The 57,671-nt window shown below is 40.4% G+C and carries 48 protein-coding genes and 2 pseudogenes (1 of these 50 only partly in view); 19 read left to right on the plus strand and 31 right to left on the minus strand.

Features of this window, described 5'->3' with window-relative positions:
* Positions 1–416: 416 nt before the first annotated feature.
* The gene (locus tag NSTC745_RS22460) at positions 417–5,825 is read right to left on the minus strand and encodes a trifunctional serine/threonine-protein kinase/ATP-binding protein/sensor histidine kinase (RefSeq protein ID WP_445632927.1); all 5,409 of its coding nucleotides are present in this window, start codon (positions 5,823–5,825) and stop codon (positions 417–419) included.
* A gap of 165 nt (positions 5,826–5,990) precedes the next feature.
* Positions 5,991–6,527, minus strand: a complete 537-nt coding sequence (locus NSTC745_RS22465; protein WP_445632928.1) for a nucleotidyltransferase family protein — start codon at positions 6,525–6,527, stop codon at positions 5,991–5,993.
* Positions 6,528–7,043: 516 nt separating this feature from the next.
* Between NSTC745_RS22465 and cobO the strand changes: the two genes are divergently transcribed.
* Positions 7,044–7,721: a cob(I)yrinic acid a,c-diamide adenosyltransferase gene (gene cobO / locus NSTC745_RS22470; RefSeq protein WP_445632929.1), complete on the plus strand. Its 678-nt coding sequence runs from the start codon at positions 7,044–7,046 to the stop codon at positions 7,719–7,721.
* On the opposite strand, the gene NSTC745_RS22475 is transcribed toward cobO, so the two are convergent.
* From NSTC745_RS22475 to NSTC745_RS22490, 4 genes are all read right to left on the minus strand, one after another.
* Complete coding sequence (locus NSTC745_RS22475; protein WP_445632930.1) at positions 7,718–8,431, minus strand: hypothetical protein; 714 nt, start codon at positions 8,429–8,431, stop codon at positions 7,718–7,720. The two genes, cobO and NSTC745_RS22475, sit on opposite strands and share 4 nt — an antisense overlap.
* Before the next feature lie 498 nt (positions 8,432–8,929).
* The gene (locus NSTC745_RS22480; RefSeq protein WP_190953687.1) at positions 8,930–9,913 is read right to left on the minus strand and encodes an RNA polymerase sigma factor, RpoD/SigA family; all 984 of its coding nucleotides are present in this window, start codon (positions 9,911–9,913) and stop codon (positions 8,930–8,932) included.
* A 625-nt stretch (positions 9,914–10,538) separates the two neighbouring features.
* Positions 10,539–12,269 (minus strand): helicase HerA domain-containing protein, encoded by a 1,731-nt coding sequence (locus NSTC745_RS22485; protein WP_445638663.1) that lies wholly within the window; start codon positions 12,267–12,269, stop codon positions 10,539–10,541.
* Between the two features lie 118 nt (positions 12,270–12,387).
* Positions 12,388–13,182: a glutathione S-transferase N-terminal domain-containing protein gene (locus NSTC745_RS22490; RefSeq protein WP_445632931.1), complete on the minus strand. Its 795-nt coding sequence runs from the start codon at positions 13,180–13,182 to the stop codon at positions 12,388–12,390.
* Between the two features lie 755 nt (positions 13,183–13,937).
* Between NSTC745_RS22490 and NSTC745_RS22495 the strand changes: the two genes are divergently transcribed.
* Complete coding sequence (locus tag NSTC745_RS22495; RefSeq protein WP_445632932.1) at positions 13,938–14,786, plus strand: fasciclin domain-containing protein; 849 nt, start codon at positions 13,938–13,940, stop codon at positions 14,784–14,786.
* Between the two features lie 222 nt (positions 14,787–15,008).
* Here NSTC745_RS22495 and hemL read toward each other — a convergent pair whose 3' ends face one another.
* Positions 15,009–16,307: a glutamate-1-semialdehyde 2,1-aminomutase gene (gene hemL, locus NSTC745_RS22500; RefSeq protein WP_445632933.1), complete on the minus strand. Its 1,299-nt coding sequence runs from the start codon at positions 16,305–16,307 to the stop codon at positions 15,009–15,011.
* A 106-nt stretch (positions 16,308–16,413) separates the two neighbouring features.
* Here hemL and NSTC745_RS22505 point away from each other — a divergent pair.
* Together NSTC745_RS22505 and hisIE are read left to right on the plus strand one after the other, a co-directional pair.
* Positions 16,414–16,601, plus strand: a pseudogene (locus tag NSTC745_RS22505) (ChaB family protein).
* Positions 16,602–16,703: 102 nt separating this feature from the next.
* Positions 16,704–17,354, plus strand: a complete 651-nt coding sequence (gene hisIE, locus NSTC745_RS22510; RefSeq protein ID WP_445632934.1) for a bifunctional phosphoribosyl-AMP cyclohydrolase/phosphoribosyl-ATP diphosphatase HisIE — start codon at positions 16,704–16,706, stop codon at positions 17,352–17,354.
* 18 nt (positions 17,355–17,372) lie between these two features.
* Here hisIE and NSTC745_RS22515 read toward each other — a convergent pair whose 3' ends face one another.
* Complete coding sequence (locus NSTC745_RS22515) at positions 17,373–18,266, minus strand: phosphotransferase family protein (RefSeq protein WP_445632935.1); 894 nt, start codon at positions 18,264–18,266, stop codon at positions 17,373–17,375.
* Positions 18,267–18,417: 151 nt separating this feature from the next.
* Positions 18,418–19,680, minus strand: coding sequence for an MDR family MFS transporter (locus NSTC745_RS22520; protein ID WP_445632936.1), 1,263 nt, complete (start codon positions 19,678–19,680; stop codon positions 18,418–18,420).
* Between the two features lie 482 nt (positions 19,681–20,162).
* On the opposite strand from NSTC745_RS22520, the gene NSTC745_RS22525 reads away from it, so the two are divergent.
* A complete protein-coding gene (locus tag NSTC745_RS22525) occupies positions 20,163–20,360 on the plus strand; it encodes a DUF2811 domain-containing protein (RefSeq protein WP_445632937.1) in 198 nt (65 codons plus the stop codon).
* A 693-nt stretch (positions 20,361–21,053) separates the two neighbouring features.
* Here the strand turns inward: NSTC745_RS22525 and NSTC745_RS22530 are convergent.
* Positions 21,054–21,773, minus strand: coding sequence for a response regulator transcription factor (locus NSTC745_RS22530; RefSeq protein WP_185566971.1), 720 nt, complete (start codon positions 21,771–21,773; stop codon positions 21,054–21,056).
* Positions 21,774–22,473: 700 nt separating this feature from the next.
* Here NSTC745_RS22530 and NSTC745_RS22535 point away from each other — a divergent pair.
* Positions 22,474–23,100 (plus strand): CPP1-like family protein, encoded by a 627-nt coding sequence (locus NSTC745_RS22535; RefSeq protein ID WP_445632938.1) that lies wholly within the window; start codon positions 22,474–22,476, stop codon positions 23,098–23,100.
* Positions 23,101–23,248: 148 nt separating this feature from the next.
* Here NSTC745_RS22535 and NSTC745_RS22540 read toward each other — a convergent pair whose 3' ends face one another.
* Entirely contained in the window at positions 23,249–23,968 is a 720-nt protein-coding gene (locus NSTC745_RS22540; protein ID WP_445632939.1) for a response regulator transcription factor, read from the minus strand.
* 681 nt (positions 23,969–24,649) lie between these two features.
* Here NSTC745_RS22540 and NSTC745_RS22545 point away from each other — a divergent pair.
* Positions 24,650–26,989 carry an NACHT domain-containing protein gene (locus tag NSTC745_RS22545; protein ID WP_445632940.1) on the plus strand — a complete coding sequence of 780 codons (2,340 nt, stop codon included), beginning with the start codon at positions 24,650–24,652 and terminating at the stop codon, positions 26,987–26,989.
* 273 nt (positions 26,990–27,262) lie between these two features.
* Positions 27,263–27,706, plus strand: a pseudogene (locus tag NSTC745_RS22550) (rhodanese-like domain-containing protein); the annotation flags it as partial.
* Between the two features lie 572 nt (positions 27,707–28,278).
* Here NSTC745_RS22550 and NSTC745_RS22555 read toward each other — a convergent pair.
* From NSTC745_RS22555 to trpB, 6 genes are all read right to left on the minus strand, one after another.
* Positions 28,279–28,908 carry a ribonuclease H-like domain-containing protein gene (locus NSTC745_RS22555; RefSeq protein ID WP_445632941.1) on the minus strand — a complete coding sequence of 210 codons (630 nt, stop codon included), beginning with the start codon at positions 28,906–28,908 and terminating at the stop codon, positions 28,279–28,281.
* A gap of 89 nt (positions 28,909–28,997) precedes the next feature.
* Positions 28,998–29,546, minus strand: a complete 549-nt coding sequence (locus tag NSTC745_RS22560; protein ID WP_445632942.1) for a CAP domain-containing protein — start codon at positions 29,544–29,546, stop codon at positions 28,998–29,000.
* 279 nt (positions 29,547–29,825) lie between these two features.
* On the minus strand, positions 29,826–30,356 hold the full coding sequence (locus NSTC745_RS22565) for a CAP domain-containing protein (protein ID WP_445632943.1): 531 nt from the start codon (positions 30,354–30,356) through the stop codon (positions 29,826–29,828).
* A gap of 244 nt (positions 30,357–30,600) precedes the next feature.
* Positions 30,601–30,888 (minus strand): hypothetical protein, encoded by a 288-nt coding sequence (locus tag NSTC745_RS22570; protein ID WP_445632944.1) that lies wholly within the window; start codon positions 30,886–30,888, stop codon positions 30,601–30,603.
* A 96-nt stretch (positions 30,889–30,984) separates the two neighbouring features.
* Positions 30,985–32,121: a class I SAM-dependent methyltransferase gene (locus NSTC745_RS22575; RefSeq protein ID WP_445632945.1), complete on the minus strand. Its 1,137-nt coding sequence runs from the start codon at positions 32,119–32,121 to the stop codon at positions 30,985–30,987.
* Positions 32,122–32,155: 34 nt separating this feature from the next.
* Positions 32,156–33,391: a tryptophan synthase subunit beta gene (trpB, locus tag NSTC745_RS22580; protein WP_445632946.1), complete on the minus strand. Its 1,236-nt coding sequence runs from the start codon at positions 33,389–33,391 to the stop codon at positions 32,156–32,158.
* Between the two features lie 330 nt (positions 33,392–33,721).
* On the opposite strand from trpB, the gene NSTC745_RS22585 reads away from it, so the two are divergent.
* The 3 genes from NSTC745_RS22585 (at position 33,722) to NSTC745_RS22595 (ending at position 34,593) form a co-directional block, all read left to right on the plus strand.
* Positions 33,722–33,847 (plus strand): UPF0175 family protein, encoded by a 126-nt coding sequence (locus NSTC745_RS22585; protein ID WP_445632947.1) that lies wholly within the window; start codon positions 33,722–33,724, stop codon positions 33,845–33,847.
* Positions 33,848–33,932: 85 nt separating this feature from the next.
* A complete protein-coding gene (locus NSTC745_RS22590; RefSeq protein WP_445632948.1) occupies positions 33,933–34,280 on the plus strand; it encodes a translation initiation factor in 348 nt (115 codons plus the stop codon).
* Between the two features lie 154 nt (positions 34,281–34,434).
* On the plus strand, positions 34,435–34,593 hold the full coding sequence (locus tag NSTC745_RS22595) for a YqaE/Pmp3 family membrane protein (protein WP_445632949.1): 159 nt from the start codon (positions 34,435–34,437) through the stop codon (positions 34,591–34,593).
* Between the two features lie 338 nt (positions 34,594–34,931).
* On the opposite strand, the gene NSTC745_RS22600 is transcribed toward NSTC745_RS22595, so the two are convergent.
* The 8 genes from NSTC745_RS22600 to lpdA all read right to left on the minus strand — a co-directional run bounded on the left by NSTC745_RS22600 (position 34,932) and on the right by lpdA (position 41,538).
* On the minus strand, positions 34,932–35,624 hold the full coding sequence (locus tag NSTC745_RS22600; protein ID WP_445632950.1) for a carbonic anhydrase: 693 nt from the start codon (positions 35,622–35,624) through the stop codon (positions 34,932–34,934).
* A gap of 27 nt (positions 35,625–35,651) precedes the next feature.
* Entirely contained in the window at positions 35,652–35,963 is a 312-nt protein-coding gene (locus tag NSTC745_RS22605) for a P-II family nitrogen regulator (RefSeq protein WP_445632951.1), read from the minus strand.
* Between the two features lie 4 nt (positions 35,964–35,967).
* Positions 35,968–36,936: a sodium-dependent bicarbonate transport family permease gene (locus NSTC745_RS22610; protein ID WP_445632952.1), complete on the minus strand. Its 969-nt coding sequence runs from the start codon at positions 36,934–36,936 to the stop codon at positions 35,968–35,970.
* A gap of 238 nt (positions 36,937–37,174) precedes the next feature.
* Positions 37,175–37,822, minus strand: coding sequence for a carbonic anhydrase (locus NSTC745_RS22615; protein ID WP_445632953.1), 648 nt, complete (start codon positions 37,820–37,822; stop codon positions 37,175–37,177).
* Positions 37,823–38,089: 267 nt separating this feature from the next.
* Positions 38,090–38,260: a hypothetical protein gene (locus NSTC745_RS22620; protein WP_445632954.1), complete on the minus strand. Its 171-nt coding sequence runs from the start codon at positions 38,258–38,260 to the stop codon at positions 38,090–38,092.
* 312 nt (positions 38,261–38,572) lie between these two features.
* Positions 38,573–38,824 (minus strand): DUF5340 domain-containing protein, encoded by a 252-nt coding sequence (locus tag NSTC745_RS22625; RefSeq protein WP_445632955.1) that lies wholly within the window; start codon positions 38,822–38,824, stop codon positions 38,573–38,575.
* A 271-nt stretch (positions 38,825–39,095) separates the two neighbouring features.
* Positions 39,096–39,986 (minus strand): indole-3-glycerol phosphate synthase TrpC, encoded by an 891-nt coding sequence (gene trpC, locus NSTC745_RS22630; RefSeq protein WP_445632956.1) that lies wholly within the window; start codon positions 39,984–39,986, stop codon positions 39,096–39,098.
* A gap of 121 nt (positions 39,987–40,107) precedes the next feature.
* A complete protein-coding gene (gene lpdA / locus NSTC745_RS22635) occupies positions 40,108–41,538 on the minus strand; it encodes a dihydrolipoyl dehydrogenase (RefSeq protein ID WP_445632957.1) in 1,431 nt (476 codons plus the stop codon).
* Between the two features lie 388 nt (positions 41,539–41,926).
* Here lpdA and NSTC745_RS22640 point away from each other — a divergent pair, with 388 nt between their 5' ends.
* Positions 41,927–42,067 (plus strand): hypothetical protein, encoded by a 141-nt coding sequence (locus NSTC745_RS22640; protein WP_445632958.1) that lies wholly within the window; start codon positions 41,927–41,929, stop codon positions 42,065–42,067.
* 24 nt (positions 42,068–42,091) lie between these two features.
* Here NSTC745_RS22640 and NSTC745_RS22645 read toward each other — a convergent pair whose 3' ends face one another.
* A complete protein-coding gene (locus tag NSTC745_RS22645; protein ID WP_445632959.1) occupies positions 42,092–42,709 on the minus strand; it encodes a helix-turn-helix transcriptional regulator in 618 nt (205 codons plus the stop codon).
* 646 nt (positions 42,710–43,355) lie between these two features.
* On the opposite strand from NSTC745_RS22645, the gene speB reads away from it, so the two are divergent.
* The 5 genes from speB (at position 43,356) to NSTC745_RS22670 (ending at position 49,705) form a co-directional block, all read left to right on the plus strand.
* Positions 43,356–44,411: an agmatinase SpeB gene (speB, locus tag NSTC745_RS22650; protein ID WP_445632960.1), complete on the plus strand. Its 1,056-nt coding sequence runs from the start codon at positions 43,356–43,358 to the stop codon at positions 44,409–44,411.
* A gap of 200 nt (positions 44,412–44,611) precedes the next feature.
* A complete protein-coding gene (locus NSTC745_RS22655) occupies positions 44,612–45,190 on the plus strand; it encodes a Uma2 family endonuclease (protein WP_445638664.1) in 579 nt (192 codons plus the stop codon).
* Between the two features lie 242 nt (positions 45,191–45,432).
* Positions 45,433–45,582 (plus strand): hypothetical protein, encoded by a 150-nt coding sequence (locus NSTC745_RS22660; RefSeq protein ID WP_445632961.1) that lies wholly within the window; start codon positions 45,433–45,435, stop codon positions 45,580–45,582.
* Positions 45,583–45,712: 130 nt separating this feature from the next.
* Positions 45,713–46,693 (plus strand): SDR family NAD(P)-dependent oxidoreductase, encoded by a 981-nt coding sequence (locus NSTC745_RS22665; RefSeq protein ID WP_445632962.1) that lies wholly within the window; start codon positions 45,713–45,715, stop codon positions 46,691–46,693.
* A 675-nt stretch (positions 46,694–47,368) separates the two neighbouring features.
* Positions 47,369–49,705 (plus strand): cation:proton antiporter domain-containing protein, encoded by a 2,337-nt coding sequence (locus tag NSTC745_RS22670; RefSeq protein WP_445632963.1) that lies wholly within the window; start codon positions 47,369–47,371, stop codon positions 49,703–49,705.
* Positions 49,706–49,735: 30 nt separating this feature from the next.
* On the opposite strand, the gene NSTC745_RS22675 is transcribed toward NSTC745_RS22670, so the two are convergent.
* From NSTC745_RS22675 to NSTC745_RS22685, 3 genes are all read right to left on the minus strand, one after another.
* Positions 49,736–51,004, minus strand: a complete 1,269-nt coding sequence (locus NSTC745_RS22675; RefSeq protein ID WP_445632964.1) for a tetratricopeptide repeat protein — start codon at positions 51,002–51,004, stop codon at positions 49,736–49,738.
* Positions 51,005–51,042: 38 nt separating this feature from the next.
* Positions 51,043–52,692, minus strand: a complete 1,650-nt coding sequence (locus NSTC745_RS22680; protein ID WP_445632965.1) for a tetratricopeptide repeat protein — start codon at positions 52,690–52,692, stop codon at positions 51,043–51,045.
* A gap of 76 nt (positions 52,693–52,768) precedes the next feature.
* Positions 52,769–52,984 (minus strand): Hfq-related RNA-binding protein, encoded by a 216-nt coding sequence (locus tag NSTC745_RS22685; protein WP_445638665.1) that lies wholly within the window; start codon positions 52,982–52,984, stop codon positions 52,769–52,771.
* Between the two features lie 164 nt (positions 52,985–53,148).
* On the opposite strand from NSTC745_RS22685, the gene dapF reads away from it, so the two are divergent.
* Positions 53,149–54,003 (plus strand): diaminopimelate epimerase, encoded by an 855-nt coding sequence (gene dapF / locus NSTC745_RS22690; protein ID WP_445638666.1) that lies wholly within the window; start codon positions 53,149–53,151, stop codon positions 54,001–54,003.
* Positions 54,004–54,344: 341 nt separating this feature from the next.
* Here the strand turns inward: dapF and NSTC745_RS22695 are convergent, their stop codons facing one another.
* Positions 54,345–55,301 (minus strand): aldo/keto reductase, encoded by a 957-nt coding sequence (locus NSTC745_RS22695; protein WP_445632966.1) that lies wholly within the window; start codon positions 55,299–55,301, stop codon positions 54,345–54,347.
* A gap of 211 nt (positions 55,302–55,512) precedes the next feature.
* The gene (locus NSTC745_RS22700; RefSeq protein WP_445632967.1) at positions 55,513–56,766 is read right to left on the minus strand and encodes an AAA-like domain-containing protein; all 1,254 of its coding nucleotides are present in this window, start codon (positions 56,764–56,766) and stop codon (positions 55,513–55,515) included.
* A gap of 654 nt (positions 56,767–57,420) precedes the next feature.
* Between NSTC745_RS22700 and NSTC745_RS22705 the strand changes: the two genes are divergently transcribed.
* On the plus strand, positions 57,421–57,671 hold the 5' portion of the coding sequence (locus NSTC745_RS22705; RefSeq protein ID WP_096539613.1) for a hypothetical protein. It continues 127 nt past the right edge of the window; only the first 251 of its 378 coding nucleotides appear in the window; it begins with the start codon at positions 57,421–57,423; its stop codon lies off the right edge, out of view.

Consider the following 57,671-nt stretch of genomic DNA (forward strand, 5'->3'; position numbering starts at 1 on the left):
ATGACCCCCTAAATTGTGACACTTTTCGCATCTTGTACTTTCTCGCCAGCTAAAGTTTAGGCTGATAAATTTAGCTCATAAAAACTTGCTAAAATCCTTCCAGATTTAGCTAGAGATTACTTTGATATCAGCTAATAAATGATAAAGCTAGTACAAGATTTGATTGATATCACTAGTTATAGCAACCAATAAATGAATTTGTTAGTGTTAATTTGAAACAATTCTATGTTGATTTGATTAAGTAATTAAATTTGCACTTACATGTTTTGATCGATAGCAAAATAAAACCTATTTTATCAATTTTTTAAATTTAAATATAATTACTATAGTAATCTGCGATCGTTCGTGATACAGAAAATACCCGACTTATTTGACAAGGCGGGTATCTAGGATTATTCTGCTTTCACAAAAGTATCTTATTCGCCAGAAATAGGAATAGAAATGATAAATTCTGTTCCTTTTCCCACAGCGGATTCACAAATCAAATTACCCGCGTGGTTTTCTACTATAATCTGACGACTAATAGATAATCCTAATCCCGTACCTTTGCCTACACCTTTAGTAGTAAATAGATTTTCAAATATGCAGGCTTTAACTTCTGCCGGCATTCCTTTAGCATTATCTCGAAACTCGATCAGTACATTTTCCTTATTTTCACTCAGGTGAGTGAAGATAGTGATAATATTCGGATAATTGTCTTGGATCTCTATAAAATCACGACCGACATTTGCTTCTTCTAAAGCATCGATCGCATTGGCCAGAATATTCATAAACACTTGGTTCAATTGCCCCAAATAGCATTTTACTAATGGAATATCTCCATAATTTTTGATGACTTGAATGGCAGGACGATTACTATCTGCTTTCAAGCGATGCTGTAAAATCATTAAAGTACTATCAATCCCTTCATGAATATTAGCTAATACTTTAGAGGTAGTATCAGCACGAGAAAAAGTACGAAGAGAAGTACTAATATTACGAATACGCTGTGTCCCCACTGTCATTCCGTCAATCATTTTTGGTAAATCAGTCAAGACAAAATCTATATCTATTTCTTCACCTTTCTCTTCAATCTCGACACCAGGATGAGGGAACTTTGCTCGATACAATTGTAAATAATCGATTAAATCTTTAACCGTATCTTTGGCTTGAGCAATGCTACCTGTAATAAAAGCAATTGGGTTATTGATTTCGTGTGCTACACCTGCAACTAAATTTCCCAGAGAAGACATCTTTTCACTTTGGATAAGTTGTAGTTGTGCTTGTTGTAAATCTTGAATTGACTCTTGCAATTGCTTAGATTTATCTTGCTCTCTTGTATACAACCGTGCATTTTCTATGGCAATAGCCATTTGAGAAACTAAAACTTTTAAAACTTCTACCCTTTCTGGAATAAATGCTGCTGAGGATAACCTATTTTCTAAATAAATAATGCCAGTCAGGTGTGATTGATAAATAATCGGCAAACAAAAAATTGACTTTGTTTTAGATTCTTGAATATAAATATCAAAATTAAAAGGTTCTGCAATTACGGCATCATTTAATACGAGATATTGCTGGGTTCGCAAAACATAGTTAATAACAGTCAGCGGCAAATCTTGAGATGTTTCAACAGGAATAGACTGTAAAACTGTGACTATATTTTCAGTAGTATTTCCTGAAGCTTCGATATAAAGTTGATTGTCTTTCAGTAAGAGTAGTGAGACTTTGTGTGCAGCAGCATTTTCTAGTAATATTTTGATTAACTTACTCAACAAATTTTCCAAAACAATTTCATTGGTAATCGCTTGCGAAAACTTGATGAATGCATTGAAGTCTAAAAAATCGCTTAAGCTGCTATTAGTAGTCGTAGTAGTAGTAAGCTGGATTTTATCTAGTTTGGAAATAGAAGTTTCTACATTAGTAGTTTGTCCAACTAGAAAAGGATGCTGTACTTCTAAGTGTTTAACTTTAGCGATCGCACCCCAACGAATATAGGCATAATAGGCTTTAGTTATATAAGTTTGAGAAATTAAACCTTTGCCTAGAGATTGATAAAACTTTCCTGCTAACTCATAAGCTAAAGCTTCTTCTTGGAGGAAACAGTTTTCAGCAGATGTGGCAATAGAATTTTCATAGTAATCCATCGCTTCGAGCTTTTGACCCAAAACTCGATATCGCTCTGCTTCCACAAGATAAAATCTATGTAAGTGATTTGTGGGAGCATGAGTAGCCCAGAGTTTCATTTTTTGCTGATTAGCTTCTACTTTTTCCAAAATAGCTTGCTGCTCGGATTCTTTAGCGGTATGATAAATAGCCAAGTGAGCTAAAGAATCGTAGAAATAAAAGAGTGGAACAACAAATAAACCTGTAACTCCACCTAAAGAATTTTCTGCGATCGCAGCATTTTCTACAGCTTTAAAATACTCCCCAAATAAATAAGAGAGCATCAGCTTATTTACAAATAGATGGTTAATGGTATAAAGATCGTTAAGTTGCTGATGAATTGGCAACATATTTTGCTCGTTGTAAGCTTCACCAATGAAACAGTCAACATTTTCGTAACTTCCCTGCAAATTCAAAATTGTTTGCAAATATACTGAATTCCAAGTTAAAGCTACTTGTTGCTTGATTCTTTTCAGCGAATCACAATAAGCTATGAATTCTTTTTTTAAAATCGAAAGTTCCTTACCCAACCAAAATGAATGGTAAGGATAAATGTAACCACAATAGCCAGCATATTCTAAATCTCCGGTTTCCAAACCACTAGAATACCCTGCCATTGATGATATTAATGTTTCTTTAACATGCTCCCGCCAATGCATCACATGGGCGCTAACAACTGTCAGAATTTTAGCCTTAAGTTCTTGAGCATTAAATTGCGATACTAAAATAGAAGCTAATTTCCCAAATTCATAGCCAGAATCAATTTCTCCTTGAACTCCACAAAGAAGTAATCCATAAAGGCTATAACCATAAGCAGATACAGCCGTATTGCCATATTTTAAGGACAAATTAACCATTTTACAGACAATAATTGGCATCATTGCCGGAGCGGTTTGAAAAGCCGCTGGGAGAACTCCCATTAAGATTCTCATGGCTGCAATCTTGTTAGGATCGGTCATTAATGGTAAGTTAATCAAATCTGCAATAACTTTCCCTTTTAAATCAGCAGCAATCTCATCCATGCCTCGCTGAATATCAACTGATGTTGGTTCTTCTGGAAAGCTTATTCCTAACAATTGCAGAGTTGATACTGCTATCTTAATCGCTTCAATTTGTTTGCTTTGAATTATTGAAGCGATAATTTGTACTTCATAAACTTTGACTTTATCTAAAAGAATTTTAGCTTCTTGTTCTACTACGCCAGCCCATTGCTGCATCTGCTCAAAATTACCACTCAAATAGGCTACCTCTGCGGCTCCTTCATATAAACTTACAGTTAAAGTATATTCAGTTTGCCAAGAGTCTATACTTAAAAGTTCTATGCCAGTTGTGAAGTATTTCAGAGCAGCTTCATAAGCTGTAGATGCTTTAGCCTTTTGTCCAGCAATCAAATTTAATCGTGATAATTCAGTTTTTTCACATTGCTCTTTTAAGTTAACAATACCTACATTCAACTGATTTACGATATCAAAAATATTTGCTTCTATTTCCTCTTGACTGATATTTTGTAGCAGTAATTGACCGATTTTTAAATGAGTTGATTTTTTAAGTTCCTCTGGAATCAACGAATATGCTGCTTGTTGTACTCTGTCATGTAAAAACTTATAACCCACTCGTGAAGTATCAAAATTTAAATTCACCGCTTCTTCTTGATTAAAAACCAAAGGAATGCGGTAAGCTTCACTTAAAGGCAGAATTAATCCTGCTTGCAAAGCCGAGTGTAAATCATTGGCTGTCACAGAAGGTGACTTTTCATTGACTATCGATAAAATATCTAAACTAAATCTGTCGCCCACACAAGCTGCTAATTTTAATACATCTTGGGTTACCTGAGGCAGCTTTTCAACGCGACTGGCAACGAGTTCCACTACATTTTTATCAGTAATGCCAATTGCTTGAATTTCCTCTAAACTCCACTGCCATTGGGCTTTAATAAAGTCAAAACTCAATAATTTTTCTTGATAAAGAACCTGAATTAGTTGTGTAATGAAAAAAGGATTGCCTCCGGTTTTATTGTAAATCAATTCAGCTAATTGAATAATTTGCTGATTCAAAACTCTGGCTTCTGTTTTTTGAAGAGTTTCACAAATTAGCTGAGTTACATTTTCTAAATTTAAAGGCTGCAAGACCAGATTATTAACAACTGTACCGCTATTCTTAATTTCTTCTATTTTTTGGATTAACGGATGTGCCGGAGTAACTTCATTATCTCTATATGCCCCAATAAACAAGAGATGTTTACTGTCTTTGTCGGTTATCAGCAGTTGAATTAAATTTAAGGTTGCTGAATCTGCCCATTGTAAATCGTCTAAAAAAATGACTAATGGATGTTCCTTTTGAGTGAAAACTTGGATAAATTCTTTAAAAACACGATTGAAGCGGTTTTGTGATTCTGTCGCACCAATTTGAGGAACTTCGGGCTGTGTACCAACGATCAATTCCACTTCTGGAATTACGTCAGTAATGACTTTTCCGTTTGTTCCTAAAGCTGATAATATTTTCTGACGCCATAATTCTATTTTTTCATTATTTTCTGTGAGTAAATAACGCATTAAATAAGCAAAAGCTTGAATTAAAGACGCATAAGGTATATTTCGTTTTAATTGGTCAAATTTTCCAGAAATAAAATAACCTTGTCTGCGAGTAATAGGTTTATTAACTTCGTTGACTAGAACGGATTTACCGATGCCAGAATAACCAGAAACTAGCATCATTTCACTAGCTCCAGATGTAACGCGCTCAAATGCTGCTAATAGTTCATTAACTTGTTGTTCGCGACCATATAATTTTTGTGGAATTAATAATTGACTTAAAACATCTAAACGACCTGGAACAAAATTAGTAATTGTACCCTGAGTTTCTAACTGGTTAAGGCATAATTCTAAGTCTGCTAATAATCCTGTGGCGCATTGATATCTGTCTTCAGCATTTTTAGCCATCAGCTTCATCAAAATTTCAGAGATGGCGGTAGGAATCTTAGGATTTAATGACTGTGGGTTTATTGGTTGAACAGCAATGTGGCTATAAACTATTTCTAGGGGATCTTCGCTAAAAAATGGTGTTTGCTTGGTGAGCATTTCATATAAAGTCGCACCAAGAGAATAAAAGTCAGTACGATAATCGATAATACGATTCATTCTCCCAGTTTGTTCGGGAGACATATAGGCAAGTGTGCCTTCAACAGAGTTAGGGTTAGTAAATTGGGGATTTTCTTTATTTAGGCGGGAAGCTATGCCAAAATCCGTCAGTTTAACAATACCAGTTTGTGAGTTAATGATGATGTTACTAGGTTTAATATCTTTATGAATAATTTGGTTTTTATGCAAGTAATCTAAAGCTTTAGTCAGTTGGATAGCAATTTTTAAATGGTTAATTAAATCAAGCTTTTCTGTTTGTACAACTTGGGCTAAAGACCGACCGCCAAAGTCTTCTAATAACAGTCCTACACGATTTTCAAAAGTTTCTAAACTAATGGCTTTAACTATATTCGGATGGTCTAAATCTTGCTGAATTTGATACTCATTTTTCAGGCGAGTAAAGGCTTCAAGGGTAGGATATTCATTTTTAAGCAGCTTGATAATAACTTGCTGTTGCGTGTTTGGTCTTTGTGTTTGATAAATAACGGTTTGAATTCCTTCATGGAGAGTTGAGTTGATTTGATATCCAGTACGATTTGGCATAGATTTTTGATTAGAAATTTATAAAATTTCACCCCCCGTTCTGTCCCGCAAGGGGTTCTATTTCAATTATTCCCAACACGTAGAAAATTATTAACATTGTGCTTCCGTACAAGAAATTAAGAAACGTTGCATTGCAACGTCTCTACATGTGGCTTCATACTACTTTTACGCTAAACGCAGATAAGGACACTTTTGTAAAAACCCAGAGGCCTTATTGTGGGCATCAATATTATGAGTATGTGCTGGTGTGGGTCGAATAATGCCATCAAATAGGTCATCTAACCCGTAGGGAGTAAAAAATTCCCATTGGCCTTGTGCGTCTAGTCGAACTCCCACGGCAGTAGCAGTATGCAACCAATTTGTAATACCATCTTCTGTACTAGTGTAGGGTCTTGCACCAAGACGCCAACGAGCAAAACTAGCTTGATTTTTGACATCAAATTGCTCATCAGGAAATTTTTCTGTTAGATTTGCCTTTGCTGCTAGTTCCTGGGAACGATTTCCTTCTATATCAAAAAATGCAACATCAAAATCTTTAATACCTAAACCACAACCATCGCCAAAAATTGAACGCCAAACTGTGTTTCTGACTGCACCTCCGGCTAACCACCAGTTAGGTAAATTTAGTTGAGCGATCGCAGGTAATACTCTATCAATAGCTGTATCAGTTAAAATCGTCTGTAAACGAGTGTTAGTATTCATATTAAATTTTTAAGATTTTTAAGCAGAATGTGAAACTATTATCATTAACATTTCATTAAGCTTACGGTGTTGATAGTCCGACTGCGACGTTTGCTCGGCTAATGATTCTGAAAATAACTTCTGTATCCAAAGTATAAAAAAATAGTGTTACCTACAACTATAAATTATGAATTTAGAATTGAAAATTTTTATTTTGGGAAAATTTATTTGCGCTGCTATAAAGCACGCTCAATCCTGAACTACTTACACTAACACAAGGTTCAGCGAAGTATTTGTATCAACTAAATTAAATTATTAAAAATAGTAATATTTAACTCAAAAAATAACTTTAATTTGTATATCATATATTTTTACATATCTGTTTGCCGAATATGTAGAAATATCTAGCACAGAGTTAATATTTTTGCGTGCAATCTGACTCTACATATCCAATTGTCGGATCTAGGTAAAATCAGAGAATCAAGATAATTTTGGTTCATTCTCAACACTTTTAACAGTTATTTGTACACAAGATTAATGAAAAACGACACGCCACAAGAATTAAACCAAGATCGAGAGATTGAGCGTTTGATTGATGAAGTCATGTCCTCGTCTCTAACTGAGGAACAGTATCGCAAAAAGATGCAGCGGCGCAAAGAAGTGCAGGACAAGCGCATAGCACAAGCCATACCAGAAAAAGGGTTAATTATTGTAAATACTGGTAACGGTAAGGGTAAAACTACTGCGGCTTTAGGGATGGTGTTAAGATCGCTCGGCCACGGGTATAAAGTAGCGATCGTCCAATTCATTAAAGGTAGCTGGGAACCTTCAGAAAAAAGGGTTTTCAGTCATTGGGAAGACCAGATAGAATTTCACGCAATGGGGGAAGGCTTTACCTGGGAAACTCAAGACCGCGATCGCGACCTTGATAAAGCTAGCGCCGCATGGCAAAAATCATTAGAATATATCCGCAATCCAGACTTTCATCTTGTGCTACTAGATGAAATCAATATCGCTCTCAAAATGGCTTATTTAGAAATAGAAGAAGTTTTAGCAGGTTTGGCACAAAAACCAGCTAACAAACACGTTATTTTAACAGGGCGAGGAGCGCCAGCTGCTTTAATCGAACGTGCTGATTTAGTAACAGAGATGACCCTAGTTAAGCATCCTTTTCGCGATCTAGGTGTGAAAGCGCAACCAGGAATTGAGTATTAACTAAAAGATGATTTGCATGTTTGTAAGATGCGGCGATCGCCAGTACTGATAGAATTTAACCGATGAAAGTCTTGCAAAGCTACCGAGTAAGCATAGGTGCTTAGCTCGTCTTCACTAACCTGAGGCAATCTATTGCTTGTAGCCACCCGATTAGAGTCATCAACACTTGCTTCAGTGGATGGGGCACTAACCGTCATCGCCAACTCTCCTGACTGGTCGAGTGTGCCCCGGAAACAATTAAACTCTGACTGGGGCATATACAAAGCACCTGTCACCCTGTCCCGCTGTTTCTGAAATATGATGTAAGCTTGACCAAGCTGATTTGCTTGTGAGGATTGACCGTAAAGATAAATTCCATCTCTTGTAAGAAAATTCGTTTGTGGTAAAGCTCCTACCCCTTTTGTACCAGCTTGAGCATCTGGAACTAGCCCTGCAGTTGTAGATGCTGTTTTTTGGCTGTTATCCCCAAAAATTTTTCTATCGCCAGCAGCTATTTGCTGTTGAATTCTCTGTTCTCGAATTTGTCTGAGTCTTGACAAAAGAGAAGTTTCAGAGCTTTTTTGAATCCGAGCCGATGAGAATGGAGCATTTTTAACTGACATAACATCAGTCTGGTTGGCTATACAGCCGAACGCGAGAAGTAAGCCCAAGCCCGCAAGGGAAATTCCCCACTGACGGGGAGATAATAACCGATGGAAGTTGTTAAGCACCTTACTTCTCCTGTTAAAAAATTAACTAAATTTGCTTGAAATTACTTAAACCATAATCAAGTCTCGATCGCTAATGACTTAATTTCTATTGTCCGAAAAACAAAAGTCTCAAAAACTAAAGTTTTTATTTAATTTAGCTTAACAATCCTAGATTACCATTACTCAGACATTTATGATTCATCCAGCAGATTCATTCCATTGGGTGAGGTTAATTCCAAATTTAGTACTCTCAATTAACTTTAGTAGCTTACCTTTTACATTTTTCACTAGAGAAAAATTAACGATCTTTTTTCTCAAATCTATCTCCGTAGAACTATGGCAATGGTGTTAGATTTTGAAGAGACTAGCAATTGCAACGTCTCTACATGTGTTTGAATAGGGAAAAAATCGTGTAGGATTTCTGATTCATCGGCAGTAACTACAAAAAAAATCGCCCCCTGAATTCAGGAGGCGCTTCACCAAGGTGGTGTAAAGACGCGAGAGTCCGCGTCTTTAGTTTTAGCTAGCAATGTATTCTTTGACATTGGAACGACGGCGACGCAAATGAGCCAAAGCTTGATGCTCTAATTGGCGGACGCGTTCGCGGCTGAGATTCAATCTCTCACCGACTTTCGCCAATGACATTTCGTTACCATCCTCTAAACCAAAGCGTAAGGCTAAAACTTCGCGCTGTTGGGGAGTTAGTTCTGCTAGCAAGTTGTTCAAGTCTTGACGTAGGAACTCTTGGTTGGTGTAATACTCTGGTGACGGGCCGTCATCTTCGAGCATTTCCTGTAACTCTGTATCTTGGTTGTCACCGACTCGCACATCCAAAGACACTGGTTGACGCGCCATATTCAGGTACTCGCGGATTTGAGCTGGTTCTAGTTCCAGTTCTTTGGCAATTTCAGCCGGAGTAGGCGATCGCCCCAAGGTTTGAGCCAACTCGCGCTGCACTTTTTTGATTTTGTTGAGTTTTTCGGTAATGTGAATCGGTAAGCGAATAGTACGACCTTGTTGAGCGATCGCACGCGTAATCGCTTGGCGAATCCACCAGTAAGCGTAGGTTGAGAACTTATAACCCCTTGTTGGGTCGAATTTCTCTACACCCCTTTCTAATCCTAGCGTTCCTTCCTGGATCAAATCCAGAAATTCCATGTTACGCTTTTGGTATTTCTTAGCGATCGCAACCACCAAGCGCAAATTCGCTTCAATCATTTTTTGCTTAGCACGCTTACCTTGTGCGACTGTTTGTTTCACCTCAGTTTCTGATTGGCGAACGTGGTCAGCCCACTCTGGTAAACTTGGTTCGCGACGCAGTTTCTTTGCCAAAGCTTCTTTGGCATCGATCAGCGTCATCATTTGTTGTACCTGCTTCCCATAAACAATTTCTTGTTCGCGGGTTAGCAGTGGTACGCGACCAATTTCCCGCAGATAGGTTCGCACCATATCAGCCGTGAATTTGGTGTTCAGGTTTTCCGTTTGGGTATTGACAGTAGGCATTGGTGCGTTGTCCTCTACTCCGTAAACACAATGTATTTTTTCTTACTAAAGTTAATTGAGAAAGGTAGTACATCGATCGCGGAACACTAGGAGCTACCAAAAGCAATAAGATCGATTGATAAAGCCGTTGTTAAGACGGTAAGCCCCTCAGATAGGTTCCCCCCTACCTTCCCTAAATTTTTGAATCTTTTATAAGCACGCTGGGTATTTTTTGAGAATTCTTCTCTTAGCCAGTTACCGACTGTAACTGAAAAATCCGAAGTGGATATGAGTTTTACTTAGCTTTATAATACGATAAATCAGGCAGATAGTAAAGTATCTTAAGATAAAGCTTGTAATTATAATTTAAAACTGGCGCTTTGCCAAAAAAATTTTCAACTTCCTTGAAATTACTTACTACATATATAGTGACGCCAAAAACCCCTCTTCTGTTGCTAAAAATTAGCGGGATAACCGAACTTGATTTGCTCTAGAAATGGAGGGATGTTACGAATTGAGCGTTGGGGATTGGTGACTAGGGATTGGTGAGTAGGAGAAAAGGGCAAAGGGCAAGGGGCAAAGGTAAGATCCCCCCTTTTCCCTTTAACCTTTTCCCTACCCGAAGGGTTTTGACTAATGACTAAAATCAAAATCCCAAGTCAGCCTTTGCTAGTTCAGCAGCAGCAAATACTTCTGCGTCTGGTTTTTCTTCCCAGGCTGGGTCGCCTATTTCTTCGTAGAAAGCTGCGTCATAAGGACGGGTACGCACTACTACTGGCATCGGAACGGCGTGACCCAAAATCAAGGCTTGTTGCTTAGAGTCTAACTTTGCCAATACCGATCGCAGTCCACCACCACCAGATACACCCGTAAAAATCGCATCAATATCTTTTTCATCGTTCAGCAGAGCGGTAATGCGAGTCCCAATTTGGGACATAACTTCATTATCTATCCCCGACGGGCGTTGATCGACTACCAAAAGTGTGACAAAGTATTTTCGCAACTCCCTGGCAATAGTTCCAAAGATAGTGCTTTGTACCACTGCCGGGTCTAAGAAACGGTGTGCTTCTTCAATGGTAATCATCAATGGCGTCGGGCGATCGCTCGGATTTTTGGTTTGCAGAAATTTATCTGCCTTCTTAACGTAATGCTCGTGGATACGTCTGGTAATCATATTGGTCACCAACATATAAGAGAGCATATTCGACTGGGAACCAAATTCTATCACAACATTCTTGCCAGCTTCCAGTGACTGGACGAGTTTAGTAATATAATTTTGCGGGCAAACGGCTCGCATGTACTTCAAACTGTCCATCCGCAAGAGTTTGCGCTGTAATGCCATAATCGAGCCTTTGTGTCCGCGCTTCTCATCGCAGAACATCTCGATTTCTTCATTACTCATATTTAGCAACTGCACAATCCAAGATTTGCCAAATTCGCTATACAAAATATTGGCGTTATCCAAGGCTGCGTCAGAAAGTCCCAAATCTCGACCGCATAATTTAATATCTTCAACTTCAATTTGCTCGTAACTCAGATAAAGTTCTTGAGCATCGCGTACACCCCGGCGCTTTGTCGATTCCGGGTCGAGGGTATAAACTTCGACTTTATTGGGAAATAATTGCTTTAAGCCTTTAACGGTATTGACATTTTTACCTTCTGCAACAGCTTCCCAGCCATACTCGGAGTGCATATCAAAAATCAAATTTACCGCCGCACTTTTACGGATTACCCCTGCTAAAAGTAAACGCGTTAAAAAAGATTTACCAGTACCAGATTTGCCAAAAACCCCATTACTGCGTTCTACAAAGCGATTCAAATCTATGCAAACCGGCACATCCATATCCAAAGGTTTGCCGATGGAGAAATTGCGCCTTTGGGGGTCATCTTCCCAACCAAACACCCGACGAAAATCGTCAACGCTGGCTTCGTAAACTTGACTAAAGTGGCTAGGGATAGTTTTAACAGGCAATAATTCCATCGTCGTGCTGGTTTGCGGCACAAATGAAGCCAAACCCGTCACCGATGGTAGGAAAGGATTTGCCGATTTACCATTTGTGGCGGAAAAAGATTCTGGAGATTCCGGCGTAAACATCAACATCGGCGCGAGGTTGATAGTTCCGTATGTACCGCTTCCCGCTAAAACATCTCGTAAAAAAGTGTCTTCCCAACTAGGGGGATTAGCAATAATTCGGGCATTAGCAGCTCCTAGTGCCACATCTGTCAGCATACAAAAAAAACGCGATCGCATCCCTTGGACAACGAGAAATTTACCTACCCGCATGTCTTCCACAGAAACGTCAGGATGCAATCGCACTTCTAACCCTTCAGTCAGAGAACCTTGAATAACCGAACCTAATGGCTGTCCCGAATTCATCTCATTAGTCATTGGTCATTAGTCATTAGTCATTGGTCATTAGTCATTGGTCATTAGTCACTAGTCATTGGTTATTAGTTTTTCTCTGCCCCAGTCCCCAGTCCCCAATCACCATTCCCTAATCAATTTGAATCGAAGTTGGCGCACTTGCCGATGGTGGAGTAGTAGTAATTAAAGGTTTGCGAAATTGGGCGTAAAGGCGATCGCGCCAACTAAAAAATGCCTGATAATCCGGATTTTCGGCTAATATTGGCAGTCCTTTTCCTCTGATAGAGGCTGGTAAATCTAGATAGGGGCCATCAGGGAATTTCAGCAATATCGATAAACCCGCCACCGCCAGGTCAGCTAAAGTCGGTTCATCTCCTGTCAAATAAGGACTATCTGCCAATAATAATGTTAAGGCTTGTAAGTCTTGTTTTAAGGATGCGATCGCTGAGTGTATTACCTCTGGACTATAACCTACGCCAATACCGAACGCGGTCAGCAAGTCAGCGGGTACTCCTTCAACTAGACTCTTAAATATATCTGGCGTGGAAGTGGGTAACAAAGATTTGCGGAAATTTTGATCTTGGCTGACTGCGGCAAACAACGCTTTACGACCTTTGATGCCGATGGACTCATCCGCCCATTCTTCTATTAATAAAGTTAAGCCTCGTTTTTTGGCATCTTGTGGTATTAATGGGCGAGCGGGATATTCTAAGTCTAAATACTTAGCAATCTCCGTAGAATCTACAATATACCTATTACCATCCTTTAATACTGGAACTTGTCTTTGACCAGTCAGTCGGAACAGTTCTACTTGTCCAATCCCAGGCGTAACCTCTATTTTGCGGTAATCTAATCCTTTAAAATCTAAAATTAGCCGCACTTTCTCTGAGTATTGCGATAGTTCCCATTGGTATAATTCAAGCATATTTTATACCTTATAACTACTGGTTTACTTCTTAACTTTACAATTGTATCTTTAGTTTAAGTAAATTTTATTAGCATTATTCTCTTCTCGCCATAAGATTATCTATCTTTTTGCTTCTCTTACTTGGCGTTCTTTGTGTCCTTTGCGGTTCGTTAAAAAGATTTTAGAAGTCATGCATTTATAAATTAAAAATAAAATTTATTTAGGGTGTGTTAGGTATATATATGATGTGATTTGTCACGAACAACATGCTCAAAGATCCTACGTATGCTCTTAGATAGTCGTGCGCGATAGTAAAGTCCGCACAAACTTCAACTTAAGATTTACTCAATCAAGGATTAAATTTTATCTGATTTCTTCACCGCTGTGATTGATGGATTCTAACTTTTTAATCGGCTGTAAACTACCTAAAAAATATTCGATGGAAATTTGCTTTTTAGTAGATAGGTTTTGGGGTGTTACCGCGAGCGATCGCTTGTAAATTTGAGATTTTCATATTTTTAGAGAATTTACACCGCAGCAACTGAAACTTTTAAACTATTTGTAGTGCGAAGCAAATCTGGTAAATTTACATTAAATATGTACTAAGTATATTTAATACTTATTATCGCTAGTAAGCGAAGTTGGATATTTAACCTCACTAGCACGAAGTATTTCCCAAGAAAAAGATTACTTCCCTCTTAAGTGAGATTTTGTGCATAGCAAAATGTTATAAATCTTTATGTAACGCGCGAACAAAAAAACAAACAAAATTTATGAAGACAAATTACGGCAAATTGCTGACCACGCTGGCAGGCATAGCAGGCTTAAGTAGTTTCAGCCTTCTCATCACTTTACCATCTGATGCCAAAGAGGTATTAAATCCTAACCCCAGTATTTTCAACGAAGCGCCCTATAATCGAGGTCAGCGCCTTCAAGCAAACGCTCAGTACACCTCTAGTAACGCTGTTGCAGAAGTAGAAAAAGGCAATACCAAGCGCCAGCCAGTAGCCCAGAGCAGTGGTGGTGGAACGCTAAATCCCAGACCCAGTATTTTCAATGAGCCTCCCTACAACCGTGGTGGTAGGGCCACACCTGGTGAAGTCACCCCACCTTCTACCCCTGAAACCGAACCCACCACACCCCCAACAGAAACACCATCTACCACACCTACAACTCCACCATCAGGCGGGACAAGCGAAACTCAAGGCAAAAATTTGTTAGCCTTGGCCGAATCAAACGCCTCTTTTACAACCTTAACCAAAGCTTTGAAAGCAGCGGGATTGACTCAAGCTTTGCAAGGCAAAGATAACTTGACCATTTTCGCGCCCACAGATGCGGCCTTTGCTAAATTACCAGCAGACGCAGTGCGAGATTTGTTGAAGCCAGAGAACAAAGAAGTGCTACTCAAGCTCTTAACTTACCATGTGGTGCCTGGAAAAGTATTGTCTAGTGATTTGAAGTCTGGTGAAGTTAAAAGCCTAGAAGGTGGCGTCATCAACGTTAAAGTTGATTCTGCTAATGGTGTTACTGTCAATGATGCTAAAGTCACTCAGGCTGACATCACAGCTAGCAATGGTGTAATCCACGCGATCGATAATGTGATTTTGCCTCCTGACTTGTAGTTTTTATTAACTGTTAACCGATGACTGTTGACAGCTAACGGTCAACAGTTAACAACTTAAAAAGGCGTCTGTCATCCCATCTTTTTAAAGTTGGGGCGACGACGCCTTTTTATGAAGAAGAATTCAGAACTCATGAGCGAAGCAAGGAAAGCTCCGCCAAAACTTCATAATCCTTATGGACAAACTATTCTGAATTCTGGATTGGTGAATTCTGACTCCTGTCTATAAATTAGACAATACATCCCGTGCAGCTGCTAGAGTCCGGTCAATATCTTCCTCGGTGTGAGCCAAAGATGTAAATCCAGCCTCAAATTGAGAAGGTGCTAAGTAAATACCGCGCTCTAACATACCGCGATGGAAGCGTCCGAATTTGGCTGTATCAGACTTTTTCGCATCTTCGTAGTTGTGAACTGGGCCAGAGGTAAAGAATAAGCCGAACATAGCACTGATTTGACCGCCGCAAACCGCATGGCCTGTTTCTTTTGCTACTTGTAACAAACCATCTGCTAGCTTTTTAGTAATTCGGTCAAGATACTCGTAAGCACCAGGCTTTTGTAGCAATTCCAAAGTCTTAATACCGGCAGTCATCGCCAGGGGATTACCTGAAAGAGTGCCGGCTTGATATACGGGGCCAGCTGGGGCAACCAATGACATAATATCCCGACGACCGCCATAAGCTCCTACTGGCAAACCACCGCCAATAACCTTGCCCAAAGTAGTTAAATCGGGAGTAATGCCAAACTTTTCTTGAGCGCCACCGTAAGCAATGCGGAAGCCCGTCATCACTTCGTCAAACACCAACAACGCCCCATACTCTTGAGTAAGTTCGCGTAGTCCTTCCAGGAAACCAGCATCAGGCGCAATAAACCCAGCATTGCCGACTACTGGTTCTAAAATGACACCAGCAATTTCATCTTTATTTTCTTCAAACAAAGCTTTGACGGCTTCTAAGTCGTTGTAAGGCGCCGTGAGAGTGCCGCTAGTTGCCGATTTTGGTACACCTGGCGAGTCTGGCAAACCAAGTGTAGCCACACCAGAACCCGCCTTGACTAAAAATGTATCTGCGTGTCCGTGGTAGCAGCCTTCAAACTTGATAATTTTGTCTCGGTTCGTGAAAGCCCGCATCACCCGCAAAACTCCCATGCAGGCTTCAGTTCCAGAGTTAACAAATCTGACCATTTCGATGCTGGGAACGGCATCGATGACCATTTCTGCTAACACATTTTCGAGTACTGAAGGAGCACCGAAACTAGTGCCTTTGTCGAGGGCTTCACGCAACGCTGCGGTGACTTCCGGATGAGCATGACCGCAAATAGCCGGTCCCCAGGTGCCTACATAGTCTATGTATTGGTTGCCATCTACATCCCAAATATACGCATCTTTAACGCGATCGAAAACTATAGGCTGTCCGCCTACAGATTTAAAAGCACGAACTGGAGAACTGACTCCTCCTGGCATCAGGTTTTGAGCTGCGGCAAAGATTTCTTGTGATTTTGTTGTTTTAATTGGGGTATTTACCAAGGTTCTCTCCTAACAGTGGGCAATAAAAAGCTCTATCTTAGGATAGGGTCAAAAGCTGCTTAGAACTTCTATCGTATAAAATTAGCGGAACCAAGAAAATAACAATATGTTATACAAGTCTAATTAAGACTGCCTTTCGATCTTAGGACTCGATTATCTGAGGCATACCAAGATCTTTATCGAGCAGCTTTTAACTCGGCAATTCATTGGTATGGTGAGGCTTCTAAAGCTCATAAAGTGGCTTTGAGTGCTGTGAAGATGCACTCTGCTATGGAACGAAATGCTATTGCCTAGAGCTAAATTAAGATACCTGAATTTAAAAAACATACCACCTGCGGTATTTAGAATGGTATCGTGAATCCATGAATCATTCTCATTAGAGCAGACTAGCAAAGTATGTATTCTAACGATTCGCATTCGCTAAATTACGCCATTCCTCTTGAGGAAATTCGCTACGATGAACGGGGTCTAGTGCCTACAATTGTCCAAGATTATTTGGATGGTACTGTCCTGATGATGGCGTGGATGAATCAGGAGTCGTTACAAAAGACTTTAGAAACACAAGAAACCTGGTTTTGGAGTCGTTCTCGCCAAGAGTTCTGGCATAAGGGAGCGACCTCTGGGCACATCCAAAAAGTGCAGAGTATTCGTTATGACTGTGATAGTGATGCGTTGCTCATTGGGGTGGAGCAAGTAGGAGATATTGCTTGCCATACAGGAGAACGGAGTTGCTTTCACCAAATAGAAGGAAAAATAGCTCCTCCACCAGGAGATACATTGTCGCAATTATTTCAAGTAATCTGCGATCGCCGCGATAATCCTACTGAAAGTTCTTATACCTGCAAGTTATTTGCAGGCGGTGACAATAAAATTTTAAAGAAAATCGGTGAGGAAAGTGCTGAGGTGGTAATGGCTTTTAAGGATGATGAACCAGATGCGATCGCCGGTGAAGTCGCTGATTTGCTATATCATACTTTGGTGGCCCTAGCTCATCATCAAGTCGATTTAAAATCTGTATATCGCAAGCTCCAAGAACGTCGGCGATAGCCAGTGTAGGAAAGAAGATTAACTTACCCGTGTACCTACAGGTTGAACTTCTCTCGCCAAACCAATATGCGCCAACGATAACGAGATATCGTTAAATTTTATCCCAGCTAAAGCCCACTGAAGTTCAAGTGTTCCCACCCAGAAACGCGCTCGGTCAATAACACTCAGCAACATGGGATAGTCGCTTTCCATACGCCGCACAATACTTTCTCCGTAATTACCGAGTTGCACAGCAATATCGCAAGCTGGGTCGCCCAAACCAGCTGTGCCAAAATCAATCAGGCCGCTGATGCTCTCTGATATAGGGTCAAATAGAATGTGATACACTGCCTTATCACCGTCAATCAGTAGTGGTGTGTAGGTGAGGTCAAGTTCACCTGCAATGATTGGCGCAAACAATTCATGTATCCAAGTTTGCTGATGACGCCATAAGTGAGGAAAAAGAGTTTCTTGAACTTGCTCATACAACTGCAACCAATCTTCACGGGAACGTTCTGCACCAGAAGAAGACACCCCAGCATTCACTAAAACTTCATTTGGGATGCTGTGCAATTGTTGATGAAATCTTGCTAGTTGGGAGATGATACGCGTTTGTGAAGTTTCACTGAGCTTGAGTAGGGTGTTACGAGATAGCGGCTCACCCTTAATAAATCTGTAGCTCACAAAGCCTTTTTCCAGGTGTTCAAAGTACGGAACCCGCAGTTCAACATATTTTTGCACGACTTCCAACACCTTAGCTTCATGGGAAAGCACTTGTTTTCCCCAGTCGTCTTTGGCAAAGCGACACACAATCTTATGATTAACAATTACCACATCGTTAACCATCCCATCTTGATTAAAGTCAAGATGGTCAATAGAGATATTGGGATAGATAGCACGAATTTTTTCGAGATACGAGAAAGGAATATTCACAGTAAATCCTGAGATAAGTACAACAAACAAAAATCAATATTTATCGAACTTTTAGCCCGATCGCAGCGACTGATAATGATTTGCCTGTTTGTTGTATTAACGTACCACTGTGATTTAACTCCTGAAAAAATTTCTACGTATAAGCATAACACTATTTTGATGAATCAGCCAAAATTCGGTTCAGGTACTGTAAAATTACCACAGCGATCGCCACACTCAAAGAAAAGCCTAACCAAAAGCGATCGGTAATTATTCGTGGCTGATCTAATGCCCATCCACCCAAAGGATGACCAATAAAAGAGCCAACAGCCCAGCACAAAGCGTTGATAGAGAAATAAACGCCGCGTTGATTTTCTGGCGCTAACTCGGTAACTAAAGAGGCAGCAGATGGAGTATAGGAAACAATGGCAATAGCAAATACTCCCAATGCCAATATTGCCCAAACCAAATTACCAGATGCAGCAGTGCCGCTTAACCAAATCAGCCCAAAACCAATTGCCCAAAGAATGGCGGAAATAGTAAGGGCCAGTGTATGAGAGAAACGTTTTAAGACGCTGGTAATAGGTAGCTGAAAGATGATAGCCACTATCAGATGCCAAGCAAATATTCTGCTAATGATAGCTTCAGCAAATCCTTTGTCAGTATTTTCGATGACAAAGTTTTTGAAGTAAAGCGGGAGGATACTGTGTATTTGCGAAATATAAATTGTGAAGAAGATATTAGCTGTGATGTAGAAGAGGAAACGGCTATCTTTCAATACTGCCATCCAAGAAGCAAAATATTCTGTTTTTTCATGGTTGGTTTCCTGCTTCTCGGTTTCAGTAATTCCTAAATAAATAACGCCAAAAAACACTAAAAAAGAGATAGCATCAATAATAAATAGCCAGCGATAACTCCCAATTATTCCTATCAAAAACCCTGCTAGCGTAATTCCGATCGCTAACCCTAGATTATCTGCTAATCGGCTAATAGCAAAGGTTTCGCGGCGATTCTCAATAACGCTTGCGTCAGCAACAACGGCTTCCACAGCCGGCCAATAAAAACCTATCCCTAAACCGTGAATCAAGCTACCGATTACCAGAATAGTAAAATTACTGGTTGCAGCGAAAACTAAAGAAGCAATTGCTAAAATCGCCATCGCCAGCAACAAAGTGCGGCGGCGTCCCCAATTCCCGGAATCAGCTAAAGAACCACCTATAACCCGCCCAGCAATGCCGGAAATCGAGCCACCAGCCAAGGCTACACCAACGGCGGTCGCAGATAAACCAACTTCATTGACAAAAAAGATGGGCGCGTAAAACAGAGTAAATCCAGTGCCAACTTCCGAAAAAAATCTACCAACGGCCAAATTCCATACCTGGGGATGTATCGAAGGCAACCATGAAGATAGCTGGAATTGCGAAGCTAATTTCATCAGCTTAAATGTCATCGTTTAATAACATTTTTGTAATTCTTATCATCGACTGCAATTTTCCTCACTAATTCCACAGGGTTTCCACAGGGATTTTAGCAGTTTTCCACAGGTGTTCTACGATCTAATCAGCTTCCGGCTATCTACTGGGGATTGTTAATTACCAGTGGTCAAGAACTTGGGGGACTGAGTTTTTGTAAAGTTAAGTAACGAAAAATGGGGTAAAAGCCCGATTGCTTCGTGCGGATTTATCTTTTATACAAGCCTTTTTAACATTTCGCAGCATTGACAAACCCACCCCCTCTTAGCGCACAATGATTCGGCTTGCTTTTGTAGTCCGTTCAACCGTTGGCATCAACTGTGTAAAACTACGTGAGTTGTTGGCATAGATTAGCGGGCAGCCGAAAGATTGTGTGGCGTAGCCTAAAGCTGCTTCACCACAAGCAACTTATCCCTCTTGATTGACCTCATAGGAGGAAAATCTCATGAAAGCAACGGTTAGCATTTTTACAGAAATTCCTGAATCACTTCACGAATCTTTAAAGAACTACTTAGAAACCCATCCTGATTGGGATGAAAACAGAGTATTGACAGCGGCGCTATCATTGTTTTTACTCCAAAATGGAGACAACGATCGCCGTGCCGCCAGAGTCTATCTGGAAACTTTATTTCATCATTCCTAAGTAACAATACGAAACAAAATACCAACAACAGCTAATCTACTAGACACCCCATAGGTACTGGTTATGAAGGGCGTTATTCTAGTTCATGCCCTACATGGGCACGGGTTACCGTGCCCCATTAATAGATTTTGAAAACAGTTGTGTATGTGGGGGGAGATGAGAATCAAAAACAAAAGTAAATTGCGATCGAAAAAAATTCCAATAGTTTTCCCTATTGCCAAAAATATTTAGGAAAAACGCAAGATTTAGAATTAAAAGAAAACTTGACTAGGTTATACCAATTTGAAAAATTCTTGCCACAAATGAATTGCCACAAGCGATTCCCACTAACTCTTTGATAATCTAAAATTTAAAATTTAAAATCAAAAATACAACATACTATCAGCTTGGTCGTTAGTTACTTCTCATAGGAGTTGAGGCCTAGTTTAAAACATAAATTGCTTGTAGAATCCTGACATCAAGGGACTTGAAGGTTGTTGCCTATTGCCTGTTCCCTGTTCCTTATCATTTCAATGCAACAGGTGTAGGGTAGTACAGTTAGCTGTACTACCCTACAAACGGTCACCAGTTTGCTCAAACTTATTAAACTTTTGGCAGTTCCTCCTGGTGGCTCTAAAACCAAAATAAATTTCATCCAAAATCTCAAACCCAAAATTGTTTCGGTCAAGAGTCAAAAAACTCCAGACTATAGACTTAAGACTTAGCTTCCAACTGTTGGGAGTGAGCAGGAGATTCAAACTTATACCCTACACCGCGTACAGTTTGAATTAATGCTGGCTGACTAGCATCAATTTCAATCTTCTTGCGAATTTGACCGATGTGTACATCTACAACCCGCTGGTCGCCGACATATTCGTAGTCCCACACCTCTTGAATTAGTTCTGCACGCCGCCAAACTCGACCTGGATGGCTGGCTAAAAAATGCAATAAATCAAATTCCAGGGCAGTTAAGGGTACTGGTTGGTTATTGAGTGCCACTTCCCGTCGCACTGGGTCAATCATCAATTTTTCAAATACCAAGCGTTTTTGTTCGGCAGTAGTTATAACTCGCTGACGCCTCAAAATCGCTCCTACTCTGACTTCTAGCTCGCCCAATCCAAAAGGTTTGGTGAGATAATCATCAGCACCTTTAGAAAAGCCGCGAATTTTGTCAGCTTCGTCAGCACGGCTAGTCAGCATCAAAACAAAAACACCATTACGACTTTGCATCTCTTGGCAGAGGTTAAACCCAATCACATCTGGTAAATTCACATCTAGAATTACCAAATCGGGGTTAAATTGCTCAAATAGAGTTAAGGCTGTCTTTCCGTCTTCGGCAGCCTCCACCTGATAGTTCTGCTTGATCAAGAAGCGTTGGATTAAATTCCGAACCGCAGGGTCGTCGTCAACAACAAGAATCTTGGCGGGAGCCATGACCATCACTTTACACAAAAATTCGTAAGATTAACAAGAAGGTTGCGTAAAAACACAGAGTTGCCACTTTGGGAGTTACTAAGAATCTACACAAGCTACGGCACAAACATCCTGATTATTCAAATAATTAATACTGTCATCAGGATTATAGGCGATGAGAACGGCAAACTTGGGGAAAGCTATAGTGCAGCCCTGCTTAAAGTGCAGATCTTGTAACTATCAATATTATGCTTACCAAACAGACGCTCAAACCTCAGCTAAAGCAATTTGTGAAACTCAAGACTTTTCGATCCCGTTAGGTGGTAACTCAAAACGTTTCAATTTTAAATCGAGATGCGGTTCTGCACCACAAGCGATCGTCAGTATAATTAAAAAAAAATCCCTTAGGGCACAGTAAGTTGCCAGATCTGAAACTGGAAAGTTAATTTTTTCATGAAAACTATGCGTTTTAGGTACTATCAGTTCAAATTCTAGATTAGAGCCAGAACCGAGCAACGACATGAGGGTATACACGGAGTTATGGCGATATGTTAAAGTGACTATAGTCTAAATCTTAAAGTCGATTAAACTAACTCGTGCTACTATCCTGGTAGAGCAGAAATATAAGTCGAGACCTTTAGTTTCGATTTAAAGAAAATCTAAATTTGTTTTTTCTTGGACAATAGACTGCCGCTGACTGAGGCTGAAGTAACAAACTCCCATGAGCGATCAAAATCCCTACGAAAAACTTGGGGTATCAGAAGAGGCTTCCTTCGATGAAATCCAGGATGCTCGTAATCGTCTATTCGAGCAGCATAGTGGCGATGCCAAGCATCTAGAAGTGATTGAAGCAGCTTACGATGCGATTTTAATGGATCGCTTACGGATGCGCCAGGAAGGTAAAATCAAAGTTCCAGAACGTATCCGGTTTCCAGAGTTGCGAGTACAATCGCCTCCGAAAGAAACTCAAACCCCTCGCGAGCATTCACCCGCATGGCTGCAACGAATACTAGATCGGCCAACCCCTGCTGATATCCTCTTACCAGGAGCTTGGTATCTTGGTTTGAGTGCTATTAGCTTGTTTTACCCAGAGGGAGGCGACCAGGTTTTACAATTAGCATTGGTGGTTGGTGTAAGTATCGGTATTTACTTTCTCAATCGTAAAGAAGGCAAATTTGGCCGAGCAGTTTTGTTCGTGCTAATCGGTTTAATAATTGGCTTAATTGCCGGAGGCCTACTTGCTAGCTGGTTGCTACCACAAATATCATTTATAAATCTGGGGTCGAATCAATTTTCTACGGTGCTGACTTTTATCTTGCTATGGTTGGTTAGCAGCTTTCTACGCTAAATCTAGCCTTTTAATAAACACAGAAAGTAGCGAGTGGGGAGTGAGGGAGATGAACAGACAAGGGGGAAAGGAGAATAATTCTTAAACTCCTAATTAAGCACTGTCTCAACGCCCCGCTACCGCTAATAATACTCTTAATGCTTAATTTTTATGAATTAGTATTGTCGTCAGGAACTTCAAATTTGTAACCATAGCCGCGTACAGTTTTAATATACTCTGGTACACTGGCATCGATTTCCATCTTCTTGCGAAGCTGACCAATGTGTACATCAACTACTCGGCCATCTCCTATGTAGTCACAACCCCAGATTTTTTGGATTAGCTGTGGACGACTCCAAGCTTGACCGGGATGGCTTGCTAAAAAATGTAAAATATTAAATTCCAGGGCTGTTAATGCCAGAGGTTTATCGTTAAGTGTGACTTCCCTACCTTCTGGGTTAATTACTAGCTGCTTGAAAACTATGCGTTGTGTTGGAGAAGGGTTTATGTAGCGTATTCGCCTCAAAAGCGCTTCTACTCTGACTTCAACTTCTGCAAGACTAAACGGTTTAGTCATGAAATCATCAGCGCCAGCGGCTAAGATTTTAATTTTATCAGCCTCGTCAGTTCTACTAGTTAAGATCATTACTAAAACATTAGTACGACTTTGCATTTCCTGGCAGAGGCTATAGCCATTAACATCTGGTAAATTCCAATCTAAAATCACTAAGGATGGATTGAATTGCTCAAACAAGGATAAGGCAGTCTTACCATCTGCTGCCGATTCTATTTGATATTTCCGACTTAAAAAACGATACACGAGATTTCGGACGCCGAAGTCGTCATCAACGATGAGAATTTTCGGAGTAGTATCAGGGGTCATAGTCATAATGCTGCCTTGCTGCCTATTGTTGATTGGGCAATTAGCTGTTGCGCCAGTTTTGCTTTACGTGTTTGTGTTGAAAGTATATCCACGCTGACCTTTGCTGACTACGATCGCTACTGTAGTACTTGTTTACAATTAATTTTCCATGAAGTCGCTGGAAACTTCAGCCATCTTCATGCTTATCAATTGTATGAGTATTGTATGACCTTAGTATATTCTTGAATTTTTATGGTGTGATATTTAACCTTAGACACCTAAAATAAGTGCCATTAACGATCGTCTCCATCACCACAAATACATCCAAGAAACACTACAGAAATAGCGATGGCCACAACTCTGTAAAGGAACGACACTGCTTGATTCATTAAGTTTCTATCAAGCTTTACAAACTAAGCCATAAATCAATGTAGATTCTAATTTTTAACTACTTAACTGTACTCTAGCCAAGGGAGATGCTCTGGTGGAGAAGACCTAAGAAAATTTATTTGACGTGCATTTGCATGTAGTTATCCTCTTAAGCATATACTATACTACAAGTTTGAGTTTAAGGATATGAGCAGAATAATTAGTAATTCCTAATCAATGGACATCAAGGCTTAATCAATCGATCGACATAGAAAAAATGTACTAATTAATATTTCAAAATCGACTGCATTTATGAATGAGCTATGGTTATGAATTAGTATGACAAGCCAAGGACTCAAAGCATCACCAGAAGGCATAAGGGCAGCAAAAACAGCTTTAACAGACAAAACTTGGAGCCAGCATAAATTAGCAGCAGCTTTAGGAATTACACGCCAACCAGTTTCCAAGTTTTTTGCAGGTGAGTCAGTTTCTCGCTCTTGTTTTGTGCAAATTTGTCAACAGTTAGGGTTATCTTGGCAAAAGGTTGCTGGTTTACCGGAAGATTTGGCATTTGAGCAAAGTAGTAAAGGGCGATTCAAAGATGCTGACCTCGATATATTAGTCAGGGAAGTGCGGCAAAAACGCCAAGAAAAAATCCAAAATCAGTGCAACATTATACAAATGTTGGATATTGCCCAGACAGTGCAATTGATGGACATTTACACGAGTGTAAATGTTTTACAGGAGATAAATAACCTGCAATGGCGAGAAATTGATGACTGGTTGAAAGACTTTAAATCTGAGCCAAATTTTAATCAACTGAGAACATATAAGCAAGAGATAACATTAGCAGGATTAGAAGCTGTCTTACAACATTCAAAATTAATGATACTGGGGAAACCAGGGTCAGGTAAAACTATATTTTTACAATATCTAGCTATTGAGTGTAGCAAAGGTCAGGTTCAGCCAAACCATATAGCAGTTTTTATTAAAGCAAAAGAATTTGCTGAAGATGCTAAAAGTGATAGCAAATTTAATTTATTTGACTATATTACCCAAGAATTTCTCAGTTGTGATATTGAAGAAAAATTAACTAAAACTTTGTTAACTCATGGTAAACTGCTGATTTTACTAGATGGATTAGATGAAGTATCAATAGAACAAATAGAAAAACTTACAATAGAAATTCGTAGATTTACTCAGATATTTTATAAAAATCGGTTTATTATTAGCTGCCGAATTGCCGCTCAAAAATATAGGTTTCACGGATTTACTGAAGTTCAAGTGGCAGACTTTCACCAAGAGCAAATAGAAGTTTTTGCCAAAAAATGGTTTGTTGCTGTTGCTTTGAAGTACAAAGAAGATGGAGAAGCCAAAGGAAATTTATTTATTAATCAACTAAATCTACCGGAAAATCAGCATATCCGAGAATTGAGCTTCACTCCATTACTGCTGCATTGGATTTGTTTAGTGTTCCAACGCAAAAATGAATTTCCATTAAACCAGGCTAAGTTATATGAGCAAGCATTAAATATTTTCTTTTGTAGATGGGATGATGTTAGAGGTATTAAACGCGATCGCATTGCTAATGATTTGAATTTGGCAATCAAGAAAAAGCTGCTTTCTCAAATTGCAGCTATCACTTTTGATGCCGAAAATTACTTTTTGCCAAAGGAAAAAATACTAGGATTGATTGCTGATTATTTGCAAAAAGTTAAATTGCAGCTAGATAGCGAAGCAGTCTTAAAAGCAATTGAAGTTGAACATGGATTATTGATAGAACGATCGCAGGAAATTTACTCATTTTCTCACTTGATATTTCAAAAGTATTTTAATGCTAGAAAAATTGTGGAATCCCAAGCCCAAAACTGGGACTATTTGGTGAGTCACATGACTGAAAAGCGCTGGCGAGAGGTATTTTTACTAACTGTTAATATGTTGCCGAATAGTGACGAAATTTTACAGTTAATGAAGCAAAAAATTGATTTGCTAGTGGCTAATGATGATAAATTACAATATTTCCTAACTTGGTTGCATCAAAAATCTAGTTCAGTTTCTACCCGCCACAAAGCAGCTGCTGTTCGTGCTTTTTATCTAGTTTGTGTTGAGCGTAGCCTTTACCATAGCCATCGCGCCTCGATCTATACTTCTGGTTATAACCTTGAATACGCCCTTGTTGGTAACATAGCTTTTGACTCTGACCTTGCCGTTGATGAGTTTTTATTTAGTACTATTGCCTGCTTTAACGACGTTGACTTGGCCTTTGAGCGCAATCTCAAAGATGCCCTTGATTATGCTCATGCCTTTGCTATTGCTTTTAACGAAGCTATTGAGCTTGTTATTACTTCTAAATTGAAACAAGCCTTGCAAAAACTAAAAACACAACTGCCACATATAGACAGCAATCCAGAAAGATTCAGAGAGTGGTGGCAAACCAAAGGAAAAGTTTGGGGTAAACAATTAAGATATTTACTGATTAAATATCGTAATATTGGTTACGACTGGGAGTTCAACAAGCAACAAAAAGAATTACTCCAAAAATATTACGATGTGAATAAATTGCTGGTAGATTGTCTCAACAGTGCTGCTGATGTAACTACCACAGTGCGGCAGCAAATTGAGGATACATTATTGTTAGCGATCGCCGATATTGAAAATGTACATAATTCTCACGATTGAGAACTCACAATCCATTAAATAAGACTTTGATAACCAAGTAGAATAATCGACAATAGTACAAAATTCATACTGAATTATAAATTCTCATTGATAGTAATACGATCCTCTCCATAGTCTTAATTGACGAGATTTGCAATTTATTAATTGGTATAAATTCTGGAAATTACTTACTCTATCTGAGGAGAGATCTTAAAGATATTCATACTAGGGAAAGAGCAATTAATTTTATTTTCTTAGTTAAATTGCTATTAACATCGTGAGTAAGGAATAGTTATGACTAATCTAGTAGGCGGTATCATTCCCCCACAGCCACCAATACAAGCAGAATCTGATGTTCATACATTGAAGTCTCGTTTGGAATGGGGCGAACCAGCTTTTACAATATTGGATGTGCGCGATCGCAGAACCTTTAACGAAGGTCACATTATGGGAGCGATGGCCATGCCAATAGATGAGTTGGTAGATCGTGCAACAGCTTCTTTGGAAACAAGCCGCGATATTTATGTTTACGGCGGTAATGATGAAGAAACTGCCCAAGCCGCACAACAACTGCGTTCTAGCGGGTTTGAGCATGTTTCTCAACTCAAAGGTGGTCTTGGCGCATGGAAGGCGATCGGCGGCCCCACCGAAGGTATCATTGAATCAAAAACTCCCCCAGGTGCAGATGAATACAATGTCGTAGCAAGGCTACAAAGTCATGCAGAACATCAGCCCAAGGGAGGCGAAAGTACTGCTGATAGTATTAAAAGGGGAGTAAGTAACCTCAAGGATAATCTGCAAGAAGGAGCTAGCAACCTCAAAGATAATCTTCAAGAAGGAGCTAGCAACCTCAAGGAAGGCGCTAGTAACCTCAAAGAAGGCGTTCAAGAAAAAGCTAGTGAAGTTAAACAAGGAATTGATGAATCTAGAGCTTCTAGCCCAGATGATTCTAATGTTGGATCTTAGGCAAAAAATGGTCTGAAAAATGAATCATTAGGCGTAGGTTGGAAGTTGGCTGTTGACGGTTAACAGTTTATGGTGCGCCTGTGGTGGTTCAAAGAATTGAAGCAACTGGCTTTCATCGGTCAAAAGTTAATGTCAAATCCCATTCCTATTTAGGGGTGGGATTTGCATTAATCGAACATTATAAAGGTGTTTTTTCTCTTCCCTGTTCCTCATTCCCTGTTAAGTAGAACGGTGTAAATATTTGTAGTTTGGATGAGGCACGAGGCAGGAGGCAGGAGGGTTGTAGCTTTATTATTTTTCTTAACACAGTTGTGTTTTTTCCCACCGACTTAGCTTACCTATAATTAATGTTCAAACAAATCTTTAAATTGCAATAAATCTAAAGAAACTATTGTTGGCAGAACTTCAAAACATTGTCGAGCAAGTTCCCACCGTTCTTCTCGTTTGAGCATTTCTGTAAGTTTTTTTTGTACGCTTAGTAAGTAGCGCACATCATTGGCGGCGTAACTCAATTGAGCTTCAGATAAATTAGCAGCGTTACCCCAATCAGAACTTTGAGCGCTTTTGTCGAGTTCGACTTGTTCCAACTCTTGCACCACATCTTTGAGTCCGTGGCGATTTGTGTAAGTACGCGCTAACTTACTAGCAATCTTGGTGCAAAAAACAGGCTGAACTTCAATCCCTAGATAGGCTCGCAAAGTAGCAAGGTCAAAGCGAGCAAAGTGAAAAACTTTTACAACATTCGCCGCTTGTAGAAGTTTTTTTAAGTTTGGGGCGTCAGTTTGTCCTTTGGCGATGCGGATTGCAGTGACTTTTCCTTCTAGGTTGCACAACTGAACCAGACACAAACGATCGCGCTGCGGTAATAATCCCATCGTTTCTGTATCGACTGCGATCGCTGTTGATTCTAAATATTGTCCAACGGCTGCATCACTAAGGTCGCGATCGCTCACCTGAAAATCTTGTAATGTCATGAAATGTTCAAAAATAATAGCAGTGCCCAGCAGACAAAAGTCTTGTCAGACACTACATTATTATTGTGCAAAAATATCAAAATTTAAATCTACCTAGTGCGAAAAAAGATTTGCGTCAGGTAGACTTCGCCCTGAGTATTAGTAGCAACGCCGATTCCAGTAAGGTTGTAATTTCCTTTAATATTCTTTAGATGTCCGGGGCTTTCGATCCAACCAGTAACAGCTTCATCTGCGGGGTTGCTATATCCTCGGTTGAAAGCCACATTTTCCGCCGCACTGTTGTAGCGAATAGGGATAGCTTTGACTCGCCCTTCAAATCCATGATGGCTGAATGGCGTTTTACCTTGAGCCATGTTTTGGCTATGAATTCTTGCCTGCCGCGTGATATTTGCATTTAGGGTCAACTTTGGTAGCCCTTTAGCAGCTCGATATTGATTGATTTCGTCAAAAACGGATTTTTCTAGCTCAGTAGGTTTAAAAGTAGGAGTCGATATTGCAGCCTGACTGGAAAAAAGCGACAACAGCTTATTACGGGTGGATGTATTTGTAGAATTGTGCCCTGGTATCGGAACAGTTGTTAATCCACTAGCAAGGACAAGCGCAGTTAAAGCGATGCCAAAAGCAGTTTGTCGGAACATGGAGAATTGCGTAATGTGTAGAGATATAAGACTTATACTCTACCTCATAGTTCCGAAAATATATACGAGAATACTATTAAGGATTGATGAATTTCGGCAATTTGGCCGCATCCTTTACACGGCATACAAACACTCATTTCCAATTGTCAATATTTCCATAGGTTACCTTCGGTAAAATCACCATTACTTTCGCTGATAGGGACTTCCAATTAAAAAAATATTCGATTGCTATTGTTCGCTGTTGACAGTTAACTGTCAACAGCAAATACGAAAAGATACTTACGTACCAAGGAAAATTTGGGTGAAGTAGATTTGCCCTTTACTGTTGCTGGCAACACCAACCCCGGTCAAATTATAATTACCTACGATATTTGCTAAATGCCCTGGACTTTTGAGCCAGCCTTGCACAGCTTGTGTCGCAGGATCGCTATATCCTTGGTTATAAGCGACATTTTCAGCAGCTCCTCTGTAGCTAATACCGATCGCTTTCAGGCGGTCTTGAAATCCAGTATGTCCAAAAGCTACTTTACCGCTAGCCATGTTCTGACTGTGAATCCTGGCTTGATTATCGATGGTAGAATTACGAGTCAGCTTTGGTAGCCCTTTAGAAGCTCTGTAATTATTAATTTGGGTGAAAACCGACTGTTCTATAGCAGCAGTGTTGATGGTAGATTGTGCAATATTAACAGTATCGCTTGATATGTGTGAAGACATCGGTGTTAAATTTGGCTCTGTTATAGAAGTAGCGATCGCTCCACTGCCTAGTAAAATAGTTCCTAAACCAATGCCGTAGATTGTTGTTCTAATCATTTGCTGAAAGTAAAGTTCCAGACCATCTAACCAGACTATTGTTGATTGAACAACTTGGTTATAAGTCTATATACCTCTACTTATGCTGCGATCGCTTTAAAAACTACCAGCAAACTTTTAAATTTATAAATTTACAAAAAAATTGCGCTGTCCGCAGATAATTTTCTTCTCCCATTGGGAAGATTATTTCTATTATATTCCTCATAAACGGTATGGATTTTTTACTCTAACTTCTGCGTGATTTCTATGAGTCTTGGTTGAGAGTTTCTAATTCCTGCACTACGCGCAATACCCGCGCGATGTATTCTCCACGCCACTTTTCTCGCTCGTTAATCGCTTTGGCATCCGGTTGATAACCTTCAATCTCGCTAGCAGATAAAATACCTTTAACTTCTAGCAATCGTTCAATGGTGTCGAGGCGATCGCGCAGTACGGACACCTCACCAGTCAAAGCCATAACCATCGCCAATAATTTATCAACTTGCGGATTTTCCAAGTAAACTGGTCGTTTACCCTTGGCTGTTTTTGCCATCCTAACTCCACTTTTCCAAAAACAAAGCTACATAACAAAAGGAGGAAACCCAGAGAAAATTGGATTTCCTCAATTACGAATTACAAATTAATCTATTTACTTAGTTGCAGCAACTACAAACCAAGTGCCAAAGCTCTTGGATTTATCACCTTGAGCTTTCCATGCTCCATTAGGAACAAATTTCTCAAATGTTTTATCTGCTGCAAAACCAGCCTCAGTAGCTAAGGACACCAAATCCAAATCGCGTACAGCACTCCAGAAGGGTTCGTTGTTGTTGGCGGTTTCCCAATCAAAAACAAACTGTGTGTAGGCGTCCATATGACGATACAGTGGTGCTTCCACATGGAGCATCATACCACCGGGAGCTAGCAAACGATAACACTCTTGCATCACTTTGCGGACGGCTGGCGGGGGAATTTCATGTAGCAAAATGTGAGAAACCACTAAGTCAAAAGATTCATCTGGAAAGTTAGTGTGTTCGGCATTTTGCTGAGAAAAGTGTACGCGTTTACCCAAAGATTCGGCTCTTGCATGAGCATAACGCAACATAGATGCCCCTATGTCTATGGCGTGGACTTCTGCATCTGGGTAAGCATCTACATAGGGTAATGTGCTATGACCGACAGAACATCCCATATCGAGAATTTTTCTTGGTCGAAACTCTGGATACTCTGGTAGGAGATAGTTTTGGACTATAGATAGCCCCATATCATCGTTGAGCGGCCCCAACCAACCCACACCATAAACATAAGTGCCGCGATCGTAAACTGCGCCAGCGGTTATATCATCAGCAGTAAATTCGCTGTGATATCCTCCAGGCATACAGTGAATATCTACAGCTTTTTGATAAGTAGGTGTTGAAAAATTCGGGTCGAGGGTTAAGGTTCCAAGTTCGCCACCCTTGTCTTTGGCACGCTCAATCAACTCTGGTAGTTGCCTCTCAACGCTGGTATTTACAGCATCCCATAACATTTCCTGGCTAATTCGTTTCAAAACACCAGTCCAACGATAGTAGGGTTCCTCCTCCATTGCTTGGCGAATTTCATAACGGTTTTGGGGAGGACGTTGATGTTCTTGTTCAAACTTCGGCTTGGCTAGTTTTTCATAAATTACTTTATTGCCAGGAGAGAGATTCCGAAAAATATGCAGTTTTAAACTTTGGACAAACTCTTGGCGTGCCAACTCATCTTGAGTGGTTTCCGGTAGCATAGCGTGTCGGAGCTGTCGATCCATCGTTGCTTTCTCCCAATATTTAACGTATATTTACTTACGCGGGATTTAAAAATTTGGCTACTGTTTGCACATCTTTATCACCACGTCCAGAACAGTTGATGACAATGCGAGGACTGCCGGTTAGTTGGGGACAAAGGGTTTCCAAGTAGGCGATCGCATGGGCTGTTTCCAATGCGGGAATAATCCCCTCTAATTTCGATAATTTTTGGAACGCCGCCAAAGCGTCTGCATCCGTCACACTATAATATTCAGCGCGACCAATATCTTTTAAATAGCTATGTTCTGGCCCCACACCGGGATAATCTAACCCCGCACTAATTGAGTGTGCCTCAATGATTTGTCCATCCTCATCTTGCAGCAGATAGCTCATGGCTCCGTGCAATACACCTACTCGTCCTTTTGTCAAGGTAGCTGCGTGTTTTTCAGTATTGACCCCTTCTCCGGCTGCCTCAACTCCAATTAACCGTATAGAAGGTTCATTGAGAAACTCATAAAATAGTCCCATAGCGTTGGAACCACCACCTACGCAAGCCATGAGGATATCAGGCAATCCACCCCATTTTTCCATTGCTTGGGCGCGAGTTTCTTGGCCGATGACTGCATGGAAATCACGTACCATCATTGGGTAAGGATGAGGCCCTGCGACTGAACCCAGGATGTAGTGAGTAGTTTCCACATTCGTCACCCAATCTCGAATTGCTTCAGAAGTGGCATCCTTGAGGGTTCCCGTTCCTGCTTCCACCGGGCGTACTTCTGCCCCCATCAACCGCATTCTGAAAACATTTAAGGCTTGGCGTTCCATATCATGAACGCCCATGTAAATTACGCATTCGAGTCCAAAACGAGCGCAAACCGTAGCTGTGGCTACTCCGTGTTGTCCGGCGCCGGTTTCGGCAATAATTCGCTGTTTGCCCATGCGCTTTGCTAACAATACCTGACCGAGGGCATTGTTAATTTTGTGGGCGCCAGTGTGATTTAAATCTTCGCGTTTTAAGTAAATTTGTGGCCCGGTGCGATCGGGACGTGCATACTGAGCAGTCAGGCGTTCGGCAAAATATAACGGTGTGGCACGTCCTACATAGTCCCTTAACAACTGCTGTAGTTCTGCTTGAAACCCAGGATCGTTGCGGTACTGCTGATAAGCTGTTTCTAACTCAGCAAGAGCAGGCATTAGCGTCTCAGGTACATACTTACCGCCAAAGCGTCCAAAGCGGCCTAGTGTATCGGGAACTTGAGCAGTTGAATTTGTAGACAGGGGAGTAGTAGTCACAGGCTGGTTTTGATGAGGGAAATAACTTAATTATTATAAGAAAGTCTAGGTCATCTGGGGATTGCAGAAGTATGACAAAATTTAGCACTGGTTAAAGCTCTGTACATAATTTTAGAGCTTGAAACCCAATCTCCAGTTCCTACTTACGGCGAGTTTTATCAATATGGTAATAAATACATTCTCAAAATTTTCAGAGGTAAATTTATGTCGTTAGTCACGATTAATCTGCCAGAAGAAGTATTTAGCGCCCGTCGCTTGAATCCAGAAGAATTTATACAGGATATGCGCCTTGCTGCTGCGATTTACCGGTATTAGAAGCAAGAAATTTCAATGGAAAAAGCCGCCACAGTTGCGGGATTAAATCATTGGGACTTTCTTGCTGTACTAGCCCGCGAACAAGTTGATGTCTTTGCTGTTGACTTTGATGATTTGCACAGCGAGTTAAACCGTGGTTAAATTGCCTGCTATAATTATTTTTTATTTACCCGAAGCTTGAGATTAAATTGTCCAGTGTTTGATTGTTTTTCTTAATAAAAATTTTATGTCTTCTTCTAACTCCAAATCTTCTGATAAAAACTTTGTCTACCGCGAATTCGGTAACGATAACTCCGCCGCCACAGAAAGACCAATTCCAGAATTGCCCCCACAACAACAAAATTTGAGAGTACAAGCTACTCGCGCTGGACGTAAAGGCAAAACTGTTACTGTGATTACCGGTTTTCAAGCCAAGCCAGAAACTTTGGCAGATTTGCTCAAACAGTTGAAAACTCAGTGTGGTACAGGCGGGACAATTAAAGACAACGAAATTGAAATTCAAGGCGACCACAAGCAGAAAATTATGGAGATTTTGACCAAGCTAGGCTACAAAGCTAAAATCAGCGGTGGTTAATCTTGAGCAAGTGCGGTTTACCGCATCTCGGTCGCAATCTAAATTGAGAAGTCCGATGTTATCTTTGAGAAGTGTTGTAAATAAAAACATGCTTGAAGGGTAATGAATGACTTGCTCAACAAGCTGTTTCGCATGAAATTAACAGGAGGTTTAAATGGATTTAGTTCGGATTCTGTGTGCAATTTTCCTGCCACCTTTGGGAGTTTTTTTGCAAGTAGGTTTTGGTTTAGACTTTTGGATTAATATACTTTTAACGCTCTTTGGTTACATTCCTGGCATTATTCATGCAGTGTGGATCATTGCTAAGAAATAATTATTTTTAGGGTAGGTTGAGTGTACCAAATTTCAGCGTTCAAGAAGCTGAAGAAGATTTGTGTAGAGGTAATTCAGGAATTGCCTCTACAAAATGAATATGGAAGCTAGAATTCAGAATTCAGAATTTATAATTTAGAATTAATAAGGCTTAGATATCAAAAGTGGATAAAGTGGACTTAGTGAATTAGTAGCGAATTGAAGTAATAAGTAATGAGCGGTTCGTTTTCTTGCGATCGCCTTTAACTTTTCAAGCAAAATATTAGCGGACGCTCTCAATCTTCAAGCAATTAGTTATGGGATCTCCGATCGAGAGAATACGCTATTAATATTGATGAATTAGGTAATTATAGTTACTCCTCCTGTATCCAAATCGTAACGACCTCCAACAATTTTTAACTTACCCGACTCTAAACGCTCACTTAAGAGTTGCGATCGCTTCAGTCGTTCAATTTGATATTGCACGTTGGCAACTACAGCATTTTCAACCGCATCCCCTGGCTGAAGCTTGGTATTTTTCACAACTGGCTTAATCGCCTCAACAAAGCTACCAATATCGCCGAGTAACGCTTCATTTTTCACAGCAGCGGTAACTGCTCCACATCGCTCATGACCTAGCACCATCAGCACCGGCGTACCCAATAAAGTAACCGCATATTCGATACTACCCAGAGATTCTGGCGTGACAATATTTCCAGCGAGGCGAACATCAAAGATATCTCCGATACCCTGGTCAAAAATAATTTCTGCGGGTACTCGTGAATCGGCGCAACTGAGGATAGTTGCAAATGGATGTTGTGCTTGAGCGACTTCTTGCAATCTAGCCGCAGTTTGATCGGGATATTGGGGTTTATGCTGAACAAACCGCTGATTTCCGTCTATTAACTTTTGGAATGCGGCGTCGGGACTTAGAGTTTGAGGAGGCAATTCTGCGGCTTTTACTTGTTCAACTCGCCAGAGGAAATCACTGGCAGTTAGCACCATTCCGAATGCTCCTGTGACCCCTAGCTTTAAAAAGTTACGACGTTCCATGAAATGTTTCATTGGATTTATGATTTTTTATAACGATGCAACACATTTCATTGAGCGAATTTCCATTACGTCAGAGACGTAACAAGTGCCTCCAAACTTGTTGAGCAGTGGTCTAATGTTTTCTACAACAGGTTTGAGTTGTTCTGGCATACAAAAGGCGATGATGTAGACATTATCAAGCATCGTCATGTCTAAATCTTCCGTTGTTCCTCGTAATCCTTTACCAGCAACATTTCGGATGACAGCGTGACCGTGTACGCCAGACTTGTCTAGGCTATCTAATATTTTGCCAAGCTCAAAAGAGTTGGCGATAATCTCTATCTTTTTAACTAGGTGCATGTTATTACCTCCAAAACAGGTTAATTCCGTAGAGATATAACGGAATTCCCACAATAATATTGAACGGGAATGTCACTGCTAGAGCTGTAGAAACGTACAGGCTAGGGTTTGCCTCTGGAACAGTCATCCGCATCGCAGCTGGCACAGCAATGTAAGAGGCACTGGCACACAACACCGCAAACAAAAGCGAATCACCCTGAGGCATACTAATGAATTTGGCGATCGCCAACCCAACAACCGCATTAACTATCGGAATTAGTATTGCAAATAAAATCAGAAAAACTCCGGTTTTTTGCAAGTCTTTAATTCTCTTGGCAGCAACTAGTCCCATATCCAAGAGAAAGAAGCTGAGAACACCGTAAAATATCCCCTGAGTAAAGGGTTCTAAGGTTTTCCCGCCACGTTCTCCTGTTAAGAAGCCTATTATCAGGCTACCAACTAAAAGAAAGACTGAACTATTAAGAAATGCTTCTTGCAAAACTTCTCCCCAGGCAAATTCTCGCTTTTCATCCACGGAGAATAGATTCACTAGGATCAGACCAACAATGATGGCTGGAGATTCCATCAATGCCAGAGCTGCTACCATGTAGCCATCAAAAGTAATACCAAGCTCGTTGAGAAAGGCACTAGCGGTGATGAAGGTGACAGCACTGATAGAACCATAGGTTGCAGCGATCGCCGCAGCATCGTAAATATCTAGCTTTAGCTTGAGGATAAAAAACGTGTAAACTGGGACAACGCAAGCCATCATCATGGCTGCTATGAGTGTCAGAACTACTTCCTGAGTGATTCCGCTTTTAATAAGTTCTACCCCTCCTTTAAAACCAATCGCCAATAGCAGATAAAGCGAAAGGAGTTTCGGTACTGGTGGAGGAATTTCTAGATCGGACTTGACAAAAACAGCAGTCATACCTAGAAAGAAAAACAGGACTGGCGGATTCAGGATGTTGGATACTATCAAGCTGACATCCATTTCCACCCCTCCTGATACTGGTAAAGTTGGGAATTAGAAAAATTTCTCATCTGAAAAAATTTAATGGCTCGATCATGATGTATCGTGTCTTGTTACCCCATGTCAATTGAACATTAAAAAACTCCATCCTTTTGTAGGTGGAGTTTTTTAGTATGGGGCATGGGGCATGAGGGAGATGGGGAGAAAAATTGCTACCTTGTCCCCCTTGTCCTCTTCTCATACCCAATGCCCAATGCCCCTAATCTATATTCCATTCCAAAAGCAAGGGGCAGTTATGCAATTGCCATTCCAGGGTTGAAACGTTCAAATCTTTGATTAATCCAGTACTGATATTTAGTACCCAGCCATGAACCATAGGTGCTTTTGACGTATAAAGTACCTGACGCATGATTGAAGTTTGGTAAAGATTCTTTACTTGCGCTGCAACGTTCATTTCCGCCAAACGGTTCAGGCGTTCTTCTCTTGTTGGTAAAGCGTCAATTTCTGCTTTTTTGTGTAAATACAATTCGCGAATCGGATTTACCCAGTTATCAATAATTCCGATGGTTTTCCATTCTAAAGCTGCCTTAATTCCTCCGCAATCGTAGTGACCACAAACGATAATGTGTTTCACTTCCAGATGTAGAATTGCGTATTCTAAAACTGCTAAAAAGTTCATATCTGTTAGAGAAACCTGATTAGCAATATTACGATGTACAAATAATTCTCCTGGTTCTGTACGAGTAAAATTTGTTAACGGCAAACGACTATCAGAACAACCAATATACAGAAATGGTGGCGTTTGTCCGCTAGATAATTCTTCAAAGTAATTCGGGTTGAGAGCCAGCTTATCGGCAACCCAAGCTTGATTATTCCTGAAGAGTTGATTAATACTGTTATATTTCATTCTTTCATCAAATTTGAGAGAGAATTTTTTGTAGAATAGTTCAGAACTCAGGAGACATTCAGAAAATAATTCTACAGAATACACAACTCAATTTTGACTGATAGCTGATTTTTATATTTCCTTTTTTTATAAAATTTTTAGCTACCTTCTATTTATTTATGAAACGACATGCTTTTTATAAAGCTGAGGATTAAAATTTTTGTATAAATTTAGATTGCCGATTTTTAATCTTCAGTATAGCCAACCATACTTAATTATTTGTGAAAATTACAGCAGATTGCAACTTGGTGAGGACAGATCGTGGTAGTAGCGCATAGCTGTAAAGCCCCTACCCATATAACCATGTACTTCATTTACTTGAAAAACGCTGTATATATCTTTTTCTTCTTTCTTACCTTTGCGTCCTTTGCGTCCTTGGCGGTTCGTTTCCTTATCCATATTTTTCACGACTCATTTAGGATTGCTATATGCTACAAAAGCTATTCGCTCAACAAGATACCCGACTTATGTCATAAGTCGGGTATCTCAATCTGACAATTTTCAGAAGTTAAATATGATTGCTATAGGATGTCTAGATATTTTGCAGGGCAGACAAAGTTAAGTGGTAAGCTAACCTAATAACGAGCAAAAATTTGAAGTTGAAATATTTAATACTAATTGGAAAAATCATTTCAACTGATGGATTCACTAAACACAGATTCACCAAGGCTATTCCCAATCCAAAATATACAATTCAAAACCATATCAGTTTCAATCAGGGACAACAACTTTGTTACCTTTATGATGGTTGATTGACCAACGGTGATCGACACCCAAAGAGGAAAACTGACAATTTTCTTCTAGTCGTTTTTGTTGCACAGCAGCTTTCCGGAGAGTAATAATTAGCTGATTCACTTGATACCGTAAATCTGGATTATCATTTACAGCTAACATTGTTTGTCTTTCTAAAAGTTGAAGTATAAGTTCGTAGTGGATAGGTGAAGGTAGGGGAATTTGCTCCATGAAGTTAGAGTTTCATTTCAAATTTGGGATTTTTACGGGTCAGAGTTTGTCTTTGAAGTTCTGATGCTGGGAAGCCGATCGCTAGATTTTCTCTTATTAATAAATTGTTACATAATAAATAACTAATTGTTTAGGCTTTGATTTGCCTAGCGATAAAGATTTAGCAAAGATATTGCTCGTATTAGGCAGCAAAATGCTGTATATCCACGTATAGTATGCCCAATAGTCAAACTATTATGTACAGTGACCCTGCAAGGAGCAGGGTGTTTTTTTAGAAATTGGTGGGTAATAGAGGAGCGATCGCAGCACCAGGATCTGGTTGTTTCACTAAAGATTCTCCAATGAGTACAGCGGATGCACCTGCTTTAACTACTAAACTCAAGTCGTCTGGTTTATGTAGTCCTGACTCGCTGACAACAAGGATGTTTTTCTGTTGCAATTGACTACCTCTTGCAGCCAAAAGTTGGCAAGTAGTTTCGAGGTCAACAGAAAAATCTTCCAAATTGCGATTATTGATTCCTACTAAGGAAACCCCATCTAAGGCTAACACGCGGTCAAGTTCTGCCAAACTATGCACTTCAATCAAGGCTGCCATTTTTAGGTTGTTGGCAATTTTCAAGAAATATTGCAAATCTCCATCGTTGAGGATAGCCGCAATCAACAAAATGGCGTCTGCACCTCGAATTCGAGCTAAGTACATCTGGTACGGATAGATGATAAAATCTTTGCAAAGTAGGGGTAAATCTACCGCGGTACGAACGTTGGCTAAGTTGTCAAAGCCGCCCTGAAAAAATTTGGCATCTGTTAACACAGAAAGACAGCTAGCACCGCCTTGTTCGTAGGATTGGGCGATCGCTACTGCATCGAAATCTGCTCGTAAAACTCCTTTGCTAGGAGAAGCTTTTTTTACTTCCGCAATCACCGCTGGCTTTGTTTTTCCTTGGCGCAAAGCCGCTACAAAATCACGGGTTGGTGGCGCGGAAAGTACCTGATGTTGCAATTCCCGTAAAGGTAGCTTTTCCCGCATTTGGTCAACTTCTTGTTCTTTATGCCAGACAATTTCTTCCAAAATATTGTTTGGTTCTGAATTAGGCACGGCAGCCTGATAACGTAACGTAGATACAGCAATAGCTGGATTAGGCGATCGGCGACGGATTTGCATAATTAGTCATTGGTCACTTGTACTGAGCGGAGCCGAAGTATTGGTCATTGGTCATTAGTCAGTGGTCAATGGTCATTTGTCCTTGTTTATTGACAAAGGACAAATGACAAAGGACTAATGACTAAATAGCGATCGCTCGTTTATAAGCTTCGTCTAGGACTTCTGAAAGTGTTGGATGGGCGTGAACTAGATGCGCTAGACTTTGGACGCTTTGACGGTTAGCGATGGCGGCTGATGCTTCGTGAATTAAGTCTGAGGCGTGGAGTCCGAAAATATGGACGCCCAAGACTTCGCCTGTGTCTTTGCGATAGATCACTTTGGCAATACCGTCGGCTTCGTTTTCTGCCAAGGCTTTGGAATTTCCTTTGTAGTAACTTCTACTGGTGGCGATTTCAAATCCTTCGGTTTGTCCTAATTCCTTAGCTGCTGTTTCTGTTAAGCCTACATAGCTAACTTCGGGGTGGGTAAACGCCGCTGCGGGGATGCTGCGATAGTCTACTTTCTTCTCCTTGCCAACTATGTTTTCCACCGCGACGATGCCTTGAGCAGAAGCGGCATGTGCTAACATCATTTTGCCATTAGCGTCACCAATTGCCCAGAGATGCGGCACGACCTCACCGGCTGACAACACTGCCATGCGATCGTCAACTGGGATAAAGTTCCGGCGATCGAGTTCCACACCTACAGACTCTAAACCGAGATTTTGTGTCGCTGGGATGCGTCCTGTAGCCACTAAGCAAGCATCTACTTCGATGACATCGACATCTTCTTTAGTTTTGAAATCCGCCAACTCAATTACCACTGGCGAACCGGGGATGACTTTTTTGGCGTATATCCCCACTTTCGTTTCAATGTCGCGGGGAGTAATCAGCACCCGTTCGGCAAGTTTGGCAATGTCGCGGTCAAATCCTGGCATTAGCTGGTCTAGGGCTTCAATCAAGGTGATTTCACAACCCAAAGCCGAGTAAATATCAGAAAATTCCAAGCCGATATAACCACTGCCAATAATCGCTACCCAGTTTGGTAGTGATTCCAACTTCACACCTTGGTCGCTGGTAAACACAGTTTTGCCGTCTACTTCAATTCCTGGAGGGACAAAAGGAATTGAACCAGGGGAAAGGATAATATCTTTGGCTGTGATGGTTTTTTCACCGCCGTCTGCGCTGATGGAGATTTTTTGTGTCCCGGCAATTTTTCCCCAGCCTTTGATAATATCGACTCCCAGACGTTTGAGACTGTTAGTTAAGTCGCCTTGAATCTTCGAGACGAGATTGGTAGCATGATTGGCGATCGCTTGGCGATCGAATTCCACGCTACCTACTTGAATTCCCAACGACTTGAGGTGGTGGGCATTGCGTAACTCCCGCACACGTCCAGATGCTGCTAACAGTGCTTTAGAAGGAATACAACCGCGATTAACACAGGTTCCTCCCATATCAGCAGCTTCAATAATCGCTGTTTTTAAACCACAACTTACGGCGTGTAGGGCTGCGCCATGTCCGCCCACACCAGCGCCGATAATGACTAAATCGTAATCAAATTCTTGACTCACGTTAGTTTCCCCGTGTGCTCCGCCTATTTATTCTCAACTTGACTGACAATCAAAGCAACCCCTTTAACAGTTATCAGTTATCGGTTGTTAGTTTCGTCGCTGGGTTTAAGTCCCCACTATCTATATAGTTACCAGTTATCAGCGATCGTTGAACGCCAGGAACTGGTAAATGATTTAAATTCCCCACCATACACCTGATAACTGTCCGCTGAATTTAACGTTTGGGTGTTGCTAATTCACTTAAATTATGATTCACACCCGAATGGCTAAAAGATGGATGTTTTCAATAATTATAATCAAATTTACATACTTAATTTTTTTATACTGTCAAAGGTAGTAGGCATTGGGAGAGCCAGGGAGCAAAGGGTCGAATAATAACTCTTGAGTTATGAGTCATCAGTTAGTACTCTCCATTGCCTACGTAGAAGCCATTGCCATTGACAAATTGATAAGAAAGAATTCAAAAGTTATAGAATTTCAGGAAAATCTTGCTCAAATCATCACATTGATTTTGATTCCTGAAGTTTGACTTCTGAATTCTGACTTCTTCTTTTTAATTTTGAGTTTGATACCGTTCCTCAAGCATGGCAGATGCTTGTCGCTTAGCGTGAATATTTTTCATGTGCTTTTTCACTGTATTGATAGTGATGAAAAGCTTATTAGCAATTTCTTTGTAGCTGTGGTTATTTCTGTAGAGGAACCAAATTTCTGCTTCTCGCCGCGTCAGTTCAAATTTTTTAACTTCGCTGAGGGCTACGTGTTTGAGAGATTCATATTTATTTTGGATAGTTATCAATAAACAAGGTATCTCAAATCCATCCAAATTAATTAGTCTGGCTCGAATTCTAAAAATATTTGATTTGTCAAGTACAATCTCATCTGAAAAAATAATCATTTTATCAGCAAGCAAAGACTGGCTGCTAAGCAATGATTCGCATAGATTCCAAATAGCTGGCGGTACAAAATTCTCCGTACAATTTTCTTGAGCTAATTGAGAAAGAATTCGATGAGCTGATGCATTAGCATGAAGCACTTTTCCAGCCTTATTTAAAATTAAAATCCCATCCTCTAAGCTTTCTATTACTTCTTGCAAAAAATCAGCTCGCTTTGAATCATGGTTGATATTTTCTCGCCCCTGTGTTTCAACTAATGTCTTTGTTAGAGTCATCATATTGAGTATTTTAAGATACAAAATGCTACTGGACTACGTAATTCATGGAGTTTAGATATACACCATGAATTTTTTGGATGTTTTGCGTGAATAATTTGGTTGAAAATTACAGTCCAATTACGTTAATGGATTAAATTTAAGTTTTATTTTTTACTGTAAAGTTTAAAAAATACTTAAATTTAATAGATTGTGCAGTTTTTTGGAATTAACTTAGGCATCATTTATATACAACTCTGAAATTGCCTATTTCGGAAATTGTCTTTAATACATTTGCGATCGCCACTAAAGTTTTGATATCTATTTGCTTGCCGTTTTTCCCTACTCTTAACCCTTGCTAGGCGCAGGTTTTCTATTTTAAGAAGGGTAGCAATCAGCGTAGATTGTGGGAGCTTTGTGCGATGGACAACGCAGTCAAATCCTCATTGAAGACGCTTGTACTAAATAACGATCGGCCAAACATAAAATAGTTATTTGAGTTGAAATAAAAATATACATACGTATATATTTACGCAGCTATTTGCTAGCAATATTAATGTATAAAAAATATCTGGGTGAGATATGTAGTTTAGCTGCAATGAAAAATTTTTATTAAAATGCAGATGTCTACTAGGCGGCGTGCTGTCTACCTAAATTCAGTAAATAATCGATGATTAATCAATTACAAGACTACAATCCCAGTGGCGTAGGTGAAATAAATGGCAACCTTTTAGGTTTACCATTCGATTACGAGTCTGCAAAGTTGATTGTCTTTGGCGTACCGTGGGAAGTCACTGTTTCCTATGGTGCAGGTACAGCTAACGGGCCACAGCGGATTCTAGACGCTTCGACTCAACTAGATTTATTCGATTTCGATCGCCCTGATGGCTGGAAACAGGGAATTTTCATGGTGGAAATCCCTCAGGATATCTTAGAAAAAAACAAATATTATCGTACCTTGGCAGGAAAAATTATCGAAAGATTAGCCCAAGGTAAAGAACTCTCGGATACACCAGATTTAACACCTGTACTCATAGAAATAAATCATGCTTGTCAACAAGTGAATGAATGGTTGTTTGAGAGTTGTCAGCAAGCAATTAACGATGGGAAACGAGTTGCAGTCATTGGAGGAGATCACAGTTCACCTTTAGGTTTTTTCCAAGCATTAGCAGCTAAATACCCAAATTATGGGATTTTGCACATTGACGCGCACGCAGATTTACGCGACGCCTATGAGGGATTTGAGTTCTCTCACGCGTCGATCATGTTTAATGCAATGAAAATACCACAAATTTCCAAATTAGTGCAAGTTGGTTTACGTGATATTTCGCATGATGAAGTTCAGGCGATCGACAAATCTGACGGTCGGATTATTGCTTATTACGATCCTGCTATCAAGCAAAAACTTTACTCTGGCACAACTTGGATTGATTTATGTCGAGAAATTATCAACCATTTACCTGAGTATGTTTATGTTAGCTTTGACGCCGATGGTTTAGATCCAAAACTTTGTCCGAGTACGGGTACTCCAGTTCCAGGTGGTTTGGAATTAGAGCAAACGTTTTGTCTGTTTCGGGAAGTAGTAAATAGTGGTAGAAAGATTATTGGCTTTGATATCTGCGAAGTTGGCGATGGTGAGTGGGATGGGAATGTTGGGGCGCGGGTAGTTTATAAGCTAGCGAATTTGATGGATTTATCTCTGGAGAATTCAGGAGTCAGAATTTAGGAGCCAGAATTCAGGAGTCAGAATTCAGAATGAATAGGAGGCTGCTAGATGAATAAGTGGGTTTAACCACTGAGCTAATATGCATATTTAGCGATCAAAAAGACAGTGGCAGTTGTAATAATTTACCTCCAAACATTCTAACTCCTGAATTCTGTATTTTGAATTCTTCAACTTATGCTCATGATACTGAAGTTAAGGCGATGACAACAGCAATTCCTCCGTTTATTACGCTCGAAGAATTTCTTAAACTGCCAGAAACGCAGCCTGCTAGTGAATTTTTCGACGGTCAAATTTATCAAAAACCTATGCCTGCTGGCAAACACTCTCGCTTGCAACTAAAGTTTTGTGATGCTGTAAATCAAGTTGCAGAAACACCACAAATTGCCCTTGCCTTTCCAGAACTACGCTGTACTTACCCTGCGGGAAGCCACTCTTCGAGCGTCTATGGTGGACGTTCTATTGTTCCCGATGCTGCTGTCTTTATTTGGGAACGAATTCCTTTTGAAGCTGATGGCGAAGTACCCAATGCTTTTGAAATTTATCCCGACTGGACTGTAGAAATTCTTTCACCTGAGCAGAGAGCTACTAAAGTTATTAGTAATATTTTGCACTGTCTTAAATATGGTACTCAATTGGGATGGTTAATCGACCCAGAGGAGCAATTAATTTTAGCATTTATTCCAGGAAATGAACCTGTTGAGTTAATAGGTAATAATCGGCTTCCCACACCAAAGTTTTTAGAACTAGATTTGACAGTTGAGCAGGTTTTGCATGGCTAAGACCAATTCGTAATTCATAATTATATGATTCAAAAAATGTTTGCAACAGAGCAAAAATCTGTAGGGGCGCAAAGCTTTGGGCCCCTACCCAATGTAATTACCTTATAGTAGTTGTAAAAATATAAAAACTACTTAATCATTATCTTAAACTTGATATTTTGGTAGTCTTTTGTTTAGGCTTTGATTTTTGAAAGTTAACTTAATACTCCTATACAGCTATTTAATCAAGTAAATTCAAGAATATGTCTAATCAAGTTAAAGTATTTTTTTCCTACTCCCATAAAGATGAAGCGTTGCGCGACGAGTTGGCAACTCATCTGGTTATGATGAAACGCCAAGGAATTATCAAAGCCCAAGTAAAAAAATATTCCATTACTATTGTTGGCTGTTGACTGTTCGCAGTTAACAGTCAACAGTCAATAACTTGAAGCGGAATAATTTATTTTTTGAAGTTCCTTAATTCTTTTTTCTCACACCGAAATCTCTAGGAATATTGTAATTATCAATATTTAATCAGCCATCATGAAACACCTTGAAGGTAAAGTGACATTAGTCACAGGCGCAACGCGGGGAATTGGTCGGGGAATTGCTGTTGGCCTGGGTGAAGCAGGTGCGACTGTCTACGTTACTGGTCGCAGTTTAAACAGTTCCTATGCCAATGATGATATTTCCGGGACTCTAACAGAAACACAATTAGCCGTTGAACAAGCTGGTGGTGTATGCATTCCCGTCCAAGTAGACCACAGCGACGATGAACAGGTGCGTTTGCTGTTTGAACGCATCCAAGATGAGCAAAATGGACAACTCGATTTGCTGGTAAATAATGTTTACTCAGGAGTTAAGGCAATAAAAGATGCTCATGGGCGTCCTTTTTGGGATGGTGAACCCAGCCTTTGGGATGCTTGCAACAATGTTGGACTTCGTAGTCACTATGTAGCGAGTATTTTTGCCGCCCGGATGATGACTAAGCAAAAGTCTGGACTAATTTGCACCATTTCTTCTTGGGGCAGTATGTTCTATATCTTTAACGTAGCATACGGTGTAGGTAAAACAGCCTGCGATCGCCTCGCCGCTGATATGGCTGTTGAACTAAAACCCTATAACGTCGCTTCGGTTTCAATTTGGCCGGGTATTGTTGGTACTGAGCTTTTTTCTCGTTTTGCTTCTGAAGCGAACCAAACCAATGCTACTGGCCAAAGAAACTCATTTTTCAGTGACCGTTATAACTGGGAAACTCCGTTATTTACCGGACGAGCGATCGCTAAACTTGCTGGCGATCCGAATATCATGAATCGTACAGGACGCTTGCAAATTGTTGCCGAACTCGCCAACCAATATGGAATTGTCGATGAAAATGGCGATCGGCCTGCCTCATTACGCTCTCTACGTTTTGTACTGCCGGCTGCATTGCCCGGACTGAGAAAATATTCCTCGCTCATACCCGATGTTAAAGTGCCGTGGTCACTTTTACTACTCAATGCCCTGAGTTCGCCTAAGGTTTAAAGGGTGTTGGGTATGGGGCATTGGGCATTGGGCATGGGGCATGGGGCATGGGGTAGGAGTTAAAAAACTCGCTTCATCCACCTTTGAACTGGATTAACGAGTATTTGAACTGGATTAATCCACCTCTGAACTGGATGAACGAGTATTTGAACTGGATTCATCCACCTTTGAACTGGATTAACGAGTATTTGAACTGGATTCATCCACCTCTGAACTGGATGAACGAGTATTTGAACTGGATTAATCCAACTTTTATAAGTAGAAGGACTAAATTAAACCTAACTCGATCTCGCCGGGTTTCGACTGCGCGGAAGTTGAGCGTAGTCGAAACTCAACCCTCTTGGAATAAGCTTACCGAGCATTGAGCGTACCCTACCCTTCTCCTAACAGAGACGCTGCGCGAACGGGAACGCCAAGGGCGAACGGGATCTTGCTTGGCGTAGCGTCTCCCCTTGGGAGAAGTCGAAATGCGTCTTCTAAATAATTGTGTCTACCTACTTACTCGTGAATTAAGAATCATTAGTTAGGTTTCGTTCCTCTACCCAATGCCCCATGCCCAATGCCCCATACCCAATGCCCCATCCCCTATACCTCATGTCCAAAATTAACTATCCTGAGATACATAAAACTTTGTATCCTGGGTTTAATAGGTCATAGATTTTTATATAAAAACTGGTGCAAGAAGATTTTAGATTAATTGTTGATTTAGTTTCAGTTTTGGCGGTTGCAGCCTGTGGCGGACTGCTAGCGGCACTTTTGCGCCAACCGGTGCTGCTGGGGTATCTCATTGGTGGGATGATCGTCGGCCCGGCGGGACTAGGAGTGATTAAAGAAGTTATTCAAGTAGAGACTCTGGCACAGTTCGGAGTGGCGTTTTTATTATTCGCTTTGGGTGTAGAATTTTCTTTTGCGGAACTCAAGAAAGTAAAAGCGATCGCTCTCGGTGGCGGCGGACTCCAGATAGCTTTGACGATTTTAGTCACCGTCACGGTATGCGGGTTAACTGGTGCCTGGGGAACCTTACCCGCTAAGGGCATGTTTTTGGGCTGTATTCTCTCGTTGTCTTCCACAGCAGTTGTCCTCAAGTCGTTGATGGAACGCAATGAAACGGAAACGCCCCACGGACAAGTAATGTTGGGTATTTTGGTTGTCCAGGATTTGGCGCTGGGATTGATGTTGGCAGTCTTACCAGCCCTCAACCAACCGGCAGAAACTATTGGCATCGCCGTACTCACAGCCCTGGCGTCCATTGCTTTATTTGCCGCTGGCGCAATAGCAGCAGGGATTTGGGTGATACCACCTTTGTTGCGACTCTTAGCGCGTACTGAAAGCAAAGAGCTATTTTTGTTAGGGGTTGTAGCTTTATGTTTGGGCATCGCCTTACTCACAGAGCATTTGGGGCTGTCCATCGAAATGGGGGCGTTTGTCGCTGGGTTGATGATTTCTGAGGTGGAATACGCCGACCAAACCCTGACTTACGTGGAACCATTGCGAGATATTTTTGCCAGTTTGTTTTTCGCTGCCATTGGGATGTTAATTGACCCGGTGTTTTTGTGGAAGAACCTGGAATTGATTTTAGTGCTGGTGGCAATAGTTTTTGTTGGCAAGTTTCTGATTATCACGCCTTTAGTGAAACTGTTTCGCTATCCTTTGAAAACAGCCATAATCGCTGGTTTGGGACTGGCGCAAATTGGAGAATTTTCCTTTGTTCTCGCCAGTGAAGGGCAGTCTTTGGGGCTAGTGTCCCGAAGGATATATTTACTGATTTTGGGAACCACAGCAGTTACCCTCGTGCTAACGCCATTTGTGCTGCGGTTAGTGCCATTTTTATTTAACTTTGCCGAATCTATGCCCTGGTTGAAACCCTATTTAGCAGAAGACCAGCCACGGGATATGTCAGAAAATTTACCTTCAAAAGGTCATGTGGTGGTTTGCGGCTATGGGCGAGTGGGCAAAAATTTAGTGAAATTGTTGCAGCAACACGACCTACCTGTGGTAGTAATCGACCAATCAGAAAGTAGAATTCAGCAGTTGCGCGAAGCTGGGGTATCTTATGTTTATGGCAATTGTGTGAGTTTACACGTTCTGGAAACTGCGGGAGTGAATCATGCCAAAGGAATGGCGATCGCACTTCCTGACCCCATGAGTACTCGTCTTTGCTTAAAACGTGCTTTGGAATTGTCGCCAGAATTAGATTTAGTTGTCCGCGCTACCCACAATAGAGATATTGAAGTGCTGTATCAACTGGGAGCCAGAGAAGTTGTGCAACCAGAGTTTGAAGCCAGTTTAGAAATGGTAACTTATTTATTAACTGGCTTAGGCTTCTCCCAAAGTGTTGTCCAACGGGAAATGCAGCAAATCCGCAACGATCATTATTTAGACTTGCGACCAGAACGTTCTGCTACTGAAGTTGCCCACGATTTGCGCCAAGCAACTCAGGATTTAAATCAGCGTTGGTATCCCCTACCATCTGGTTCGCCTTTAATTGGCATGAGCTTAGAAGAAGCAGATATGCGCTACTTAACAGGAGCAAGTTTGATGGCGATTCGCCGCGCTAACGGCGATGAAATCGATTATCCCAGTAGTGAAACGCGTTTGGAAGAAGGCGATCGCTTGCTGGTGGTGGGAGCAGATGAAGAACTGGCAGCTTTAGCAGAATTCGCTAAGGGACAAGCAGCTGTCCCCGGAGAAAATAGTGCTTGTCAGTGGATGGCGGTAAACGCTGACTCTCCAACCTCGGCTAAAACTCTTGCAGATTTGGATATTACCAAACAATACGGCGTACAAGTCCAGGCAATCCGCCGCGATGGTAAATTTATCCGCTATCCTGATGGCAACATGGATTTGCGAGTCGGCGACCAAGTATTGTTGTGCGGTGGCTTGACAGGTTTGAGTCAATTAGAACAGCTATTTGGTGTTAAAAGTTCACTACCCCTTTCTGCCCCCGTGGTGAAAGCCGGTGAAGCACAAGCCCTCAAAGATTTTTTACCTGCGGATACTGTGACGGATTAACAAAGAAGAATTCAGTATTGATGAATTCTTTTATAATCTTTCCCTACTTGATAATCCATTGGCACAGGTAAGCGGTTTAATCCAGCGATCGCCTTTTTCAGGTGGCAATAACTTGGCTATCTGGAGCGCTTTATCATATTTTTCTAAAAAGATATAGCTTTTCATAATAAAATCAGGCTCCAGAGTTTTGTCTATCACATACTTGTTTTGGAGAGCAGTTTCGATTAATGCCAAAGCTTTCTGCAAATTGCCAACTTTTGCATATGACTCGACCATTGTGTTGAGGGAAGTTACTTTTAATAAATCAAAATCTTCGTCCAAGGTGTTCAACAATTCCAAGGCGCGATCCGGTTGTCCGAGTTTGGCATACCATTCAGCAGTACCTAAAAAGATGTTGGTTTTAAAAGCGGGAAAAATAGTACGCTTGGCATATTTAAGCAATTGAGAAAACAGCTTTTCTGCTTTATCTATTTGTCCGGTTTCGGCGTAAGTACGTGCTACATCAACTAAAATACTGGTTGGATCTTTTAGCTGCTCGGTTATTTTCAGAATACGGGAAAATATTTCTTCTACTTGTGCTGTCTGTTCCAATGCAGCAAATTCAGCAGAAATATGAACTAAATCAAGTACATCTTTTTTGGATGTTGCACCAAGTTGTTGCCTTACATTTTCCAGTAAAATAATGCTTTTGCCTTTATCTCCTAACTCAGCATAAAGATGGGCAATATCAGCAAATAAACGAAGATTTATCGATGAAAAATTTGTAGCATTTAGTAGTTTTTCAGTTTCAGATAAAACTATAACTGCCTGTCCTTTATCGTCATTTTTTGCATAAACGGTTGCAATTTTTATCAATGCCGAAGCCTGATTATTAAAATTTAACGCTTTGGCAATCTGCAAAGCTTGGGTATAATCTTTCACTTGGGCATAATCATCTGCGATCGCCATCAATACTCCGTCTTTAATCAGTACTTCCTCTGGCGTTTTCGGACGAGTAGCTTGCAACTTTTTGAGAAAATTCAGGGCTTTGTCTTTGTAGCCTAGTTTCAGATAAATAGAAGCAATTTGTTGTAAAAAAACATATTCATCCTCCATTTGAGGAGCTTCTTTTTCAGCATGAGCAAGGAGAACTAATGCTTTATCTTTTTGTCCATCTGCGGCATAAGTTCGAGCAAAATATAAGGAATTTTTGAGTTTTTCATCTTCGGAAATACAATCAATGGGAATACCATCAACTTTGGTTTCTGTGGATTTTGCCTCAACGGAAATAGTGAATACCAGACAGAGAATTGTTGTCAAGCAACTACAAAAGAGAAAATTTATTTTACTCATTATAATTAAAGACGTTTCTGATTAGCACAAGTTAATAACTTAATCAGCGAATTACGTTGGTTTATCTCTGGGATAGCTTGTGCTACTTCCGTTGCTTTGGGGTACTCTCCAGATTCACCATAAGCAAGGGCGATTGCTGCTAAAATATCGGATTTATCCTTGACAGTTGAAATTAATTGTGCTGTGTTAAAAGCTGGCTGAAGTTGTCCTAGTTGCAGGTAGTGATTAGCGATCGCAATTAAAGCTTTAAGTTGGTAGTACTCACTATCAATGTTTTTAACTAAATCCATCGCCTGCTGAGACTTTCCTACATTGGCATAGGCGATGGCAATAGCGGCGAGTGCGCCTCCTACTTCGTCTTTTTCCATGCGTGGCGCTAATTGTAATACTTGGTCAAATTTTTTAGCTTTGACAAGTTCCTCTGCTATCAACTTCCAAGCAATACTTTGCCTATCTCCATCCTCAATTTTTTCAGTTACCTCTAACGCTCGATTAATTTTGTTGGCTGTGGCGTAAAAAGCTGAGATAAACACCAAGGCATAATCTCTTTTTGTTCGATCCTGAATAGTTTGAGCAACTGCATAACTTTGATTGAGAATTGCTAGCCCTTTTTCTGTTTTGTTGGCTTCGAGATAATAGTAAGCAAGCGAATTTAGTACCTTAGTTTTCGTGTAGGGATCTTCAAGACTATTAGCAATTGTAATTGCTTTGTCGTCGCGATCGATAGCTAACCATGTACTAGCTATCGAGCCAAACATAAACACTCTGGCTGCTTCATTTTTCGTCTTTTGGGCAATTTGTAAAAAGCTCTCCATCACTACCGATAGTTTGTCTAATTGCTTTGCCTTAAATAACTGTTGAGCTATCATCAACAAAGTAATAGTTTGTTGATTTTCATCAACATTATGGACAATTTTTAGGCTTTGGGTTAATAGCTCCTGTGCTTTTTTACCCTGTCCAGCAGCATCATACTGAATACTCAAGCCAAGCAAAACGTTAGCTTGAGATGTTTTGTTTTCTAAGGCTTGGGCAATCTTCAAACTTTGAGCCAGAACTTTAACCGCTTGGTCAGATTTTCCGCCAGCAATGTAACCAGCAGCAAACTGAGTCAAAAAAATGGCATATTTCGCTTCACTATCTTCATTAACATCAGGTAAAGACGGAACTGTAGGAATTTTATGTAAAGCTAAAACCTCCTGCACTCCTAGAGAAAACGTCTCAATTGCCTGATTTTTTCTGCCAATGGCGATTAAGTTATTACCTGTCTTCAATAAAGCCTCAACTTTAGCGAAGGAATTTTTCATACCCCTAGCAATTTGCAGCGCTTGGGATAATAATGGTATGGCTTTATCTTTCTGTTTGGCTTCAATATAGCTAGATACTATCTGATTGAGAGCTGATACTTGAAAGTCGCTCAAACCTGATTTCTCAATTAATTGCAACGCCAAAGTATACTCTTTGGCTGTCAAATAAGAGTCAAGAAGTTTATTCAATTGCTCAGGTTCTTTGCCAATTTGTTGCAAATGGCAGACAACAGGTATACCCCCAAACTGAGATTTACCAGCTTGGGCAAGTGGTAAATTACTGGGATTGGCATTAGCCTTACCCAGTAATAAAATGCTGAAGAAAAAACTAATGCCAAAAAGTAATTGCATCTCTCAACCAGAAGTGACGATCTGAATTTCTGGATTCTGAATTCTGGATTCTGAATTCTGAATTCTGACGTGAGTCTTAGGTTTTTGGTTTAATATAAGCGATCGCTTGTTTCCAAACAGTAGTTTGCTCGCTGTTTTCATCTACAATGCATACACAATGTGGGTCTTGCCATAAAACCCTGCCCGTGATTAAATCACCAGTCAGCAACTTGAACTCTGCTGGTATTGTTTGTTTAATCAGGATTTGAACTTGTCTAATACTAGGCAAAGAGGTGTCAAATTCAGTAATCATAGTCATTAGTCATTGGATATTGGGCATTTTGCATTGGCCAAACAGGGCATTGGCCAAACAGGACATTGGGCATTGGTTATTCACTAATGACAAATGACTAATGGCTAATGACAAAGGACAAATGACCAATGACAAAACACAAATATAATTTATTGATTTTGCAAATGGCAATCGAATTTACTAAGTATCATGGTCTCGGCAACGACTTTATTCTGATTGACAATCGCTCATCTTCTTTGCCTGTAGTCACTCCAGAGCAAGCGATCGAGTTGTGCGATCGCCATTTCGGTATCGGTGCTGATGGTGTTATTTTTGCCCTACCTGGAGAAAACGGCACTGATTATACGATGCGGATTTTCAATTCTGATGGTTCAGAACCAGAAATGTGTGGTAATGGCATTCGCTGTTTAGCTGGCTTTTTGGCAGAGTTAGAGGGTGAATCCCGCGATCGAGATTCATATCGCATTCATACCCTGGCTGGTGTAATTACACCCCAAATCCTACCTAATGGTCAAGTGAAAGTAGACATGGGTTTACCCAGGTTACTCGCTGCTGAAATTCCCACTACCCTAACACCCGCCGAAGAAAAAGTAATTAGTCACCCGTTAGAGGTGGCGGGGCAAACTTGGGAAGTCACCTGCGTAAGTATGGGAAATCCCCATTGCATTACTTTTGTGGAAGATGTCGCCGCAATTGAGCTAGAAACCATAGGCCCCAAATTTGAGCATCACCCAGTTTTTCCCCAACGGACAAATACTGAATTTATTCAAGTAGTGCGCCGCGACTATCTGAAAATGCGCGTCTGGGAACGAGGCGCAGGGATTACCCTGGCTTGTGGTACTGGCGCTTGTGCTTCCTTGGTGGCTGGCGTACTAACTGGAAAATGCGATCGCACTGCCACCGTAGAATTACCAGGTGGCTTGTTACAAATTGAATGGTCAGAAATCGACCAACGAGTTTACATGACAGGCCCAGCGCAACGGGTATTTACAGGTAAGCTTTCTCAAGCCTCAAGGTAGGAGGCAGGGGGCAGGGGGCTGGGGTTAACCCAAGTCTTTCCAAGAGTTAGGAGTTATTATTCTCCCTCTGCTCCTCTGCCCCCATTAAAGCTCTACTCATAACTGAATAAGTAGAAGGACTAAATTAAACCTAACTCGATCTGGCCGGGTTTCGACTGCGCGGAAGTTGAGCGTAGTCGAAACTCAACCCTCTTAGAATAAGCTTACCGAGCATTGAGCGTACCCTACCCTTCTCCCAAGGGGAGAAGTCGAAATGCGTCTTCTAAATAATTGTGTTTACCTACTTAGAGTTTTATAAATTCTGAATCCTGAATTCTGAATTCTGAATTCTAAAAAATTAATCAAGAACTGGCTTGATTTAGAAGGTTAATCGCGTCTCCATCGAGTTTCAAATTAGCAGCTTGGACGATATCTTTGAGTTGATCGAGGTTTGTTGCACTAACAATAGGAGCGGTAATAGTTGGATTAGCAATTAGCCAAGCTAGAGAAACTTGGGTGGGAGTAGAATTATATGATTTTGCCACGCGATCTATTGCTTCTAAAATTGCGAAACCACGAGGATTTAAATATTTTTTTATGGAATTACCGCGAGCACTAATAGATAAATCTTTTTCTGAGCGGTATTTACCAGATAGAAAACCACTAGCTATGGAAGAATAGCTAATTACACCAATTTTATATTCTTGGGAAATTTGTTGTAAATCCTGTTCAAAACTATCTCGGTCATACAAGTTATAACGGGGTTGAAGGCTTTCGTAGCGAGGATAACTATGTTTGCGGCTAATTTCTAATGCCTGTAGCAAACGAGAACCGCTATAGTTGGAAGCACCAATCGCACGTACTTTTCCCTGACGAATCAATTCACTGTAGGTTTCAAGAGTCTCTTCAAGGGGAGTACTTTCATCGTCAATATGCGATTGATAGAGATCGATATAATCAGTTTGTAATCTTTGCAATGAGTCTTCGACAGCTTGTTGGATGTGTTTGCGAGAAAGTCCTTTGCCTTTAATACCCATATCACTACCAACTTTGGTTGCAATCACCACTCGATCGCGATGACCGCGCTGTTTGAGCCATTTTCCTAAAATTGTTTCTGACTCTCCACCTTGATTTCCTGGCGCCCATTTAGAATAAACATCGGCTGTGTCAATAAAATTACCTCCAGCTGCTACAAAGTTATCTAATATTTCAAATGAAGTATTTTCATCAATTGTCCAGCCAAAAACGTTGCCACCAAAAGATATTGGTGAAACTTCTAGTTCTGAACGTCCAAGTTTACGTCTTTGTGTAATGGTCATAAGTTTTCTCTCAAAATAGTTTTAGAATCCTGTCAAGTATCCTTCTATCAAATCAAAAATACAATATTTTGTATTAAATACACTAAATCTATCGATAAACAGTATTTTATAAAGCAAAAGCAGGTTATCACAGAAGACTATCCAAAATCAAGTCTTCTTCTGGCGCCAGTATTACTTTTGTGGGGTTATGCTTCTGGCAGTGACTTGTAGTTTATGTGGTTGTGGCTTTAGAACTCGCTTTAGTTGCGAAAGTATTGTTTAACTGGGTTAACACCCATTCAGAATTAAAGATAGTGCGATAGATAGGGTTTTTAATTTTTAGATAGCCGTTGCACTTTTCGATTAATCCCGATAGTAAAAGCTCTGTTTGTTCTGGGCTATCGTCAATAGGCGTTGGGTATAGCGGACTGCAAGAGGTAGGGGAGCAGAGGGGGAAAGATTGACTGTAATTTCTTCTGTGTTCCTGTGCTTCTGCTTGCAATATCTGGTGATAAAGACTGAGTAACCGTCCTGCTTGCTGTTGGTTGAAGAAAAGTAAGCGATCGCGAATGGTGCGGAGGTGTTGCGGTTCATCTTGTGATTCCCAGTCTTGGATAATGCGCGATCGCACTAATTTTTCTACCCAACACGCTTCGGTTTTTGGAGGTAATTCAATCTTACGAGTTGATGTCTTTAAGGCAGCTTCCATCACTAGATGACACAGCTTCTGAGTTAAAAAAGGTTGCCCACCACTCCAATAAATAATTTCTTGCAATACAATTTCTGGCTGGCTGATTACTGTTTTTAATCCTTCTAGCAATGGTTGAGCTTCATCTAATTGAAAGTCGAATAATTCGATGGCCGTAGCAATACTAAAAGGTGTCTGATGTTTGTCTGCAATTAAACCCGACGGACTGGCTACTCCAAATAATGCAAATCCCAAACCTTGTAAATTTTGGTTGTGTGCCTGTTGTTCGTAGTAATAACGAATCCAGGCAAAAAAGTCGTTAATAGGAAAATTCAGACTCAGCAAACTATCAATTTCATCAATGAAGATGAAAACGCCTTCGGCTTTACTTTCTGTTTGGCAAGCGTTTTTGACATTTGGTAATAACACTTCTTCAACAAACTGGTATAGTTTTTGTACAGGAGAAAGACCCGCTTGCATCTTCCACCACTGCTTAAATTGAACCTGTTCTGCCAAATTTAAGCCGTATAACAAGCTGATAATGATGCTCTTGTACCATTGTGATAGTGTAATACCCTCACTCACCAATTGCGTCAAATCTAAGTAAACACATTTATGGCCTTCTTCTTTAAGGCGATGACTAGTTCGCTGTAATAAGGATGATTTACCCATCTGGCGAGAATTAAAGATGTAGCAAAGATTACCAGCTTTTAAATTAGTATAAAGTTTTTTATCTGCCTGACGCACGATGTATGTGGGATCGTTGATGTGGAGGCTACCGCCAACTTGGTATCTCATGTGAGGAGAATCTATAATAAACAACTTAACAATACTGGGGATTAAGAGTATTGAGTGATGACCTTCATCTTTATATATCCTTATCTCCCTGAGCGCCTATTCGCTTATTTAATAATTTAGCTTTGAGCGAAAATCATTAAATAATTATTAAATTTTTTGATAATGATTGTAGTAATATCTGTTACTTTTTCTTAGAAAATATACTATTTACTAACGAAAGTCCGTTATTAAAAATCTTTCTTTGCGATGGGAATTTAGCAAAAATATCTATCTATTTTATCTTGACATTTAACCACATTGCTAATTATGCGATCGCCAATTTATGTCTTAACTGTCCTAACTGTCTTAACTGTCTTAACTGTCTTTTTGACTATTTTTTTAACTGTCTCAACTGGCATTGCGTTTTATTGGCAATGATGAGAAGATACAAAATTAGTAACACAAAAGACATTTATCGGCATCCTAATTACAGGAATCCGATTTGATTTGGGGACAAATTATATAGGTATTAAAAGGTAATACACAAGAGGTAGTTAATGTTTACTTACCTGTTGTGAAGATACCTCTTGCCTATTGACTACCTTTAAACTAAGTTCGCAAATCCAATAAGAGCGCCATGTCTCAACTGAATTTATTTTCTGAGGAGTAAAAATCATGACTTCATTAAACCATAGACGAATTCAAACATTAACACAAGGTAAAGGCATTGAACTGTCTGGAAATCAGGTGAAAACGGAAAAATTTTTGATTCAAAAAACCCTCAGGGATGGGGGTAGAATTCGATTCAAAGTTCGTTATTCTGGCGAACTAAAAGATTTCTGTCTGCTGGAAATTATTTTGATGAACGCGGAGACTGAAACACAGGTTGCTAGCATGACTATTCCCAACGGTGGCTCTACAGTTAA

The sequence above is a fragment of the Nostoc sp. DSM 114161 genome (assembly GCF_052692665.1).

What these genes read in the sequence shown, in the direction of transcription:
- NSTC745_RS22460 (WP_445632927.1), bottom strand. Translation starts at nt 5,825, where the DNA reads ATGCCAAATCGTACTGGATATCAAATCAACTCAACTCTCCATGAAGGA.
- NSTC745_RS22465 (WP_445632928.1), bottom strand. Translation starts at nt 6,527, where the DNA reads ATGAATACTAACACTCGTTTACAGACGATTTTAACTGATACAGCTATT.
- cobO (WP_445632929.1), top strand. Translation starts at nt 7,044, where the DNA reads ATGAAAAACGACACGCCACAAGAATTAAACCAAGATCGAGAGATTGAG.
- NSTC745_RS22480 (WP_190953687.1), bottom strand. Translation starts at nt 9,913, where the DNA reads ATGCCTACTGTCAATACCCAAACGGAAAACCTGAACACCAAATTCACG.
- NSTC745_RS22485 (WP_445638663.1), bottom strand. Translation starts at nt 12,269, where the DNA reads ATGAATTCGGGACAGCCATTAGGTTCGGTTATTCAAGGTTCTCTGACT.
- NSTC745_RS22490 (WP_445632931.1), bottom strand. Translation starts at nt 13,182, where the DNA reads ATGCTTGAATTATACCAATGGGAACTATCGCAATACTCAGAGAAAGTG.
- NSTC745_RS22495 (WP_445632932.1), top strand. Translation starts at nt 13,938, where the DNA reads ATGAAGACAAATTACGGCAAATTGCTGACCACGCTGGCAGGCATAGCA.
- hisIE (WP_445632934.1), top strand. Translation starts at nt 16,704, where the DNA reads ATGTATTCTAACGATTCGCATTCGCTAAATTACGCCATTCCTCTTGAG.
- NSTC745_RS22520 (WP_445632936.1), bottom strand. Translation starts at nt 19,680, where the DNA reads ATGAAATTAGCTTCGCAATTCCAGCTATCTTCATGGTTGCCTTCGATA.
- NSTC745_RS22525 (WP_445632937.1), top strand. Translation starts at nt 20,163, where the DNA reads ATGAAAGCAACGGTTAGCATTTTTACAGAAATTCCTGAATCACTTCAC.
- NSTC745_RS22530 (WP_185566971.1), bottom strand. Translation starts at nt 21,773, where the DNA reads ATGGCTCCCGCCAAGATTCTTGTTGTTGACGACGACCCTGCGGTTCGG.
- NSTC745_RS22535 (WP_445632938.1), top strand. Translation starts at nt 22,474, where the DNA reads ATGAGCGATCAAAATCCCTACGAAAAACTTGGGGTATCAGAAGAGGCT.
- NSTC745_RS22540 (WP_445632939.1), bottom strand. Translation starts at nt 23,968, where the DNA reads ATGACTATGACCCCTGATACTACTCCGAAAATTCTCATCGTTGATGAC.
- NSTC745_RS22545 (WP_445632940.1), top strand. Translation starts at nt 24,650, where the DNA reads ATGACAAGCCAAGGACTCAAAGCATCACCAGAAGGCATAAGGGCAGCA.
- NSTC745_RS22555 (WP_445632941.1), bottom strand. Translation starts at nt 28,908, where the DNA reads ATGACATTACAAGATTTTCAGGTGAGCGATCGCGACCTTAGTGATGCA.
- NSTC745_RS22560 (WP_445632942.1), bottom strand. Translation starts at nt 29,546, where the DNA reads ATGTTCCGACAAACTGCTTTTGGCATCGCTTTAACTGCGCTTGTCCTT.
- NSTC745_RS22565 (WP_445632943.1), bottom strand. Translation starts at nt 30,356, where the DNA reads ATGATTAGAACAACAATCTACGGCATTGGTTTAGGAACTATTTTACTA.
- NSTC745_RS22570 (WP_445632944.1), bottom strand. Translation starts at nt 30,888, where the DNA reads ATGGCAAAAACAGCCAAGGGTAAACGACCAGTTTACTTGGAAAATCCG.
- NSTC745_RS22575 (WP_445632945.1), bottom strand. Translation starts at nt 32,121, where the DNA reads ATGGATCGACAGCTCCGACACGCTATGCTACCGGAAACCACTCAAGAT.
- NSTC745_RS22585 (WP_445632947.1), top strand. Translation starts at nt 33,722, where the DNA reads ATGGAAAAAGCCGCCACAGTTGCGGGATTAAATCATTGGGACTTTCTT.
- NSTC745_RS22590 (WP_445632948.1), top strand. Translation starts at nt 33,933, where the DNA reads ATGTCTTCTTCTAACTCCAAATCTTCTGATAAAAACTTTGTCTACCGC.
- NSTC745_RS22595 (WP_445632949.1), top strand. Translation starts at nt 34,435, where the DNA reads ATGGATTTAGTTCGGATTCTGTGTGCAATTTTCCTGCCACCTTTGGGA.
- NSTC745_RS22600 (WP_445632950.1), bottom strand. Translation starts at nt 35,624, where the DNA reads ATGGAACGTCGTAACTTTTTAAAGCTAGGGGTCACAGGAGCATTCGGA.
- NSTC745_RS22605 (WP_445632951.1), bottom strand. Translation starts at nt 35,963, where the DNA reads ATGCACCTAGTTAAAAAGATAGAGATTATCGCCAACTCTTTTGAGCTT.
- NSTC745_RS22610 (WP_445632952.1), bottom strand. Translation starts at nt 36,936, where the DNA reads ATGGATGTCAGCTTGATAGTATCCAACATCCTGAATCCGCCAGTCCTG.
- NSTC745_RS22615 (WP_445632953.1), bottom strand. Translation starts at nt 37,822, where the DNA reads ATGAAATATAACAGTATTAATCAACTCTTCAGGAATAATCAAGCTTGG.
- NSTC745_RS22620 (WP_445632954.1), bottom strand. Translation starts at nt 38,260, where the DNA reads ATGGATAAGGAAACGAACCGCCAAGGACGCAAAGGACGCAAAGGTAAG.
- NSTC745_RS22625 (WP_445632955.1), bottom strand. Translation starts at nt 38,824, where the DNA reads ATGGAGCAAATTCCCCTACCTTCACCTATCCACTACGAACTTATACTT.
- trpC (WP_445632956.1), bottom strand. Translation starts at nt 39,986, where the DNA reads ATGCAAATCCGTCGCCGATCGCCTAATCCAGCTATTGCTGTATCTACG.
- NSTC745_RS22640 (WP_445632958.1), top strand. Translation starts at nt 41,927, where the DNA reads ATGAGTCATCAGTTAGTACTCTCCATTGCCTACGTAGAAGCCATTGCC.
- NSTC745_RS22645 (WP_445632959.1), bottom strand. Translation starts at nt 42,709, where the DNA reads ATGATGACTCTAACAAAGACATTAGTTGAAACACAGGGGCGAGAAAAT.
- speB (WP_445632960.1), top strand. Translation starts at nt 43,356, where the DNA reads ATGATTAATCAATTACAAGACTACAATCCCAGTGGCGTAGGTGAAATA.
- NSTC745_RS22655 (WP_445638664.1), top strand. Translation starts at nt 44,612, where the DNA reads ATGACAACAGCAATTCCTCCGTTTATTACGCTCGAAGAATTTCTTAAA.
- NSTC745_RS22660 (WP_445632961.1), top strand. Translation starts at nt 45,433, where the DNA reads ATGTCTAATCAAGTTAAAGTATTTTTTTCCTACTCCCATAAAGATGAA.
- NSTC745_RS22665 (WP_445632962.1), top strand. Translation starts at nt 45,713, where the DNA reads ATGAAACACCTTGAAGGTAAAGTGACATTAGTCACAGGCGCAACGCGG.
- NSTC745_RS22680 (WP_445632965.1), bottom strand. Translation starts at nt 52,692, where the DNA reads ATGCAATTACTTTTTGGCATTAGTTTTTTCTTCAGCATTTTATTACTG.
- NSTC745_RS22685 (WP_445638665.1), bottom strand. Translation starts at nt 52,984, where the DNA reads ATGATTACTGAATTTGACACCTCTTTGCCTAGTATTAGACAAGTTCAA.
- dapF (WP_445638666.1), top strand. Translation starts at nt 53,149, where the DNA reads ATGGCAATCGAATTTACTAAGTATCATGGTCTCGGCAACGACTTTATT.
- NSTC745_RS22695 (WP_445632966.1), bottom strand. Translation starts at nt 55,301, where the DNA reads ATGACCATTACACAAAGACGTAAACTTGGACGTTCAGAACTAGAAGTT.
- NSTC745_RS22700 (WP_445632967.1), bottom strand. Translation starts at nt 56,766, where the DNA reads ATGAGATACCAAGTTGGCGGTAGCCTCCACATCAACGATCCCACATAC.